This is a genomic window from Blautia hominis (genome assembly GCA_002270465.1).
Classification (GTDB): domain Bacteria; phylum Bacillota; class Clostridia; order Lachnospirales; family Lachnospiraceae; genus Blautia; species Blautia hominis.
The window spans coordinates 1-57,671 of record NQOF01000005.1 but is presented as its reverse complement, the minus strand read 5'-3'; the positions used below and the strand labels follow the sequence as shown (position 1 = coordinate 57,671).

Below are 57,671 nucleotides of genomic sequence, written 5' to 3'. Positions count from 1 at the left end.
ATAATCTGATAGGGTATAATCGTTATGAAGCGGCTCACAAAAATGAACCTGTTAAAAGAAGTAAAATGTTAAACCAGGCATTTAAAACCGCAGGAGATATATTCGAGGTGATTGATGAAGATGGGAAAGTAAAGGTAGTTGCAGCTTATGATGACACAGCAAAAAACATACTGAATCAATTGGAAAACCCTTATATTGATGCGGTTAGCCGTAGAAGAAATCTAAGAGCGATTCAGGGATATACGGTTGGGATTTCAATGGCTATGAAAGATAGGTTAGGGAGAGCGGTCAGTAATATTTGCGAGGGTAGGATTCTCGTGTTGAGCGATGATTATTATGATGAAGAGACCGGGGTTTTAGAGAATCCCAGATTAAAGAATATGTTCATGTAAGAATCAGGAGGTGAGATCATGGAGAAATTCAGGAACACTGTGGAATTTCAGGTGAGCGGTGACTATGCATTGTTTTCTAATCCGGTTATGCGTGTAGGTGGAGAAAAATGCAGTTATCACATACCTACATACGAGGCATTAAAGGGGATTCTTCAAAGTATTTATTGGAAGCCTACGTTGGTTTGGATCATAGACGCAGTGCGGGTTATGAACGGGATACAGACAGAAACGAAGGGGGTAAGGCCAATTGCATATAATGGGGGTAATGACCTGGCATATTACACATATTTAAAAAATGTGTCTTATCAGGTGAGGGCACATTTTGAGTGGAATGAAAATAGAGAAGAGCTGATTCATGACAGAAATGAAAACAAACATCATAATATTGCAAAGCGTATGATTAAGCGAGGCGGAAGAAGAGATATATTTTTAGGAACACGTGAATGTCAGGGATTTGTCCGGGAATGTGCATTTGGAGATGGAGAAAGTTATTATGATGATATGACAGGTGAGGTGGCATATGGTTTCATGTATCATGGGATAACCTACGCAGATGAGGCGGTACTGGAAGAAGACAAGGGGAATATGACAGTACGTTTTTGGAATCCTGTAATGAAGAAAGGGGGAATAATTGAATTCCAGCGTCCGGAAAAATGTACGATAAAACGATATATTAAGCAAATGGATATAAAGCCATTTGGTGAAGGCGAGTTCACTGGATTAAAGGAATTTGAAGAGGAGGAAAGTGCTTGGATTGGGTAAGTGAGTTATGTGATTTATATGAGAAAAATAAATATTTAGCGGGCGAAATGCGGTATAAAGAACAGATAAGAAAAAATGGAGTGGAAAAAACCCCACTGGTTCTTCTCCCTCCTTTTCATACTACGGTAACGGCACAGATTACGGTGACAATAAGCGAAAATGGTGAGTTTCAAGATGCAAAACTTGTGGAAAACGAGGACAAACTTACAATTATACCAGTTACAGAGAATTCAGGCAGCAGGACTTCAACAGTAGTACCCCATCCCTTATGTGATAATATTAAATATTTGTCAGGTGATTACAAAGATTATTGCATAGAGGGCACTAAGAACGCTGAAGAGTGCTATCAGCTATATATTGAAGCCTTAAGAAGGTGGCATATCTCACCCTATTCCCATAAGAAGGTAGATGCATTATATCTGTATTTGAGTAAGAAGTGTCTGATCCACGATTTGGTGGACGCCGGTGTGCTGAAGCTGGGAGAGAACGGAAAACTATCTGGATCGGTTAAAATACAGGGGATTGAGCAGGATAAGTCATTTGTACGATTTCGTATATTGGAAGGGTATCAAGAGAATGAGGATATCCTGTCTGATACAACAGGTAAATATTATTCAGAATGCTGGTTGGACCGTACTCTGCAGGAGAGCTTTATTAATTATTATCGTTCTTTAATGACAGAAAAAGACATCTGTTATTTGTCAGGCAATACTGAACAGCCAACCTATTTACACTCTAAGAAGATTAGAAATGAGGGCGATAACTCTAAATTGATTTCTTCTAATGATAAGGATTATTATACTTTTCGTGGGAGGTTTCATAATAAGGAGCAGGCGTTTGCTATTGGCAACGAAACATCCCAGAAGGTACATAATGCTCTAAAATGGATCATCAGAAGACAGGGGAAAAACATAGATACATTTTGCATTGTTTCGTGGGAATCCGATTTGTGTCCAATGCCGGCGTGGGATTTGGATACAGATTCAATTTGCAGTCAGTACGAAGAGGATTGGGGCGAGGAGGAGGAAGGGATTCCGGTATGGGATGGCAATCAAGCAGGAGCTCTTCGATTTAATGCTGCACTGCTTGGATACCGACGAAAACCCGGGAATATGTCACGTATGGTACTAATGGCATTTGATGCGGCAACCACGGGCCGCCTTGCGCTGGTGGAGTACAAGAGCCTGGAAACATCACGATATCTGGATAATATAAAATATTGGCATAGAGAGTGTGAATGGCTGCATTTGAAGCTTAAAGATGGTGGGGCTTATTACTATAAAGGGATGGCAGGTGTGAAAGAAATTGCCGACATAATTTATGGTACAGAGCAGAATGGGATACTTTCTCTGGGAAATAAAAGTAAGTTATATGGTCAGATTTACAGGCGTTTGATTCCTTGCATATGGGACCGGATGGATGTGCCGTTCGATATGGTAGATCTTGCGGTATCCAGAGCGTCATCACCTGTATCCTATGAAAAGAGGTACAATTGGGAGCGTACATTATCACTAGCATGCTCTCTTGTTAAAAAGAAGAGAAAGCAGCAAAATCCAAAGGAGGTATGGACATTGGCATTGAATAAAAAAAGCCGGGACAGAAATTATTTATATGGAAGGTTGTTGGCAGTTGCGGACCGGGTAGAATATAGGACATTTGATAAAAGGGACAGGGATGCGAACAGGGAAACCAATGCCAGAAGGTATATGAGTATGTTTTCACAGCGGCCATATGAGACATGGAAGATAATAGAGGAGAGTTTAGCACCATATTTTCCTAAATTAAAGTATCAAGAGAAAATTTATTATTGCAAACAGTTAGAAGAAATTTGTGAATTGTTTGATGAGGAAACTTTTAAGGATAACAGTAAATTAGACGGGCTTTATTTGTTGGGATTTCATAGTGAGTCCTATGAGCTGAGAAATAAGGAAGCGGATAAAGAGCATGATATTATCAGTGAGGAGGAATGAGAGTATGAGCGATTTAATGGGAAAAGTTGATTTTGCACTATTTATTTCAGCGTTAAATGCAAATCCTAATGGCGATCCGTTAAATGGAAACAGGCCGCGTGTAAATTTAGATGGATATGGTGAGATTTCGGATGTATGTATTAAGAGAAAAATCAGAAATCGTTTACAGGATTTGGGAGAACGGATTTTTGTACAGTCGGATGACCGTTCCGATGATTCCTACACTAGTTTGAAGGATAGAGCAGAGGGGTGTAGAGAACTTAAGGCTGAAATGGATAAAAAGAAAAAGGCAAACCGTGACACATTTGCGAAAATTGCATGCAGGGAATGGATAGATGTGCGGAGTTTTGGTCAGGTGTTCGCCTTTAAGGGGGAGGATGTATCAGTAGGGGTCAGAGGCCCTGTGTCTATACATCAGGCTGTTAGTCTTTCTCCTGTGGATGTAATTAGTATGCAGATAACAAAAAGTGTAAATAGTGAATCCGGCAAAGACAGCAAAGCATCAGATACAATGGGAACAAAACATAGAGTGGGATTTGGTGTATATAAAGTTCAGGGAAGTATCAATGTACAGCTTGCTGAAAAAACAGGATTTACACATGAAGATGCACAGTTATTAAAAGAAGCATTAAAGACGTTGTTTGAAAATGATGCATCATCTGCCAGACCGGAAGGCAGCATGGAGGTCTGCAAACTTTATTGGTGGCAGCATAAAGATAAGACACCGGCTGTTTCTTCTGGAAAAATACAGAGGGCATTCAGGATTGAGAAAGTGGAACATCCAAAGTCATTTGAAGATTATGAGATCCATTGGGAACCTTTGGAATGTGTTGAACCGGAGGTGTATGATTTTGTATGATGAGGATAATTTCCTGCAGTTGTCCGGTGTACAGCATTTTGCATTTTGCAGAAGGCAGTGGGCTTTGGCATACATAGAACTTCAATGGCAGGAAAATATTCGTACTGCGGAAGGCAGGATTCTGCATGAAAAAGCCCATGATGTGAGCGCTAAGGAAAAGAGAGGGGAATTAATTGTTTCAAGAGCAATGCCCGTCCATTCACGAGTGTTGGGCATCAGTGGTGAATGTGATGTAGTGGAATTCCACAAAAGTCAGGAGGGTATCACATTATCTGGTAAGGATGGGAAATATATCGTCATACCTATAGAATATAAACGTGGTGAGCCAAAGGCAAATGATGCAGATAAAATGCAGCTAATGGCTCAGGCGCTCTGCCTGGAAGAAATGTTGTACTGTGAGATTCCTATGGGCTATTTATTTTACGGTGAAATACGCCGGAGAGAAAGAGTGGAGTTTAGCGAAGAGCTAAGAGAAAAAACAAAAAGTGCTTTCGCTGAAATGCATCAGTATTATGAGCGTGGGTATACACCGAAAGTAAAGCGTACCAAGAGTTGCAATGCTTGTTCTTTGAAAGATATTTGTCTTCCGGTCTTAAATAAAGGGAAATCTGCAGCGGATTATATAATAAAAAATATTTCGGAGGTGGAAGACGGATGAAAAGGCTGTTGAATACCTTGTATGTAACTTCTAATAACCGTTATCTGTCCCTGGATGGGGAAAATATAGTTGTTTTAGAGGAACAAAAAGAAATTGGTCGTGTACCTCTCCATAATCTTGAATCTATTGTAACCTTCGGATATACGGGAGCAAGCCCGGCCCTTATGGGAGCATGTGCTAAAAAGAATATCGATTTATGTTTTATGTCCGGAAACGGAAGGTTTCTTGCGCGGGTTTCGGGTGAAGTGCGTGGAAATGTTCTATTAAGAAAACAGCAGTATAAGATAAGCGGAGATAAGGAGCAAAGTCTTTGTATTGCAAGAGATTTTATTACAGGCAAGATATATAATTCCAGATGGGTATTAGAAAGGGCGTCTAGGGACTATTCTCTAAGGCTGGATTCTATATTGCTGAAGAAAAAATCTTCCATGCTGGCGGATAGGCTTCATGCTGTGAGAAAATGTAAGAGTGCGTCAGAATTATTAGGAATAGAAGGAGAAGCCGCTTCCCTATATTTTTCGGCTTTCGATGATTTGATCCTTCAGCAAAAGGAGGACTTTTACTTTAAAGGAAGAAATAAAAGGCCGCCGCTTGACCGTGTCAATGCGATGCTTTCTTTTACATACTCTCTTCTTGCCGGGATGTGCGGATCTGCTTTAGAATCAGTCGGTTTAGACCCATATGTTGGGTTTATGCATACAGACAGACCAGGCAGAATGTCATTAGCTTTAGATTTGATGGAAGAATTCCGTAGTGTGATGGCGGACCGTTTTGTTCTTACATTAATAAATAAACGTATTGTAAAAAAGGAAGGATTTATTCAAAAGGAAAATGGAGCGGTAGTGTTGGACGAAGAAACCAGGAAAACTTTTTTATCTGCCTGGCAGGCTAAAAAACAAGAAATGATCAAACATCCGTTTTGGGAGGAAAAAATTGAATGGGGAATGGCTCCGTATGTTCAAGCTTTGTTGCTTGCACGCTATATAAGAGGCGATTTAGATGAATACCCTCCGTTTTTTTGGAAGTAGGTGATATGAATGTTAGTTCTTATTACATATGATGTAAATACAGAAACAGATGCAGGGAAAAGAAGACTTAGAAAGGTGGCTAAACAGTGTGTTAATTATGGAAGAAGAGTACAGAACTCAGTTTTTGAGTGTATTCTTGACAATGCGCAATGTGTTTCTTTAAAAGCTGTTTTAGAAGGAATTATTGATAAGGAGGTTGATAGTCTCAGATTTTATTATCTAGGAAATAACTATAAGACTAAAGTGGAACATTTTGGTGTGGATAGGGGAACTGCGGCTGATTCGACTTTGATTTTTTAGTGCGAATCCCAAGCAGACAGAAAAATCCTGGGTCATTCGCACCGATGAATGTGTCAAAAAGTGGATGGCTTGTATAACGGTTCATAAATAGTAACGTTTTTATTATCATGATAATAAGAAAATTGGTGTTTTTATACAAAAACATCAGAGGAAAAGTAGATATTTTTGCTGTCACCACCTTCGCGGTGGTGTGGATTGAAATATGTGGAGAATGGAAAAGGTATTGTCCACTATAGTCACCACCTTCGCGGTGGTGTGGATTGAAATCTTTTGTACTCGGTCTGGCAGGACCTGTACTTAGGTCACCACCTTCGCGGTGGTGTGGATTGAAATGCCACACTGGTATGTTGCACCGCCGTAACGGTGCTGTCACCACCTTCGCGGTGGTGTGGATTGAAATACAGGATTCCATGTCTTACACACCACTCTGTCTGTCACCACCTTCGCGGTGGTGTGGATTGAAATAACACAGGAAGGTCTTATGTTTGACGGAGATTTTGTCACCACCTTCGCGGTGGTGTGGATTGAAATAAGTATGTAGAGCAGTATGAAGATTACCTAACCGTCACCACCTTCGCGGTGGTGTGGATTGAAATAAAATTTTAACGATTCTATTACGAACAACTTCGGTCACCACCTTCGCGGTGGTGTGGATTGAAATGCGCTGTCCTGGTAATTGCAGCGCAGATTTCCCGTCACCACCTTCGCGGTGGTGTGGATTGAAATATGTTCCTTGATCCAGTCCTCCACGACATATATAGTCACCACCTTCGCGGTGGTGTGGATTGAAATGATGAAGAATGCGCAATAAATGATTTCATCAATAGTCACCACCTTCGCGGTGGTGTGGATTGAAATATGAGTACAGTTATACTCATATTTACGTTGGGCGTCACCACCTTCGCGGTGGTGTGGATTGAAATGTCATCATTCTTACAATTACACTACTGTTCATTCGTCACCACCTTCGCGGTGGTGTGGATTGAAATGGATTCATACCTTCAAGAGTCGAATTTAAGACCCGTCACCACCTTCGCGGTGGTGTGGATTGAAATAAAGCAACAACCGGTACTATAGCCAGCGGCAATAGTCACCACCTTCGCGGTGGTGTGGATTGAAATGATCTCTGCAGAGGTGGAGCGTGCGACAGGCCAGGGTCACCACCTTCGCGGTGGTGTGGATTGAAATTCCTCACAATCTTTTTCATTGCATGATTACTTGTCACCACCTTCGCGGTGGTGTGGATTGAAATATTTCAGGATAGAGAATACATACCGTTAGAGGACGCGTCACCACCTTCGCGGTGGTGTGGATTGAAATGTAGCCATATCCACGGCTTTCTCGTATGTCACAGCGTCACCACCTTCGCGGTGGTGTGGATTGAAATGTACCAATGCCCGAGACTGACCCTACAACGGCGCCGTCACCACCTTCGAGTTGTGGGAGTGAAATATTGACATCTTCTTTTAATCCTCTTATAATGAGGGGCATCCTCCTCGCGTTAGTGTGGATTGAAACATTTAAATGTAGGGTATACTGTGATTGAAAACGAAAGTCACCTTCCTCACGCTGGTGTGGATTGAAATGTTCTATTGCTTATTTCATGGTACAATACACTCTCGTCACCACCTTCGCGGTGGTGTGGATTGAAATACATAATGAATCCATTGGCATCTAGCGAGGATTAAGGGGAATTGAAGAAAATATGACTAAGTGAACCTGATTTTTCAGAAAGGGGCGTGCAGAAGAAATGAATACCAAAATTAAAAAGAAACTCCCTATTGGTATAGAGAGTTTTGAGAAAATTCGCATAGAAGATTTTTACTATATTGATAAGACCGGTTTAATTAAAGCCCTACTTTATAATTGGGGAGAAGTTAATCTTTTTACACGACCCAGACGTTTTGGAAAATCTCTTAATATGAGTATGTTAAAAAGTTTTTTTGAAATAAACACCGATAAGGAGTATAAAAAAAATTTGTTTGAAGGGTTAGACATTGCAAATGATACGGACTTATGCAAGACGTATATGGGAAAATTTCCGGTCATTTCAATCAGTTTAAAAGGTGTAAATGGAACTGATTTTTCGGCTGCACGCTCTATGATGAGTTCAATCATCGGAAATGAGGCTTTGAGATTCTACTTTTTGTCAGAAAGTCCCAAATTAAACGAAAAGGAAATAAAATTATTTAATCAACTGACAGAGGTTGATGAAAGTAACCGTGAAGGTTTTATTATGTCAGATACAGTGCTGACAAGTAGTCTAAAGATTCTATCTATGCTGCTCCAAAAACATTACGAAAAAAAGGTTATAATACTGATTGATGAGTATGATGTCCCTTTGGCTAAGGCCTTTGACAACGGTTATTATGACGAGATGGTGATGTTGATACGAAACTTGTTTGAGCAGGTATTGAAAACGAATGACAGCCTGCAGTTTGCTGTATTAACCGGATGTCTGCGGGTATCAAAAGAAAGCATATTTACAGGGTTAAATAATTTGAAAGTCCTCTCTATCACTGATGTACGATTTGATGAGTATTTTGGATTTACAGATAAGGAAGTGCAGGATCTCTTAAAATACTACGAACTGACCGAATTTTATGGCATAGTGAAAGATTGGTATGATGGGTACCGCTTTGGAAATGTGCATATTTACTGTCCTTGGGATGTAATATGTTATTGTGATGAACTTAGATTTGATCCCAAAGCACTGCCAAAGGATTATTGGTCGAACACTAGCAGTAATGAGGCTGTCAGACATTTTATAGAAAATGCTGAAACTAATACAACAAAGCGTGAAATAGAACGCCTTGTAGAAGGTGATATAATCAAAAAAGAGATCCGTCGGGAACTGACTTACCGGGAGCTATATAATAACGCGGAAAACATTTGGAGTGTTTTGTACACAACAGGCTATCTGACACAACAGGGAGAACCTGATGGAGATATATTTCCACTTGTAATTCCAAATCAGGAAGTCAGAAAGATATTTACAAAGCAGATTACAGATTGGTTTCAGGATACAGTTAGGAAAGACGGAGCAGCATTAAATGCATTTTGTGAAGCATTTGAAAAAGGCGATGCAGCTGAAGTGGAAAAACAGTTTAATTCCTATCTGAGAAAGACCATCAGCATCCGGGAGACTTTTGTTAAAAAGGACAGGAAAGAAAACTTTTATCATGGAATTCTTCTGGGTCTGCTTAGCTTTAAGGGGAATTGGAATGTATGGTCTAATCGTGAATCCGGTGAGGGTTATAGCGATATCCTCGTAGAAATTGAAGATAAAGACATGGGGATTGTAGTTGAAGTAAAATATTCAGATGACGAAAATCTTGAAGCTGTGTGCAGACATGCGCTGAAGCAAATAAATGATAAAAATTATCCTAAGGAGCTTCAGCAGCTAGGTTTAAACCATATATTGAAATTTGGAATAGCGTGCTATAAAAAAAGATGCAAAGTGATCAGTTTAAGGTAACAGTTCAGACAGGTCTGCGCATTTACTGCGCTGACCGTATGAAAAAGTAGTGCCAGTTTTATCCAGCCCATCGCAAAGCGATTTTTAATGGCTGGATGCGTAACGGTTCAGCTTGTCTGAACTGTTACAGTTTAAGAGAAAGCTGATTATAATCAAAACAATATTTTTTTCTTAATCTGTTAGGAGAGGCATGGGATTAGTCAAATCATATGTAAACAGATAAATCGGACCGGAGGAGTGCGTTTGAAAACCCCTCCGGTTTTATTCCCATCTTGCCTGAAAACTAAACTGAACCGGATATATCGATTCAATTTCTTTTCGTAACCTTACCAACTTTTTCCCATTTCCATTTCCACCTCCCCGTCAAATACCACCCAAACGATATCACATAATTAGCCACCCACCCCATAGGCACAGCCATCCACGCAACCTGAATCCCATACACTGGCGCAAACACATTCGTCACGATCACCCGAATAGACAGATTCACCAGATTAGCCACTGTAAATGCTTTCACATCCCCAGCCCCCCGCAGCAGACCATCTGTGGAGGCTTTCAATCCGATCAAAGCGTAAAAGAACGAAAGAAATTTCACATAATCCAGTCCTGTCTGAAAAGCGACACTCCCATTTCCGGCATCTAAAAATGCTGAGACAAACACATTCCCAAACAGCTGATAAAGAACACAAAGAAACGCCCCGGCGCTCAGAACCGTCACATAGCACATCCGATAGCCCTTCTTCACCCGCTCCAATTGCCCTGCACCGACATTTTGGGCCGTAAATGTGGACATGGCGTTTCCCATTGCCAGCATAGGCACAATACTGATGGATTCAATCCGCATTCCTGCAGAATAACCCGCCAGCACAGAAGCCCCGAAGCTGTTCACCACGGACTGGACCAACAAAATCCCAATCTGCACAATAGACTGCTGTATTATGGAAGGAACCGCGATCCGCACCATGGAAACCATCAGCCCCCCGTCATACAGCCGACAAGGCTCATCCGTTTCATATTTCTTCAATTTCCGAAGAAGCAGTCCAAATGATATAACAGCTGACACCCCCTGGGCAATCAACGTTCCCACCGCAACCCCTCTCACCCCTTGCTGAAGTTGGATGACAAACACCATATCCAGAAAGATATTCAAAAGAGAGGAAAATATCAGCAGATAAAGCGGCGTCCTGGAATCGCCCAGCGCATTGAAAATAGATGCCTCTACATTATACATAAACAAAAACGGCAGCCCGGCAAAATAAATCGCCAGATACAGCGCTGCATCTGAAAACACCTCTTGGGGCGTATTCACCCACCCCAGAATCCTGTGATTCAAGAAAAGTCCCAGAGCCCCCAGACAAATACTCACCACCAAAAAGTTGATCAATGTGGTGAAAACAGCTGTCTTCATCTTACTTTTTTGCCCTGCGCCAAGACATTGTGAAATGATCACAGAACTTCCAATTCCTCCGCCGATGGCAATGGCAATAAATACATTCGTGATCGCATAAGAAGCTCCAACAGCGGCAAGCGCCCGCTCCCCGACGAAATTACCCACGATCACAGAATCCGCAATATTATAAAACTGCTGAAAAAGATTCCCGAAAATCATAGGCAGAGCAAAAAGCAGCAGTGAACGCCCTGGCGGATCGGTCAGCATATTGTATGATTTTTTCCTCATAATTCCTTTGTCCCTCTCTTTTACGGCATTTTCCTTCTGTTAAAATTCAGAAACGCTGCCCCGGTATTCCTTCTATAATAATAGAATAACCGAAACAGCGTTTTTTACGATAAACTGCAGCATAAACTATAAAATTTAATTTTAGAAGTTTTCTCTGTGTTCCTTCAACATATTTAAAATAGTTTCCTGTGTATATGCTCCCAGACGTTTCTTATCTTCCTTTGACAGCTGGTCTGGATAAATCGGTTTTCCGTATTCCACAATCACTTTAGCCGGCTTGATCTTTGGAAAATGAGCCTCAAAAATCTCAGCCGAATTGGTGATCGCAATGGGAATAATAGGACAGCCCGATTTTGTGGCAATCTTAAAGCTTCCTTCATGGAAGGGCAGCATCTCCAGTTCACTTTCATTTTTATTTCTGGTTCCCTCTGGGAAAATACAGATGGAAATACCATTTTTCGCTTTGTCAATAGCAGTCAGAATGGTTTTCATACCAGCTTTGATATCCTTTCTGTCCAAAAACAGACAATGCAGATATTTCATCCAGTTAGACAGCAGAAGGATTGGCTCCATTTCCTTTTTGGCAACATATCCCGTCAGATCCGGGCACATGACATAAGTGAGAAGAATATCAAAAAAACTTCTATGATTTCCTATGTAGAGCACAGCTGTGTCATTGGGAACATTTTCATGGCCTATGATCTGAATATCAGAGCCCGTAATTTTAAGGACACATCTAAAAACAGCCTGGACAATACGAAGAGAACTGATATCCTTTGCTCTCCGGCTGCATTTGCCAATCACCCACTCGACCAACAGAATAGGAATGGATAAAATAAGAAATCCTACAACTACAATACATACGAGAATAAAGCGGAACATAACACTCACCTTTCTATACCGTTTGGTATATGTTATTGGATAAGAAACCAGATATGCTGTGTGCATACCTGGCCGGTAATTTTATATATTATATGACACGTTTCCTATGCCAAAAGGTGTGGGAGCCATTCACAGCACATTTTGCTGTGCCATGCTGCTGTCATTACACCAATAGCTGGAACTCCTTATATTATACGGAAAACACGAAGGGGATGCAAGCCATATTTACCTATATAACGTGGAAAATATATCACTACACCCCTAAAAGACACACCATTTTCTTTTGATACAAACATTCTTGTTATTCTAACGAAAATCCTCGCAAAAAATCGTCAATATATTCCATATTATTTTCTTTACAAAGAAGATTTCCTGTAGTAAGTTATGTATTATATCGCTGATTTTAGGGGGCTTAGAGGAAAATGGAAAAGACCGGAGTGATGAAAAAATTCATCGGAAACAAAAATTTTTATAAGATGATCCTGGCAATAGCTGTACCTATTATGATACAGAACGGCATCACCAATTTCGTGAGCCTTCTGGACAATATCATGGTAGGAAGGATCGGCACAGAGCAGATGTCAGGTGCAGCCATTGTAAACCAGCTCATTTTTGTCTATAACCTCTGCATCTTCGGAGGTGTGTCAGGGGCAGGTATATTTACTGCGCAGTATTTCGGGCAGAAGGACAACGAAGGAATCCGCAATACTTTCCGTTATAAAATATGGATGGCTCTGATTTTAACAGTGGGGACTGTTATCGTTTTCCTTATTGGAGGCGAGCAGCTCATCAGCATGTACCTTCACGGTGAGGGCAGTGCAGAGAATCTGGCGGCTACACTTATCTACGGGAAACAATACCTTTACATTATGCTTATAGGACTCCCGCCGTTTATGATGGTCCAGGTATACGCAAGTACGCTGCGTGAATGCGGAGAGACCGTTGTACCCATGAAAGCCGGTATCACAGCCGTAATCATTAACCTGGTGTTTAACTACATATTAATTTACGGAAAATTCGGTTTTCCGGAACTGGGTGTCCAGGGTGCAGCTATAGCAACCGTACTGTCCAGATATGTGGAGGCAGCTATAGTCATCCATTGGACCCACAAACACAAAGAAATAAACCAATACATTGAAGGCCTGTACAGTACCCTGAAGGTCCCTGCGCTGTTGACTAAAAAGATTCTCATCAAAGGAACCCCTCTTCTTCTGAACGAGGCCCTTTGGGCTGCCGGAATGGCCATGCTGACACAATGCTATTCTATCCGGGGACTTAATGTAGTTGCGGCCCTGAACATTGCCAACACCATCAACAATGTATTCAATATTGTATTTATAGCTCTTGGAGATTCCGTGGCCATTGTAGTGGGTCAGCTTCTGGGAGCCGGCAAAATGAAAGAAGCCCGGGATACAGATACAAAGATGATCGCATTTTCTGTATTTTGCTGTACCGGTGTTGCGCTGCTCATGCTGCTCCTAGCACCCCTGTTCCCCATGCTTTACAACACCAACCAGGAAGCCAGGGAGCTTGCAAAATACTTCATCATGGCAACCGCAGTCTTCATGCCCCAAAATGCCTTCCTCCACGCAGCCTACTTCACCCTACGGTCCGGCGGAAAAACCATTGTCACCTTCCTGTTTGACAGTGTGTTCATCTGGTGCGTAAGCGTAACCATAGCCTTCACCCTAAGCCACCACACACTACTTCCGGTAGTTGCCATCTACATTCTGGTACAAATGGGGGATATGGTGAAATGCCTCATAGGCTTCATACTAGTAAAAAAAGGCGTATGGCTGCAAAATATAGTAGCCAATTGATCCCCACCCAACAACACCCTTGAAACATACATCCCTAGAGCTGCCACACGAAGCAAGTCCCACATAGCAACCCGTGCAACACTTTCCAAAACGCACCCAGCTATAAACACCTTCGTCCGGCAGCTCCATTTCCCTAAATTCATAATTTCCCATTAACTGTTTCATCCCTTAACATCCACAACCAAGATCATAAAGCACCACCTTATACCATAGAATCCTACATTCCACTCAACAATCCCTCAAGCAGACTTTTTCACAGCAACGCAATCACCACACAAATGAATAAATTATCTGCTACATATTCCACAACCCAAAACAATAAAGTATTCATCACTTAATATCCACCAATTCAAAAACACCTCCCATACCACTATAACTTAAAAACAACTTCCAAAAACTATACCCTCAAGCTGTAACCATAATCTGAATTCCCCAAATCGTATTCTAAAGCTGTACTCACAAACTGAGTTTCCGAAAATGTATGCCTAAGCTGTACTCACAAACTGAGTTTCCGAAAATGTATGCCTAAGCTGTACTCACAAACTGAGTTTCCGAAAATGTATGCCTAAGCTGTACTCACAAACTGAGTTTCCGAAAATGTATGCCTAAAGCTGTACTCACAAACTGAGTTTCCAAAAATGTATGCCTAAAGCTGTACTCACAAACTGAGTTTCCGAAAATGTGTTTCTAAAGCTGTACTCACAAACTGAGTTTCCGAAAATGCATTCCTAAAGCTGTATTCACAAGCTGAATTACCAAAATCGTACTCCTAAAGTTGCACTCGCAAGAAGAGTTCCCAAATCCGCATCCCTAAAATTGTATTTCAAAAGCTTTATTCTCAAAGCCACATCCCAAAATCAACGTCACTAAATCCGCATCCAAAAAGCCAGATCTCAAAGCCACAACCAAGCCCATCCAACGCAACACATCACGCCAAAACATGAAGTTTTCATCAAAACCAGGGGGAACAGGGCAGGGCGGGCATAAGTCCCAGGAGTGATGTTTCAGAGGAGCGGACAGGAGATCCACCTGCCCCAGACACTTAGCGAGGAACCCACTGGTGACGAGCTTAGTGACTGGGAGCAGGTTAGCTTCTGTCCAGCGGAACGCTTCACTCCTGGGACTTATGCCCGCCCTGCCCTGTTCCCCCGTCCGCCTTCAAAAAAATCCCCCAATCCCCAATCCCCTGTCCCCCCGTCCGCCTTCAAAGAAATTCCCAATTCCCCAATCCCTCATTTCAAAAAAATTCCCTGTCATATTACATCCCCCCTCCACATACACTATTGCTAAGAGCACCAAAAACCAAAGGCGGCACCCCAACATTGAAAAAATTAATCCTAACACTATGTTTCATCTGCCTCCTGACCCTCCCCCTGGCCTCCTGCAGCATAGAAAAAGTCAAAGCCCAGGACGGAGTCAAGCCAGAGTACACAGTGATGAAGGAAGAGGATTTCCCTGATAAAGTCAAGGAACTGATAGAAGAAAACAAAGAATCAGAATTCCAGCTTACATATCAGGACGGTTCCTACCTATACCTTCTCAAAGGCTATGGCAAACAAGAGACAGGAGGATACAGTATCCAAATTGAGGACTTGTCCCTGTGGGACAATGCAATCCATCTACAGACCACCCTAATAGGGCCGGAGGAGGACAAAGACCTAAAAGACGAGCCAACCTATCCATATCTGGTGGTAAAAATGAAATACCGGGAAGAGCCGGTAATTTTTGAATAGAAAAGAGGGCTTATTGTGGAATTAATAACAAAACAGATGCGTATGATGCATACAAAATGTGAAGCTGTCAGCCAGATTACTTTTGACGAAGATTTAAATGTGCCGGATATCAAACCCGATGTAGGTCGTATGATACAGAAAAAAGGTGAGATTCACATAGACGATGTACAGATATCAGAAGGCCACGCCTTTCTCACAGGCGCATTGATGGTCTATCTCCTCTATGTCAGCGACAGCGAGGAACGCAAGATCCAGAGTCTTCTCGGCACCCTTCCCATAGGGGAGACCATGCACCTGGAGGGCCTGGAAAACGGTGACAAAGTCCGGGTAAAATGGGACATTGAAGACCTGAGCGTCCAGCTCATCAATTCCAGAAAGCTGAACATCAAAGCCCTGGTAACCTTCACCGCGTCCGTGGAGGAAATGCAGGAGACCAATCTTCCTGCAGGTGTGGACGCGGAAGGCATTTCCCAGAAAAAAAAGGACATCTCCGTCATGGGCATCGCAGTCCATAAAAAGGATACCATGCGGGTAAAAGAAGACATTGCCCTTGCTTCCAACAAGCCCAATATCCACGAACTTCTGTGGAACACCGTGGAAGTTCGCGGCATGGACATCCGGGCGGAAAACGATAAAATAGGTGTAAAAGGCGAGCTCTTCATATTCGCCCTGTACCGGGGGGATGATGACAACAATTCCCTCCAGTGGCTGGAGCACTCCGTCCCCTTCTACCAGGAACTGGAATGCGTGGGCTGTACCGTGGATATGGTGCCCAACATAGATGTGACCATGCCCCAGAGTAAACTGGAGGTGAAAACAGACAGCGACGGGGAGGAACGCCTGATCGGTGTGGATGCCGTCCTGGAATTAGAAATGAAAATCTATGAGGAGGAGGAAATGTCCCTGCTTTTGGACGTATACACCCCTGTAAAAGAATGCGTCCCCATCCGTGAAAATAGAAAACTGGAAAGCCTCCTAGTCAAAAACAATTCCAAATGCCGTGTGGGGGACCGCATCAAAATGGAACAGAACCAGGGGAAGATCCTTCAAATATGCCACAGCGACGGAAATGTGAAAGTAGACGACACCCATCCTGTGGAAAACGGCATAGAAGTGGAAGGCATCGTCCAGGTGAGAATCCTCTATATTATAGGGGACGATGATATGCCCTTCTATTCCATGGATGCCATGATCCCCTTCACCCATGTGGTGGAAGCTCCGGGAATAGGGAAAAACTGTACCTATCATCTGCGGACAGATCTGGAACAACTTTCCACCACTATGATAGACAGTGACGAGATAGAAGTGAAGATAGTCATGAACTTAAATGCTCTTGTGCTGAAGCAGACAGACACGGGCATCATCCGGGAGATAGAAGAGCGGGAGCTGGACCGGGAAAAACTCCAAAGTATGCCCGGAATCGTGGGATACCAGGTGCAGCCCCAGGACACCCTCTGGGACATTGCAAAGAAATTTTATACCACGATTGAAACCATTGTGCAGCTAAATAATCTGGAAAGTGACGAGGTTAAACCATATGATACCCTGATATTGACGAAGAAAGTAGAATCATAATGTTTTTTGGTGTTGAAAAAAGGAGGTATATCGTATAGAATAAAGTGTATAAAAACGAATACAATATACAATAAACATTTGTAGCTGTCCGGTATCTTCTCAGCCACAAGCAGAAATCCATGCAGAACTGCCTGGGAGGATGGAATTTTTGCCTGGCTGCTGAAAGCTTTCCCTTCACGGGGACATTCTTACAGTCAGCCCGGTTCATGTGAAGACCTGCCAAACAGTTACAAAAACTTAACGATTCACCGGGGGCATGTCTGCATATGGCAGAAAGGAATACCAACCATGCTTTCAGGTGCAGAATTGGGAACACAGGAGATAAAAATGAGATTAAGGGCACTGGCGAAAATTAATCTGGGATTGGATGTAGTCAGAAAACGTGAGGACGGTTATCATGAGGTTCGCATGATCATGCAGACCATTAACATGTATGACCAGTTAGAAATTGATATCAAAGAGGAACCGGGGATTTCCATTACTACAAATCTGCCGTTTATTCCTACCAACGAGAACAATCTGGTCTATAAAGCAGCGCAGCTTTTGATGGATGAGTTCAAAGTGAAGAAAGGGATAACAGTGGATCTGCAGAAATTCATACCGGTCGCTGCCGGCATGGCAGGCGGGAGTTCGGATGCCGCCGCCGCCATGATTGGAGTGAACCGATTGTTCGGACTGGGGCTTACCGTGCGGGAGCTTATGGAGCGGAGCGTGAAGGTCGGTGCGGATGTTCCGTACTGCCTGCTCCGTGGCACTGCACTTGCGGAGGGGATCGGAGAGAAGCTGCGTGCTCTGCCCCCCTGTCCGGACTGCTATGTGCTCATTGGAAAGCCGCCTGTCAGCGTGTCCACGAAATTTGTCTATGAGAAACTGGATGCATCGGAGATTGCAGAACATCCGGAGATAGACAGAATGCTGGAGGGGCTTCAATGGCATAATTTGAACAGGATTGCCGAACATATGGGAAATGTTCTTGAGAGCGTGACGATTCCGGCATACCCTGTGATCGAGGAGATCAAACAACATATGAAGGACCACGGCGCAGTCAATGCCATGATGAGCGGCAGCGGTCCTACGGTCTTCGGACTCTTTGATGATAAGGCGACAGCGGAGCAGGCCTGTGAGGCACTGCGCGAGACTAAGATCGCCAGAACCGTTTTTTTGACTACAGTATTCAATAATGGAGGAAGACACAGATGACAACGGATTTGGAAATGCATATGGATGAATACCTTCCGCTGCGGGATGTGGTTTTCAATACACTGCGGAGGGCTATCCTTAAAGGAGATTTAAAACCGGGCGAGCGGCTTATGGAGATTGCCCTGGCCGAGAAACTGGGTGTGAGCAGAACCCCCATCCGCGAGGCGATCCGGAAGCTGGAACTGGAAGGGCTGGTAGTCATGGCACCCAGAAAAGGGGCGAAAGTGGCATCCATCACAGAGCGTGACTTAAATGATGTGCTGGAAGTCAGAAAAGGCATGGAGGAACTGGCGATCCGTCTGGCCTGTGAGCGGATCACGCCGGAGGAGTTGGACGAGCTGGACAAGGTGGAGCAGAGATTTTTAAGCCTGACTGAGAACGGGGATCTGACAGAGCTTGCGGAGATGGATGTGGCATTTCACGATATCATTTATAACGCCACCAATAATAATCGTCTGGTGCAGCTCTTGAGCAATTTGAGGGAACAGATGTACCGTTACCGTATTGAGTATCTGAAGGATATCGCTGTGCGCCGTACCCTTGCCCAGGAGCACAGAGCTATCTGCGAAGCTCTGCGCAAAAAGGACAAGGAGTCTGCGCTGAAATATGTCTATGTCCATGTGGACAACCAGCAGAAGGCTATCATCCGCAGCCTGAACGAGCCGGATTAGTGTTACTGCTAACCGTAACACGTTTTGCGATGTATAGTTCTGCCCTTTGGAGTGCGAAATGCAGTTTCTTACATTTTGTGCTGTGTGAATGGGCTAGTACAGCGTTGCATAATAATAGAAGAAATGGATATTCTAAGAGAGATGTAAAAAAATACGTCTCTCTTTTTTGTGCGGCAGATCCATCCTGTTTTCAGGTACACTATAGCGGCAGGAGAGCGGAAAGGGGCCTTCCAAATGAAAAACAACGACAAAATATCCATCCATATACAGGAAAATGAAGACTACATCCGAAAGACACTGAAAGACTGCGCTGACGTTATCATCCGTCCCATGATTCTGGGACAGGAACAGAAAATACGCTGCCTGGTAGTCTATATTGAGGTGGCAGTCAGCAACATGATGCTGGAGGACTCTGTCATCGGCAAGCTGGTAAACCATATGTGGGAAATGCCAAAGGATGAGATCCTGGAATTTGTGGATGAAAACGGTCTGGGGATCTCCGACGTTAAAACCCTGGATACCATGTCAGAAGCTCTGGCAGCCATGTTTGCGGGGAATGCCATCTTCTTCTTTGACGGCTATCCACACTCCATCAAGGTATCCAGCAAGGGTTATCCCAGCATGGGAGTGCAGGAGGCATCCAGGGAAAAGGTGCTGCGCGGCTCAAAAGAAGGGTTTTCCGATGTGGTTAAAACCAACTCCGCCCTTGTGCGGAAAAGGATCCGGAATGCCAAGCTGAAAGTCAAAGAAAAAACGCTGGGTGTCAGAAGCCAGACATTAGTGCAGATCCTTTACATGGAGGAACTGGTGCGCCCGGAACTTTTGGAAGAGCTGGACCGGCGATTGGATAGCTTTGAGATTGACGGTGTCATGGACAGCGGTATTGTGGAACATCTGGCGGAGGAAAACTGGCTGTCCCCGTTTCCCCAGTTCCAGACATCGGAGCGCCCGGATAAGTGCGCCATGGAGATCCTCAACGGCAGAGTCCTGGTGCTTGTTGACAATTCCCCTATGGGAATCCTGCTCCCGGCTGCGTTCAACGACTTTCTGCAGGTGAGCGAGGATGAGTACAACCATTTTGAGCTGGCATCCTTTTTGAGGATCATCCGGTATATAGCGGCAGCATTTGCCATGCTCTTTTCAGGAACCTATCTGGCAGTGACGAATTTCCATACCCAGGTACTTCCCACCAACTTGATCCTCTCCTTTGCGGAGGCCAGAAAAGGTGTGCCCTTTCCGGGGATCCTGGAGGTCTTCTTTATGGAGGTGGCATTTGAGAGTATCCGGGAGGCCGGAGTTCGGGCGCCCGGGCCTCTGGGCGGCACCATCGGTATTGTGGGCGGTCTGATCATCGGCCAGGCCGCTGTGGAGGCCAACCTGGTAAGCCCTATTGTGGTGGTCGTGGTGGCTGTGACCGCGTTAGCCACATTGGCTATCCCAAATGAGGAATTTACGGCGCCCTTCAGGCTTCTGAAATTCGGTTTCATCCTTCTTGGAGGCACCATGGGTGTCTTTGGTATGCTCTTAGGGCTTTATCTTGTCATCAGCCATCTGGCAGGCCTGAAAAGCTTTGGCATCCCCTATCTGACACCGTTTGCTGCGCAGAGAGATGCAGGATACAGAGGTGAATCAGACGGCGTTGTCCTGGCACCGCTCAGATTTATGACAAGAAGGCCTCTCTATGCCAGAAGAGATCAGCAGGTGCGCCTCAAAACAAAAGGAGGAAAGAAGCATGTACGCTGACAATCAACGGATTTCCCACAGACAGCTTTTTCGGCAGTTGGTCCTGGGACAGCTGGGTATCTATTTAGTCACCGTTCCCGTCACCTCATATCTGGAGGGGCGACAGGGGGTGCTCTCCCTGCTTTTAATGGGATTTTTGTTCCTGGCAGCCAGCATATTCTTTATCCGTATGAAATCCTGCTATTTAACGCCTGAGCGGTATATGGGAAAATACGCGGGAAAGATCTTCTGTCTTCTGCATCTGTCATACCTTTTTATAACAGGGGTCTTCCTGCTTCTTGTGACCAGCAGGATTACGGGCCGTTTCTTTATTGAGAGCAGCAAACCCTTTGTGATCATCACGATCACTGCTGTGGTGTGCTATCTGGGAAGCCATCAGGGACTGGAGCGAAGGGGACGTATGGCGGAGATTTGTTTTCCGGTCATTTTATTTGTGCTGGCAGTCATGTTTCTGCTGTCTGTGACCAGAGTCAACGGTGCTTACCTGGAAGCGACAGGATATATGTCACTGAAAGGCGTGATCCAGGGATGTTACAGGGTGTTCTGTACCTTCCTCCCGGTATTCTTCCTGCCCTTTACCCTGGGAAATGTGGACCGCCCGGGCAACGCGGGAAAGGCCCTGAACAGCTCCGTGTTCCTTCTTCTGGGGATTTTGTCCGCAGCCTTGATCCTGTTGCAGGGGGCATTCGGAGCAGGGGGATATGTGCAGAAGTCCTACCCGCTATTTGACATGATGGCAGGCGTGGATCTGCCCGGGGATTTTCTGGAACGTGTGGATATCTTTTTCATTGCTGCTGTCATGTTCTGTATCTTTTTTGCTGTGGGCAGTATTTTTTTCTACAACCACGAGCTGTTAAAGCGGGGGCATATGGAAAAAGGAGCGCCCTATCTGGCTGGCGGGATTCTGGTATGCGCACTGGGATGTGAGAAAGCAGGCATTTCCCTGGAATGGTACCGCGAGGTCCTGCAGAACATTTATGCGCCGCTGATCCTGCTGCTGGCGCTGTGGGCAGGGATTGCGTACGGAAGGGGGAAACATCATGATAAGGAAGAAAAGTAAAGCAGTGCTCCTGGCTGCCATTCTGGCATTAAGTCTTTCCGCCTGCGGGGTGGCGCTGGAGAACCGCAGTTTTCCCCTCTCCATGGGCGTGGATTATCAGGACGGGGAATATCAGGTTTATTACGGCCTTCCCGACTTGTCAGGGGTGACCGGGCAGAACAAGGACAGTGAGAACCAGAAAGCTGGAGAAAAAGCGGATTTTTACCAGGGTAAAACCATGGAGGATGCGGAAAAAGATTTTCAGAACAGCCAGGAGGACTATCTGGATACCGGACATCTCAAAGTCCTCCTTCTGGGGAACGGCCTGCTTGATGACCAGGAAGCCTATAAAAATCTGCTTCACTATCTGGAAGACAAGCCCTCAGTAGCAGGAAATATCTACGTGTTCTCCTGCAGCCGGCTTGGGGATGTGATGAGCATGGACGGGCAGGAGATGGATTCCCTGGGGGATTACCTGACAGGTATCGTGGAGAACCGGCCTGACAGTCAGGCAAAAGAACAGACGGACCTGCAGGACTTGTATAATGCCTGGCACAATGGGGAGGAACGCCCCGGTCTTTTGGAAGTCAGCGCTTTGGAAGATAAAATTATGCTGAATCAGGAATAGGCCTGCCAGGATACGGCAATACTCTGTCTATAATAAAAAAAGAGTTAAAAGAACCGGAGGGAGGTGCGGGAATATGGACATTTCCGTACCATCCCACCGGGTTAGACGGAGGTATTTGCTGTGAGACGAAGAATGCAGAGAAATATATGGATCGCCGCTACGATCATTGGACTGCTTGCCACGGTGCTGATCGGGGCTGTGCGTATACATACACTGAAGAAGGAAAATGAAGAGACACAGGTGCGTCTGGAACGGGAAGTGCAGCAGGGGATCGCAAAAGAAATCTTCCGCCTGCATGTGGTTGCCAACAGTGATACAGAGGAAGACCAGAACCTGAAGCTTCAGGTGAAAACCGGCATTGTGGATTATCTGGAGGAAGTCCTTGGTGAAGACAGGTCCCTGGATGCTACGAAAGAAGGAGTTTTGACCCATTTAGATGAGATCGAGAAGACCGCCAGACAGGTGATGGCGGACCGGGGATATGATTATACGGTCACAGCCGCTGTGGAAAAGACATATTTTCCGGATAAGACGTACGGGGACTGCACGTTTCCGGCAGGAGAATATGAAGCGCTGAATGTGAAGATCGGGGAGGCCAAGGGGCATAACTGGTGGTGTGTCCTCTATCCAAGCCTTTGCTTTATTGATGAATCCCACGGTGTGGTTTCGGAGGACAAAAAAGAGGACTTAAAGGAAGTTCTGACAGAGGAAGAATTTCTGGCTGTTTTAAACGATCCGGAAAAAAGAGACAAGGTGAAAATAGGATTTAAGTGGTTTTAATGGTTGCTGCTTGCATTCTGGGCCTAATGAGGGTAAAATGGAAACACGGTTAAAATAGAAAAAATTTTAAGAGGGTTTTCATATGAACCAGAATAAACAGGCACCGATCGGTGTTTTCGATTCCGGCGTGGGCGGACTTACCGTTGCCAGAGAGATCATGCGCAACCTGCCCAGTGAGCGGATTGTATACTTTGGGGATACTGCAAGGGTGCCCTATGGAAGCAAGTCAAAAGAAATCGTGCTGAAATATTCCCGTCAGATCGTGCGTTTTCTGCAGACCCAAAATGTAAAGGCTATTGTGGTAGCATGCAACACAGCCAGTGCCATGGCTCTGGAGACCATACGGGAGGAGATAGATATTCCTATCATAGGTGTGGTGAAGCCGGGAGCCAAGGTGGCTGCACAAACTACCAGGAATAAAAAAATCGGTCTGATAGGTACAAGAGGTACGGTGAACTCAGAACTGTATCCTGCCATCATACATGAATATGATCCCCAGATACAGGTCATAGGCCAGGCCTGCCCTCTGCTGGTGCCCCTGGTGGAGGAAGGCTGGCTGAAGGATGAAGTTACGGTTGAAGTGGCAAAACGATACCTGAACCCCCTTCTGGAACAGGGCGTGGACACCCTCATCCTGGGCTGCACCCACTATCCGCTGCTGCGCTCCCTGATGCGTCAGGTGGCAGGTGACGGCGTGACACTGGTGAATCCTGCCTATGAGACTGCCCAGGCTCTGCGGGAGCTTTTGAAGGAACACGGGATAGAGAATGACGGGCATGAGGAGGAAGAGTTTCCCTACCGCTTCTATGTCAGCGATGCGGAGGAGCGTTTCCAGGAGTTTGCAGGCTCTATCCTGCCTTATGATGTGAGGATGACCAAGCAGATTAATATTGAGGAGTATTGAAAATGACGAAAGATGTACTGATCACAGTTAAAGGGATGCAGGCAATGGATGCCAACGATGAGCCGGAAGCAGTGGAAGTGGTGGCAAAGGGAGATTATTATTTCAGGAACGGCCATCATTTTATTTGCTATGAGGAAGTTCAGGAGGGATATGACAAAAGCACAAAGAACATGATCAAAGTCATGCAGGGTTCCGTGGAAGTCCAGAAAAAGGGACTTACCAACACACACATGATTTTTGAGGAGACCAAGAAGAACCTGACCTATTATGCCACGCCCTTTGGGGATATGCAGATGGGGATATCCGCTACAAAGATTGATGTGAAGGAGCAGGAGGAGAATATTGACATCCTCATTGACTACGCACTGGAGATCAATGAAGTACATACAGCGGACTGTCAGATATGTGTGAATGTGAAGCCACAGAGTGCAGGGAATTTCCACTTGGCATCTTCCCATTGAAAAACAGAGCAGCAGATATAAAAAAGGCCGTCCGGGATTTGTTCCATTCCGGGCGGCTGTTTTTTGATTTTACTTTTTCTTTTTCGTATCCTTAGTTTCCGTTTGTTTTCCCTTTGCAAGGTTCTCTGCCTTGAGACGCATTCTTTTGAAGAAGCCTTTCTTCTTCTGAGGAGCTTCCAAAGCACCGCGCAGCCCGCGGACACCGGTAATATAAATACCGCTGACTTCAGCCTTGACTTCCTTCTTTACGGGGATGATCTCAAAGACCTGCTCGTCCGCCACCAGGGTAACGATCTTGGGACCGATCTTTGCTTTTACGATCGGGAGTTTGGAACGTCTCATAAGCTTCGGTGTCTGGTCGATTACCATCTGAGGAAGACCGGACTGTTTAATGGGAAGCCTCTTTTTATCGATAACCAGCATGGAGACGGACTGTTTTGCAGCTTCGATCTGTTCCTGCTGTGCTTCCTGCTTTTTCTGTGCCCTCTTGCCGAGGAAATATAAAACGGCAAGAACGACTACTAAAATGATTAAAATAATCAGTAGAACTTTCCACACCATTTGTGTTAGACCTCCTAAAATCTGGACTGATAACGCAACTATTATTCTAGCATTGTTTCTGTGAAAAGGCAATAAAAATGTGAAAGAAAGGGTTCCTTTTTCAGGTCATGTGTGGTATAACTTCCTTATGTGGAAACCAGAGACCATAGACGAAAGGAATTGTATATGAAGAAAAAATTGATCATGGTGCTATTGACACTTGGCATTGCAGTGATGGCAGCAGGATGCGGCGACAAGAAGAGTGACAACAGCAAAGACGATGATAAAAAGACGGAAGCGTCCAAAGAGGATACAACAGTAGATACCAACAGCAAAGGCAATGTGGTAGCCGTGGATGTGGATGATATCAGCAAATATGTCAAACTGGGTGAATATAAAGATCTGGAAGTGACAGAGACGAAGACCGAGATCACAGACGCTGATGTGGAGGATTATATCAGCCAGCAGCTCACCTACAAGGCAGAGGAGATCACAGAAGACAGGCCGGTACAGGAAAATGATACGGTCAACATTGATTATACCGGATATATGGACGGCGCGGAATTTGAGGGCGGTTCTGCTACAGACTCGGATCTGCTGATTGGTTCCAATTCATTTATTGAAGGATTTGAGAGCGGCCTGATCGGCAAAAAGAAAGGGGAGGAAGTTACCCTTGATCTGAATTTCCCGGACCCCTACAGCAATAATCCTGACCTGTCAGGTAAGGCTGTGCAGTTCAAAGTGAAGATCAACACCATCAAAGCAGCACCGGAGCTGACAGATGAGTGGGTCAAGAACAACACAGACTACAAAACAGTAGATGAGTATAAAGAAGAGATCAAGAAATCCTTGGTGGAGAATGCGGATCTGAACTATATGAGCCAGCTCAAATCTGATCTGTTCCAGAAGGTAGTGGAGAATACAGAGATCACAGAGTATCCGGAAAAACCCATGTCTGAGACCATGGAATATGTCAAGAATAAGATCCAGGAGCAGTATGCCAGTCCAAGCGGCATGACCCTGGATGAGTATTGGGAGTCACAGAGCATTTCCGCGGAACAGGCAGAGGAGACCATGACACAGATGGCACAGAATATCCTGCAGCAGTCCCTGATCGTGCAGGCTATCTTTGATGCGGAAAAAGTTGAGATATCTGTAAAGGATTACGAGGCAGAGCTTGAAAAATTCGCAAAGGATTACGGATTCAAAGATACAGCAGCTTTAGAGAGCGCATACAGTGACGAGGTCATGGTAAAGGCCAATGTACTCTGGAGCAAGTCCTGTGAAATCCTGCAGGAGACCGCCAAAGTCACAGACGTGGCAGCAGATGCGCAGAGCACTGGTGACGGGGAAGAAAAAACAGAATAAAAAAATGCTTGACAATAAGTCCTACAAATGTAATATATTAGGTGAAACTATATCTTACGTTTGTAGGATTTTTGCAACTGTTCAGCTTGTCTGAACTGTTACGGATTTTTGTGTAGGGAGTGTATCGTACATAAGGAGGTTATTTTTATGAAGCGAAAGAAAGCAGCAGCAGTGATAGGGACCGTGGCGGCAATTGCCGTGTGCGCGGCAGGCATATTTCTGTACAAGGTAAAATTTGAGGAGAAGCGCCAGGATGTATTGGAGGAGTACATGGGTTATATCGAGAAGGGAAGATATGACAAGATGTATGCTCTGCTGGATGAGGCCAGCAGGAACACTGTGAGCGCAGAGGATTTTGTGGTCAGGAACCAGAAGATCTATGAGGGAATAGAGGCTGACAACATCCGCCTCGACATTTCCGATAAGCAGGAGAAGAGCCAGCCCATATCCTATAAAGTCACCATGGATACCGTGGCAGGGGAGATTTCCTATGACAATGATGCTTTTTTTGAAAAAGAGAGCGGAAAATGGCGCATTAAGTGGAGCGATTCCATGATCTTTCCCAACCTGAAGGCAGCCGATAAGGTGAGTGTGGTCAGCATAGAGGCAAAGCGGGGAGAGATTTATGACAGAAACGGTGAACTTTTAGCAGGACAGGGGACTGTGGCCAATGTAGGGCTTGTCCCGGGCAAGATGGCAGTCCAGCCCCAGGAGGAGCTGGAGGCCATGGCAGCACTTCTGGGAACCACAGCCGGCAGTATTTCCGATAAACTGGATGCATCCTGGGTGAAGGATGATTCCTTTGTACCAGTGAAAAAGATGACCAACAGCGCGCTGGAAATGCCTGCAGGGGAAGGGGAGGCTTCACTTAAAGATAAGCTGCTGGAGCTGCCAGGCGTTATGATCTCTGACGCGGAGAGCAGGGTCTATCCTTACGGGGACTGTACCTCCCATCTTCTGGGGTATGTGCAGGAGATAAACGCAGAGGAACTGGAGGAGTTAAAAGGCAAGGGATATGATGAACAGAGCATTCTGGGAAAAAGCGGACTGGAGAAATTATACGAAGACAGGCTGAAGGCCCAAAAAGGCTATAAAATCTCTATTGTGGACGCAGAGGGCAATGAGAAGGAGGCACTTGCCTCCGTTTCTGCAAAGGATGGGGAGAACATTACCCTGACCATTGACGGACATCTTCAGCAGAGTGTGTATGAGCAGTACAAGAATGACAAGAGCAGTTCTATTGTCATGAACCCCAAGACCGGTGAGGTGCTGGCAATGGTCTCCACACCCACCTTTGACAGCATGGATTTTGTGCTGGGAATGTCCCAGGAAAAATGGGATTCCCTGAATAATGATGAGGATAAACCTATGTTTAACAGGACAAGGGAAAGCTGGGTGCCGGGTTCTTCTTTCAAACCCGTCATCGGTGCAGTGGGCCTTACAACAGGAACCCTGTCCGCAGATGAAGATTTGGGAGCCAGCGGCCTGTCCTGGCAGAAGGATGAGAGCTGGGGCGATTACCGGATCACCACGCTCCACGAATATGGGGGGGAAGCTGTTCTGCGGAATGCACTTATCTACTCCGACAATATTTATTTTGCTAAAGCAGCGCTGAGGATCGGTGCGGATACACTGACAGAACAGTTGAAAAAGCTGGGATTCGGTGAGGATATTCCCTTTGAGATCGGTATGAGCAAATCCCAGTATTCCAACGAGGACGGCATTTCCTCTGAGATCCAGCTTGCGGACAGCGGCTATGGACAGGGACAGATATTGGTGAATCCCCTCCATCTGGCATGTATTTACTCCGCCTTTGTCAACGAGGGGAATATGATAAAGCCGTATCTGGAGATAATAGACGCAAGGGGTCCTGAATACTGGAAGGCAGGCGTGTTTTCAAAGGAGGCTGCCGCTGTGATACAGGAGGACCTGACGGCGGTCATTGCAGATGAAAATGGAACCGGGCATGGAGCTTACACAGAAGGCGCGAACCTGGCAGGCAAAACAGGGACAGCGGAAATTAAGGCGTCCCAGGATGATGAAAGCGGAACAGAGCTGGGATGGTTTGCCGTATTTAATACGGATGGGGACAAGAAAAGCAGTTTCCTGATGCTCAACATGGTAGAGGACGTGAAGGACCGCGGAGGAAGCGGTTACGTGGTGGATTTAGATAAAGGACTGTTGGATGAAATGCTGACAAAGGAGTGACGTGGTGTGAGATTAAAAGGGGTTATGATGTGTGTGACGGCAGTAAGCCTGGTCCTGGGCGGCTGCGGAGACAAGGCAAAGCAGGAAAGTGATGTGGCAGTCAAAGCGGATGTGGCTGAAGCAGAGGACCGGGAAGCTGTCAAAGAAGACAACAATTATTACGAGATGGAAATACCCGCCGATGAGGCGGAAACCCTCACGGAAGCCGCCGTCCAGGCTGCTAAAAGCTGTCAGGACCTGTATATACAGGCCAGGAAGAACAGCAGCAAGGAGGATGTGCTCTCCATGGAAAACGTGGCAGCCCTGGTAAAAAAGATGGGCAGCCAGGGATATGCGGCCCTGGATAACAGGAACCGGGAGAATATGGAGAACTACCAGTTAGTGGAAAAATTTCTGGTAAGTCAGGAAAAAAAGGAAGAGGCAGCCATCTCTGTGTACCGGATCCACCGGGATGGGGGAATGGATAAGACCGATTTCGCCTCAGACGATACAGGGGCGGTGACGGTCACCAACACGATCATAGACTGGAATAAAAAGCAGGAGCCATACGTGGTGGATATGGTCCGCTATCAGGCATGGAAGTGGGAGTACACAAAAAAAGGATATCTTTTCTATGAGAGGTACATACCGGATGGGATGGAGGCAGACGGGACCGTCGGCATAAGAGTCCTTCCCCTGGATGAAGAACTGCGTAAACTTTGTGAGGACTATATAGAGCCTATTGGATATGAAGCAAATAATCTGTTTCTTGTGGAGTGGGATGAGGAGAATTTCCAGCAGGTAAATTTCAATGACCTGTATGATATCCTTTACCGGATTGACCAGGGAAGCCTGCCGGACAGCACTCAATATCCAAACGGGATCGGCAGAAGTGAGTTTGAGGACCTGATAGGGAAATATTTCAGTATACCTGCGGAGCAGTTAAGGGAACAGGCAGGCTATAACAGCCAGACCGGCACATATCCCTGGACACAGATCGCCGGCAGCAACGCTGCTGTATGGGTGGAGAGAGACCCTGAGGTGGTGGACTCCAGGGACAATGGGGATGGCACCATGACCATGACGGTGGATGTTGTCTGCCCTCAGCTTAAAAAGGATAAGCTCTTTTCCCATCAGGTGACTGTAAGGAAAGTGGATGATGATGATTTTTTGTATGTGAGCAACACCATTGAACCGGGGGGAGAGGTTCCGCCCTACACACCCCGGACCGCGGCCGGACAGTAACACGGGATGTTTGCTGCCGCCGGGTATCCATACGGCCAGCCGGGTGAACGCGCATACCTGTTGAACTGTTATATCTTTTCTGCATATACTGACTATGAGAAGAATCAGTGAGGTTTTTTATGGCAGTTAAGAAAGTGGACCCCAGGGAAGAAATGCTGGGGCAGGAGCGGGTGCTGCAGCAGGATATGCGGCGCCTGCGGGCTAACTATCCGGAAAACGCGGCCTACATCCAGTGTTTTGTGGAGGATGCCTGTGACCGTATGGATTATGAGGGCAGCAGGATGTATGATGAACATCCCGACAAATACATGATGCGCAAAGTCTGTGATTCCATCCACAGTCAGATACGCAGAGAGAGCGAAAGGATAGGTGTGGAGTCCGGCTTTTGCAGAAAATGCGGAAACCTTCCGGACGAAGCGCTGCGGGATTTGATCGAAGTCCTGTTTTTCAATGAAGTATACAGACGCAGATGCCAGAGAAGGCGATGCAGAAGACTGTACCGCTGACCATGCTGTTCACAGCCACTATCCCGCCGGATGTTTCTATGCACTTGCGCATGAAAATCCCGAGGCAGCAGGCGCAGTCATAATAAAACTGCACTTGGGGCTTGCGGTTTTGTCATAAAACTTTTACAATAGTAATGATACTGTAGCGGTTCAGCAGGTCGGCCCGTTTCAGCGCTGACTGTATGAGAGACTGCGTATACTGTTTAGGAGAGAAAATATGACAGAACTGGAAAGATTTCTGGATTTATATATAAATGAAGAGTTAATAAGAGTAATCATCAGCGGCCCCCGGCAAAAAGAGGGGCCGTCTAAAATACAGATACGTCCCTTATTACTGAAGGGGCAGGTAATGTATCAGATAACAAGAACAGTGGGACAGAAGGAACTTCACGAAAACCATCAGAGGGCTGAAGTCCTCTGTCTCATCAGTGATTGGATGCAGCAGGATTTCCGTCAGCTTCAGCTTGAGGCAAAGGGGATCCAGGGAACGGTTCTTGCTAGTAAAAAAGGCAAGCTTACCATCAAAACAAAGAAAACACAGGGCAGGGAGGCATTTGTTCCCATGCTGACACACAACAGGCAGAAGAAATATCTGCTCCAGGAAGGTGTGCCGGTGCCCTATCTGATAGATTTAGGAATTATGAATGAAGCGGGCAGGGTGAAGAATGCCCGTTATGATAAATTTAAGCAGCTCAACCGCTTTCTGGAGTTTATTGAGGACATCCTCCCCAGGCTTCCAAAAGACAGGGAAGTGAATATTATTGATTTTGGGTGCGGTAAATCCTACCTTACATTTGCCATGTATCACTATCTGCATGAGCTGAAGGGTTATGATATCCGGGTGATTGGTCTGGACCTGAAGGCAGACGTGATCGAGACATGCAGCCGTCTGGCAGAAAAATATCATTACGAAAAACTGCATTTTTATCAGGGAGATATCGCATCCTATGAAGGGTGCAGCCATGTGGATATGGTTGTGACTCTGCACGCCTGCGATACGGCTACGGATCATGCCCTGGCAAAAGCCGTGAAGTGGGGTGCCTCAGTGATCCTGTCCGTGCCCTGCTGTCAGCATGAACTGAACCGGCAGATCGAGAATGACATTTTGGCGCCCGTACTGGGATACGGTATATTGAAGGAGCGCTTTGCTGCCATCCTCACGGACGGACTTCGGGCGCAGATCTTGGAAAGTGCAGGATATGACACGCAGATCCTGGAATTTATTGATGTGGAGCACACACCTAAGAATCTGCTCATTCGTGCAGTAAAAAATGAAAACAAAACAGTCAGCAGACAGCAGAGACAGGCATGGGAAAAATGCGCGGAAGAATTTCAGGCAAAGCCCACGCTTGCATCACTGTTGTTCTTAGAAGGTTACTGTTCATAGTATACGAAAAAGGTAATTCTTCGCACAGTAACACGCTTCGCGATGCACAGTTCTGCCCTTTAGGGTGCAAAATGCAATGGATTGCATTTTGGCGCTGGCCAACTCGGGTGCGCAAAACACCTCCCGGGACATTGGACTGTGAACAGTTACCTTAGAAGGGAACGATAGATGAAAAAGGTATTGACTAAGCTGGGAGTCCTGCTGCTCATATTTATCCTGGGTGTTATCGGATTCTCCAGTTTTATGAATAAGGAGACAACAGACAACAAGATGGACATGGAGGAAGCCACCCTTCCCGTACTCTCCATGATGTACAAAGACCAGGAGATGAACCGCATGTACGGTTATGCACAGGAGATGCAGGTGGACTTTATGAGGGACAGCCTGACCCCTGTGGGAACAGACAAGAAAATGACGGTGAGCATCCTGCCATACGGCCATAAGATACAAAGTCTTGTATATGAGGTCAGAACCTCAGACGGCAGCAAAGTGGTGGAGAATGCCAAGATCAAGAATTTTGAGGAGAACGGCAGTGCACAGACTGCCACGTTTGAACTGGAAAATTCCATTTTGATGAATCAGGAATATTCCTTGGTCTTTACCCTCAATACGGATAAAGGCTCCTGGCATTACTACACAAGAGTGATCCAGCGTACAGGCCTCAATGCTGACAAATACCTGGAGTTTGTACAGAGTTTTTCATCCAAGACCTTCAGCAAAGACAATAACGGGGAGCTGAGGACCTATCTGGAATCAGATGACACTGCGGTGAACAACAGCTTTACCAATGTGGACATTCATTCCAGCGTGGATATGGTCACATGGGGAAGCCTGGCACCGACCATCAGCAGAAAAGGCGTTCCTACGATCAAGGACATTAATGAGACCACGGGAAGCCTGACCCTGACTTACTATATCACAGCCAAGGACGAGGAAGGGTATGATGAATTTTATCAGGTAGATGAGTTCTATCGTATGCGGTATGGAGATACCAGAGTTATGCTCCTGGACTTTAACCGGTCTGCAAAGCAGATCTTTACAGGCAATGAGGTGTCTGTATCCTCAGGAAAGATCAACCTGGGCGTTACCTCAAAGTCTGTCCAGTTTGCAGCCAGCCAGGCGGGAAGTGTTCTGGCTTTTGTGCAGCAGGGGGATCTGTGGTCATACAATACCAGCACCAACAAGATGACGCAGGTTTTCAGTTTCCGGGAAGGGCAGGACGCGGACGACAGATATGACTACCCCATGCATGACTTTAAGATTGTGCGTGTGGAGGAGAACGGAGACATGGATTTTGTTTTCTACGGTTACATGAACCGGGGAGAACATGAGGGATATACCGGCACTTGCGTTTATCACTATTACAGCGAACAGAATGTGCTGGAAGAAAAATTTTTCCTGCCTACCACCAAATCCTATGAATTTATGAAGCGGGATGTGGAAATCCTTTCTTATGTAAGCACAGATGATCTGCTGTATCTTATGCTGGACGGCAGCCTGTACCAGATGAACATGTTGGATAAGACCTACGAAATTGTCAAGGAAGGGATTGCGGAGGACTGTTTTGCAGCGTCCGGTACCAACCGGCATGTGGCGTGGATGGAGGAAATGGATCCGCTTCAGACTACCCATATTACCTTTATGGATTTGGAGACCGGGAAGCAGCAGAGCATTACTGCGGACGAGGGGACAAAGATAAGGGCCTTTGGATTTATCAATGAGGATCTGGTCTATGGTGTGGCCAGGGACGGAGATATTGTGGTGGATGCCACAGGAAGTCTTCGTTATGCCATGCATAATATAAGGATACAGAAATTCTCCGGGGAACTGGTGAAGGATTACCAGCAGGATGGAGTCTACATTATGGATGTGGATATCCAGCAGGGACTTCTGGAGCTGAAGCAGGCCCAGTGGAATGTGGACCAGTACACAGAGATTCCCAGTGAGCACATTATGAACAATGTGAAGAACGCAGAGGATGAAGTAATCTCCGTTGCAACTGCCACAACTGTGCGGCAGGCAAATATCACAAGGCTGATATTTTCCGAGGACAGCAGGAATAAAAATCCGCTCAGGATGGAATCAAAGCTTATGGTAAATAAAAATGACACGGTGCTGAACATGGATTTGAAAGAGTCAGTCAGGGATGGATACTATGTCTACGCAAAGGGCAGTCTGGTGGATATTTACAGCAGCCCGGCCCAGGCAGTGCAGGTGGCTGACGGGATGACAGGTGTTGTGCTGAACCGTTCCCAGCAGTATGTGTGGGAGAGAGGAAACCAGAAGACAAAAGTGACGTTGAATCTGGATGACATTCCGGAAAGCTTTAAGACAGCCAGCCTCGACACCGCAGCCCTCCAGGAGAGTCTGGGGGATGCGGGGACCGTGCTGGACCTGACGGGGTGCACTCTGGAACAGGTACTTTACCAGGTCAGTGCCCAGAGACCGGTCATTGTGTCACTGGGAGAGAATGACAACCGTGTCATTGTAGGGTATGACGGCTATAATACCCTGCTCTATAATCCGGCGGACGGACAGACAGAGTATAAAGGTTTAGGTGACAGTACCAGGGACTTCGGGGCAGCCGGAAATGTATTCATCAGTTATATAGAAAACCTGCCGGAGTAAAACCGGCAGAAAGGAAAAGAAAAACGTTACGGTTCAGCACTCTTTCGTGTATCTGTTACTGCTTTTGGAAAGCATCAGATATGCGCAGGCCCCTGCCGGAAGGCAGTGACGCAGATGCTGATAAAGTACGGGAAAGCAGGATGACAGTTATGGATGAGAGAATCAGGAAACTAGCGTACGGACTGGTAAATCACTCCTGCCATGTGCAGAAGGGTGAAAAGGTCTATATCCATTATACGGGCTATTCTACCACTGAGCTTGCGAAACAGCTCATCCGGGAAGTATACCGGGCGGGCGGGATGCCGTTCCCCCACTTTACGGACCCGAAAGTCCAGAGGGAGATGCTGCTTAACTGTACCAAAGAGCAGATCGAACTTATGGCAAAGGTGGACAGGGAAGAGATGGAGGCCATGGACTGCTATATTGGAGTCAGGGGCGCGGACAATATTACAGAGCTGTCCGATGTACCGAAAGAAAACATGGCTGTCTATGATAAATACTATAATACCCCGGTACACCATGAGGTGAGGGTGGCAAAGACAAAATGGGTGGTCCTGCGCTATCCCAATGATGCTATGGCGCAGTTATCCGGCACCAGCACGGAAGCCTTTGAAGATTTTTACTTTGATGTATGTACACTGGATTACAGCAAGATGGGCAGGGCTATGGAGAATCTGGTGGAGTATATGCAGCGCACTGACCGGGTACGGATCACAGCCCCCGGCACAGACCTGACTTTCTCCATTAAGGATATACCGGCGGTCCCATGCAGCGGTGAGAGCAATATTCCTGACGGTGAAGTATTTACGGCACCGGTCAGGGAATCTGTCAACGGTACCATCCGTTACAATGCAGCCTCCTCCTATCAGGGGTTTGTATTCGAGAATGTGACACTCACATTTGAAAATGGAAAGATCGTGAAGGCAGAGGCCAATGACACGGAGCGCATCAATGGAATCTTTGATATGGATGAGGGCGCGCGTTATGTAGGGGAATTTGCCATAGGGGTGAATCCTTTTATCCTTCACCCTATGAAGGATATCCTGTTTGATGAAAAGATTCAGGGTTCTATTCATTTTACACCGGGAAGCTGCTATGATGATGCCTGGAACGGAAATGTATCGGCGATCCACTGGGATCTGGTGCTGATACAGAGGCCGGAGTACGGCGGTGGTGATATTTATTTTGACGATGTGCTGATACGCAGGGACGGGCGCTTTGTGGTGCCTGAGCTGGAAGGGTTGAACCCGGAGAACCTCCGGTAGGAAAAAGAGGAAAAGGGTTGAACCCGGAGAACCTCCGGTAGGAAAAAGAGGAAAAGGGTTGAATCCGGAGAACTTCCGGTAGGAAAAAGAGGAAGAGTGTGGCTGCACTCTTCCTCTTTTAGTATTACAGTTTGTGCATATAATAGAATTTCAGACAGACTCCTAAAAGAAGCTGACATACCCCTGCGGCTAAAAGAGAGTAGAAAACGATAATATTAAAATAACCGGCTATAATACCTGCAAAGATCATGATCACAGATGTGATGAGGAGGGCAGGCATACCTGCTTTGGAGCGTATCAGGATCATCCTTTCGTCTGTTTCTTTAAGGTAAGCTTCCCTAAGCATCCGTTCATTTTTCAGCAGCTTGCAGTATTTTATAAGTATAAAGAGAGATACAATAGCCAGGCCCAGCATGAAGCCGGTCTGGAAGTCCGTAATATTTCTAACGGTATTGGGAATTTTCCCTTTGTTATCCATTAAACGCAGGGTTACAGATAAGATGACGTTCAGAAGGATGACGATTCTGAACAGTGCAATTCTTGTTTTCAAGGTCTTTTTATATCTTTCCATAATGTTAAACCTCCTGATCCGTAATATCTACATCTGAAAAATCAAAAACTTCTTCAATGGTAAGACCAAAATAATGTGCTATCTTGTAGGCCAGGACAAGGGATGCGGTATACTTACCCACCTCGATGGATGTGATGGTCTGTCTTGTGGTTCCTACTGCGTAGGCCAATTCTTCCTGGGAGAGCCTGCGGGCTTTCCGCAGTTCACGTATCTTTGTGCGCAATTTCCTATCAGCTCCTTTTTATAAAATGCATAGTTAACTTTGCATTTTAAGTATAGTAAACTTTGCAAAAAATGTCAAGCGAACTTTGCAAAATAAATAAAAAATATTTTTACCGGCTGAATGCAACAAAAAGATGCAAATCGAACACTATATTTATATAATAAAAGGGAATGAGCGGCATAAGGGGTGCCGTGCGTATAAGAAGGAATATATGAAAGAGAAAGGGAGGTGGCGGCATGACGGACTGTAAGGAATTGGCATATGAGGCAAAACAGGGAAACAAGGAGGCGTTTGCAGAGTTGTATAAAGCAGTTTATCAGGATATGTACCGTTTTGCGCTATATATACTTAAGAATCCGGAGGATGCCCAGGACGCAGTGGCCGAGACTGTGGCGGATGCCTATGCGTCTATCACAAAACTGAGGGACTGCGAGGCCTTTAAGGGCTGGATCTTTAAGATCCTGTCCAACAAGTGCAAACGGAAATTAAAAGAGTATACCAGGAAAACGGAACCTCTGTATGACCAGGAGGGAAGTGTGCCCGGAGACCTGGACCGGGATATGCAGGTGCGGGAGGCCTTCTTCTCCCTGAGCGATGAGGAACGGTTTATTGTGGCTATGCAGGTTTTCGGGGGGTATAGAAGCAAAGAGATTGGGCTGATATTACATAAAAACCACAATACCGTGCGCTCCCGGCTGGACAGAGCTTTGAAAAAAATGGAAGAGATATTACAGTGAGAGAGGAGGCGAAGAAAATGAAGGATGAGAATTTTAATGACAATCAAATGCAGGATGAGTACAAAAGACGGGAGATTATACAGAAGATCAGGGAGTCAGCCGGTAAGGAAACCATTCCTGAGGACTTAGATCCCGAGAATCTGGACAATTTGATAAAGCAGGAGGGAAAAGCAGAAGACAGATCAGGAAGATGGAGAGAGGCTGCTGCAGATTTTGCATTCCGTTACAGGAAAGCTGCCGGGGTGGCAGCAGCATTTGTGATCCTGGTGATCGCCGCCGTGAACCTTACGCCTCTCATGTATTCCGGCTCTGCCAGTGAGAAGTCCACGGGAAATGCCGCCAGCATGGATTCCGCTGCTGAAGCGGCAAAAGAGGATGCACAGGCGGGAAACGCCTCTGATTCCGGCGGGAATGCCGGAGATGAGAAAAGAGATTCCAAGGATATGGCAAAGGCAGATGAAGCGAAGGCAGATGAAGCCAAGGCAGAGAAGAAAGATCAGGTGGAAGGGTATGTGTCTGGCAGCAGTTATGAGGAACTGTATGAGCAGATTTATACAGAGACACAAAAAGCCCAGGAAGAGTGGGAACGGAAAATCATGTCTGATACCCAGAATCTTGCAGGACAGTCTGATGGAAGTGCGGCGAAAAGTGATGCGGCGGCAAGCCAGGAAACAGCTGCTGTGGAAGATTCGGCCAGCCAAGACGCAGGCGCTGCTGCAGGCGGAGGCGGCGGGTATTCCGATACCAACGTGCGGACAGAGGGCGTGGATGAGGGTGACATTGTAAAGACAGACGGCAGCTATATCTATACGCTGAACCGTTCCGGTATCCTGCGGATCGTGGCTGTGGACGGCGGTGATATGTCTGTGGCAGGTCAGATTTCCCTGGATGATCTGACAGATTCCATACAGGAAATGTACGTGGACGGCAATACCCTCTGTGTGGTCACCAGCGGTTACGACTCAGGTCTGGAATGGCAGGGGGATGACGCGTATATGGTAAACAGCCGGGATTTTGTCCGTCTGTACACATATGATATTACAGATAAGAGCAAAATAACCCTGAAGGGCACTGTGGAGCAGGACGGCATTTACGATTCCACCAGGAAAGTGGGGAATTATGTGTACCTCTTTTCGCAGTTCTATCCGGCATATAAAGACCAGGTACAGCCTGCCCAGCCAAGACTCTATGTACCATCTGTGAACAATGAACTTCTGGACAGCGCAGATGTGCTTTATCCGGCCATACCGCAGAGAGAGAACGGGCAGCTTGTGATTTCCTCCGTGAATCTGGAGAAGCCGGATAAGATACAGGACAGCAAATCCCTCATTGGGGCGTCCGGCAGGACTTACGTGAGTACAGAGAGCATCTATATCTTTGGGGATGATTATACCGGTGAGGAGATGCAGACCCAGATCGTCCGGTTTTCCTATAAGGACGGGGAGATACAGGCCGGGGCGGCAGGGGAAATTAACGGGAGTATTAACAATACATTTTCCATGGACGAATATGAAGGCTATCTGCGGGTGGTGGCTACCAGATACAATGACGGATGGTGGGGCGGAAATATGAGCAACAGCCTGTTTGTCCTGGACGATAAACTGAAAATGGTGGGTAAAGTGGAAGACCTGGCAAAAGGGGAGCAGATATATTCAGCCAGGTTCATGGGGGACACCGGATATTTTGTCACATACAGGCAGATGGACCCTCTGTTTTCTGTTGACCTGTCAGACCCAACGGATCCAAAGATACTGGGTGAACTGAAGATCACGGGCTTCTCCGAATATCTGCATTTTTATGGTGAGGATAGACTGCTGGGAATAGGCTGGGAGACTGACCCGGACACAGGGGAACGGCTGGGCCTGAAGCTTTCTATGTTTGATATCTCCAACTCCGCCAAGGTAAAGGAGATTGATAAGATGGTCCTGAAAAATGTGGATTTCTGTCAGGCGATGGATAATTACAGGTCGATCCTCATTGATCCCGGGGAGAATATCCTTGGATTCGGTATGGGAGTATATGATACACAAAACTATGAACTGCAGGGGTATTATGGGGTGTTCACCTATGATCCGGAGGAGGGATTCCAGAAACTCCTGTATCAGAGTATGAGCAAATGGATGGACAGCTCCGGGGATGAATTGGCCGGTGTGCGGGGCCTCTATATCGGCGATACCTTCTATATGTGCGGCAGCAGCGGGATCAGTGCTTATGACAGAAATAAAGAGTATGAAAACTGCGGAATCCTGGAGTGGTAGAGCGTCAAATACCCCTTGCATAGCAGGAAACAATGAGATATACTAATGTGGAGTGGATAAAAAATCCACTCCGCTTTTTATAATTAATGATGATAGAAAGTCCGCAGAGCGTGCTTTCTATATGTTTTAGGTATTTTAACGGTCCGGGGGAATCAGTTTTTTCCGGCACCGGAAGATAAAGGAGAATAAATATGCAGCTTACAACAGTAAAAGAAATTTACAGGAACAAAGAACAGTACCTGGACAAACAGGTGACTGTTGGCGGATGGGTAAGAAGTGTCCGTGATTCCAAAACATTCGGTTTTATTGTACTCCACGACGGAAGCTTTTTCGAGACACTTCAGGTAGTTTACCATGACAGCATGGATAATTTTCAGGATATCAGCAAGTTAAATGTGGGTGCCGCAATCATTGTGAAGGGCACGCTGGTTGCCACACCCCAGGCAAAGCAGCCCTTTGAAGTACAGGCGGAAGAGATCACGGTGGAGGGAGACTCCGCGGCAGATTACCCGCTGCAGAAAAAACGCCATTCCATGGAGTATCTGCGCACCATTTCCCATCTGCGTCCGAGAACCAACACGTTCCAGGCCGTGTTCCGCGTGCGTTCCATGATCGCATTTGCTGTTCATCAGTTCTTTCAGGAGAGAGGCTTTGTCTATGTGCACACTCCATTGATCACAGGAAGTGACTGTGAAGGTGCAGGGGAAATGTTCCGTGTTACTACCCTGGATATGGAGAACCTTCCCAGAACACCGGAGGGAAAGGTGGATTACAGCAAAGATTTCTTCAAAAAGGAGACCAGCCTGACGGTAAGCGGACAGCTCAATGGGGAGACGTATGCCCAGGCATTCCGCAATATTTATACATTCGGCCCCACCTTCCGTGCTGAGAACTCCAACACGACCCGCCATGCGGCAGAGTTCTGGATGATCGAGCCGGAGATGGCATTCGCAGACCTGGAGGATAACATGGCACTGGCAGAGGCCATGCTTAAATATATTATCCAGTATGTACTGGAGAATGCCCCTGAGGAGATGGAATTCTTCAACTCCTTTATTGACAAGGGATTGTTAGAACGTCTGCAGCATGTGCGGAACTCTGAATTCGGACATGTTACCTATACAGAGGCGATTGAGATTCTGGAGAAAGTCAATGATAAGTTTGAGTACAAAGTATTCTGGGGCTGCGATCTGCAGACAGAGCATGAGCGTTATCTGACCGAGCAGGTGTACAAACGCCCTGTATTTGTCACAGACTATCCTAAGGAGATCAAAGCCTTCTATATGAAACAAAACGATGACAACAAGACAGTGGCAGCTATGGACTGCCTGGTTCCTGGAATCGGTGAGATCATCGGCGGAAGCCAGAGGGAAGATTCTTATGATAAGCTGAAAGCCCGTATGGCAGAGCTGGATCTAAACGAGGCAGATTATGACTTTTATCTGGATCTGCGCAAATACGGTTCCACCCGCCATTCAGGTTTTGGCCTGGGATTTGACCGCTGCGTGATGTATCTGACAGGTATGCAGAACATCCGTGACGTCCTTCCGTTCCCCAGAACTGTAAACAACTGTGATTTATAAAAAAGGAGAACCCATGATATTTTTTCATGCCGCGGACATACATCTGGGCGCAGAACCTGACAAAGGTTTTCCCTGGAGTAAAGAAAGAGGCCAGGAGATATGGGACAGTTTCCGAAGATTAATAAGACAGGCCGGCGAAGAAAAAGCCGGTCTGTTTCTGATTGCAGGGGATCTGTTTCACAGGCAGCCTCTGATGAAAGAACTGAAAGAAGTAAATTATCTGTTTTCAACCATACCCGACACGAAAATCGTGCTGATCGCCGGCAACCATGATTATCTGAAGAGGGAATCCTATTATTTGCGGTTTTCCTGGGCAAAGAATGTTTTTTGTCTGTGGGGGGAGCAGGAACCATGTGTGGAACTTCCCGAACTTGGCACAGCCGTTTACGGTATAAGCTATGACCGGAAAGAGATCACAGACCCACTGTACCATCACATCAAGCCCCAGAGACGACAGCCCATTGAAATCCTGCTGGCTCATGGGGGTGATAAAAACCACATACCTTTTGACAGATCTGTACTGGAACGGGCCGGGTTTTCTTATGCTGCCCTGGGACATATCCACAAACCGGAAATGCTGGTAAAGGATAAGATCGCCTATGCAGGGGCACTGGAACCCATTGACAAAAATGATCTGGGGCCCCATGGGTATATAAAGGGAATATGCAGCCATGGAGGTGTCAGAGCAGAATTTATTTCCGCAGCCTGCCGCTCCTATATTCTTCTGCCCGTAAAAGTGAAAGTAAATACCACGCAGTTTTCCCTTGAACAGGCCCTGTCCAGGCTTATGAAGGAAAAAGGTGAAAAAAATCTGTATCGGATCGTGATCAAAGGCGAACATGCCATGGGGACGGAATTTGACACAGAGCGGATCATGAAGCTGGGCAATGTACGTGAAGTGATAGATGAGAGCCATACTGTCTATGATAAGGAAGCTTTGATGCGGCAGTACCGGGGCAGTCTCATAGAGGCGTATGTAAAGCGGTTTGAAGGTGAAGGACTCTCCCTGAGGGAAGAGAAGGCTTTTGCATACGGCATGGAAGCTCTGATGGCTTCAAGGGAGGAATAGATTTTTTATGGTGATCCGGGAACTTATATTAAAAAATTTTGGAAAATTCCAGAACCGGTCTTTTCGGCTGGAGGAAGGGATCAATATAGTATACGGGGAGAATGAGAGCGGAAAAAGCACCCTCCATGCTTTTATCCAGTGTATGCTGTTCGGGTTGAAAAAAATGAGGGGCCGTGCTGCCAGGACAGATTCCTACACCCGCTATACCCCATGGAATAACCCATCCTGGTATGAGGGAAGCATCCGTTTTTCCTGCGGGGGGAAGGATTTCCGACTGGAGAGAGACTTCCGAAGGGGAGAAGAGGGGACTAAACTGGTCTGCGAAAGCGATGGGGAGCTTCTGTCTGTGGAGGACGGAGACCTGGAGATGCTTCTGGGCGGTATAAGTGAAACCGTGTATGAAAATACCGTATCCATCGGACAGATGAAGAGCCGTACCGGGGACGCCCTGCTTCTGGAGTTGAGAAATTATCTGAGTAATTACCAGGAGAGCGGGGACGGGAAGCTGAACCTTGACAAGGCGCTTTCTATTTTAAAAGAGAGGAAAAAGGAATGGCTGAACCGTCTCCGGATAAGAGAACAGGAGCAGCAGGCGGAGGAGGAAAAGATAAGGTTTGAGATCTCTTACCTGGAACGTGAGGCGAAAGAGCTGGAAGGAAAGCTCTCGGAGGAGCGGAAGATAAGAGAAGCCGGACTGAAGCTTGCAAAGGAGCGGGACAGGGAAAATGCGGCACGGACCGCCCCGACGGAAAGGGAAGCAAGGGTTTCTAAGCTGAAATGGAGAAAGATCGTCCCGGCTGTCCTTTTGGGAGATTTGCTCCTATGGGGCATTTTGCTTTTTACAGCGGGATTCAAAGCCGCCTGCGTATCTGCGGCGGTGATTCTGATAGCAGCGGTTCTGCTCTGTATCCTTGCTTGGTATAAGACTGATCAAAGACAGGATCAGGATACACGGGACAGTGCTTCAAAAAATGAGTTAGGTGATGACAGCCGGGATTATGTCCGGGAGGCAGAACAGACAGCGGGAGACAGTATCCGTCTGCTCACAGCCCAATTAGGCGAAAAAAGAACCAGGATATCCAACCTGCAGGAGGAGCTTCTGGAGCTGCAGATGTCAGCAAGCCAGGGGCAGGGGGAGGCGGAGGAGATACGGAGTATCGAGCTGGCAGCCCAAACCATAGAGAGCCTGTCAGTCTCCGCCCAGGAATCAGTGGGAGAAAGTTTGAAGAACCGCATCTCAGACATTTTCTGTACAATGACAAGAGGAAAATATAACAAAGTCGCTATAGACGAAGAGCTGAAAATAGATTTATTTACAAAAGACCGCCATGTGCCGCTTTTTATGGCAAGTCAGGGTACCATAGAGCAGGTATATCTGGCCCTGCGCATTGCAGTGGGAGATATCTTCTGCGGCGAGGAGCCAATGCCCGTTCTGCTTGACGAGGTTTTTGCCATGTATGATGAGGGGCGTATGGCAGAGACGCTGCGGTGGCTGTACCGGGAAAAAGAACAGACCATTATTTTTACCTGCAACAAGAGGGAAGCGGAGGTTCTTCAAAAGTCCGGTATTCCCTGTCACATGGTGCGCCTGCATCCGTAAAGAAGGAAAATTTTGCAAAAATAGGTAAAAAATTTACCATATTTTAAAATTGATTGGAACTAATTGACTTATTTTCAAGACAATTCTATAATCAAGACAAGATACCGAAAGTTAATGAACGTAAAGGAGAAATGCATGGAGAAAAAAGGAATCCCCTTTCGGCAGATACATCTTGATTTCCACACATCCCCGCTGATCGGGGATATCGGGGCAGAGTTTGATGCAGAGGAATTTGCAGATACATTAAAAAAAGCCCATGTTAATTCCATCAATCTGTTTACAAAGTGCCATCATGGAATGTATTATTACCCCACGGCAGTGGGCAAAATGCATCCTGAGCTTACCTTTGATCTATTCGGTGCCCAGGTGCAGGTGTGCCGGGAGAACAAGATCCGGCCGGTGGCCTACACCTGTGTATCATGGAATGAGGATTGGGCAAAACGCCACCCGGAATGGCTTATGGTGAATGCGGAAGGGATTTGGGGAAATAAAAAGCCTTTTGACAATTCTTACTATTCCTGGAAATGCATCTGTTATAATAACAAAGATTACCAGGAAATCTTAAAAGCAGAAATGAAAGAGGTCTATGACAGATACCATCCCGACGGCTTCTGGATTGACATTGTACAGGGAAAGGGATGTGTGTGCGGGACCTGTTCGGAAGACATGAAGATTCTGGGGCTTGATCCGGAAAGACCGGAGGATGTGCGCCGTTTCGACAAGATATCGGAGACACGTTTCTGCCGGACATTTTACAAGTATTTAAAAGCGCTGGATGAGGATCTGGAAGTGTACTTTAACGCCTTTCCTTATGAGCTGGATGACGGCTCTGATCCACAGTGTTCTTCCATTGAAAAAAGAAAATATTTTGACTTCCTGGACATAGAATCTCTTCCCAGTGAACAGTGGGGATATACACATTTTCACGTTGCAGCCAATTATCTGAACAAATATAAGAAAGATATCTGTATGATGAACGGAAAGTTCCACACTGCATGGGGAGATTTTGGCTCTCTCCGGCATGAAAATGCCCTGGAATATGAATGCTTCCGGGCCATTGCAAACGGGGCACGCGTGTGTGTGGGCGACCAGATGCATCCCTGCGGGAAGCTGGATCAAGTGGTATATGAACGGATCGGAAGAATCTTTGAACAGATAGAGCATATGGAACCGTGGCTGTACCGGACCGAAAAGGTAAGGGAGATCGCCGTGCTGATCCCAAGCAGGGCAGGGGCTTGCGACCCATCCTCCGGAGGGATGACCGAGGAGGGGGTATACCGTGTACTATCAGAACTGCACCATCCCTTTGACTTTGTGAATCAGGAGGATTCCCTTGCAGATTACAGACTTTTGATCCTTCCTGACCATGCAGAACCGGACCAGGCGTATGCGGAAAAGATTGGAGCGTTCCTAGATCAGGGCGGGAAAATCCTGGTATCCGGAACATCGGGACTGAAGGATGGAAAGTCCATACTTCCCGGGATGGATTTGGTCCATGAGGGAAAAAGTCCATATGATGTGCGGTACCTGAGGATGAGGGACAGCCGGACCTTCCCGGAAGTACCTAAGACGGACCATGTCTTATACGAAGCGGGGGAACAGGTGTCCGGTAGTGGAAACGTGCTGGCAGAGATAGTAGATCCGTATTTTTCCCGTACATATGAACACTTTTGTTCACACAGGCAGACCCCGCCAAAAAGGGAGAGCCGGGGGGAACCGGCCATTTTGGAAACGGAGGCAGGGATCTATATGGCATTTCCGGTATTCAGGATGTACACGGACAGCGGATATACGGTATATAGGGATTTGACTGCAGGATGTATCCGGCGTCTTCTGAAAGAACCTTTGATAGAAACAGACCTGCCGGCCCTTACAGAATTGAACCTCAGGCGCCAGGGGCAGAATTATATTCTTCATATGCTGAATTACGTGGTGAGCGGGAAAGCGAAAATGTTAGATACCATAGAAGAGAAATATATGGTGAAGGATAAATCCATCAGAATCAGGACAGGGTACAGCCCCGCCGCCGTTGTGAGGCTGCCCTTGTGTGAAAAGGCAGATTTTCATTATGAGAATGGCTATACAGAGATTATGATTGACTATTCCAGCGGGTACGAGGCCTTTTTAATTGAACAATAACAGGTAAACAGCGTTTTGTGTTGCTCAGTGTGGAGTCATCCTTTTGCAAGAGGTGATTTTTACAGGCTTCACCAAACGCTGTTTTATTGTTACTAAAAAAATCCGGGGGTACCGGTACAGGGCTGTAATTACGGAGGGGGGATCCGGAATGAACGAGGCAGAGCGACGGTTTTCATACAGGGATTTAAAATTAAATTTTAAGATACTGCTGATATACTTTATAGTTCTCGCGGTATTTATCATGTTTTCTTTCTGGCTGTATAATGATTACACGCTGAATATTACCAAGGACAAAGTGCGGGAGTATTCGGAGCAGGTACTTACCGTGCAGGAGTCTTCCATTGAGAATACGATCAGCAGCCTGAATAATATCTCCAGGATGATCATTGCCAATTCATCTGTACAGAACTTTTTAAAATCCGTGGACAAAAATTATACAGTACAGTCAAAAGAAGTGTTTTCGCAGATCATGACATATATGGACATCTATCCGGTTGCCAAGTCCATCACCATTTATGATCGCTATCATAATAAATACGGGATCAACAACAATAAGAAAAATACATTGGAAGGGACAGATATCTTCAGTCAGGACTGGTTCCATGAAGTTGAAAAGCAAAAGGGCGGATTTAAGCTCATACCCAATATTTATTACTATAATGAATATCCGGGGGAATCCGTGATATCTCTTGTCAGGATCATAAATGATATTGAGACGCAGAGACCGATTGGCGTGCTGGTGCTGGATATTCTGGAACGCCAGTTTTTAGGTGCCCAAACGAAACCGTATGATAATATCCCATTCCTGATCTTAGACGCAGACAACCATATCATCATATCAAATACAGAGCGGACAGAGGTGCCGGGAGAGATTCTTGACTTTAAGGAGAGCAGGAAAATATGTTCCGTATTAGAGAAAAACGGGGATGGAGAATATGTTTTTTCCGGTGTAAATATGGACAAATACGGATGGAAGATCGTGAACACGGCCTCGCTGAAAAATGTGGAGGCAGAGAGTAAGACCGCCAAGTCCACCATTCTGATCATGGGTGTGTTCTGTTCTGTTATTTTCATAGCTGCCTCTTTTATCATATCACGCTCCATCACCCGTCCGGTTCAAAAATTGATAAAGTCAATGAATAAAGTAAAGAGGGGAAGTCTCAAGAAGGTGGAACTGGATACAGGGAAGGATGAGATCGGAATCCTGAAAGATAATTATAATGAGATGATAGAGGAAATAGACTGCCTGATAAAACGGGGCATACAGACCGAGAAAGATAAGAGGACCTATGAGCTGAATGTGCTGTATGAGCAGATAAAACCACATTTCTTGTATAACACGCTGGATACCATCGGTTACCTTGTCCTATCCGGCGATAAGGAGCGGGCATACACTGCCATTGAAAATCTGGGCAGTTATTATCACGGCAGTTTAAGCCATGGTTCCACAGTTGTCACTGTGGAGGAGGAAATAAAGATTGTGACCGATTATCTGGAATTACAGAAGTTGAGATACGGGGATATTTTTGATTACAGAGCTGAGATTGAACCGGAGCTTGGAAAGAAAAAGGTACTGAAGCTGATCCTGCAGCCTATTGTGGAGAATTCCCTTTACCATGGAATCAGACCGGGAGGGATAAAAGGAAGCATCCGTATCAGCGTTTACCGAATGGAAGAGGAAATGTTTCTGCGTGTGGAGGATACCGGTGTGGGGATGGAGCCGGAGAATGTAGAAGGATTATATTCCCGGGAGAGGCAGAGGAATAGCTTTGGCCTCTGCGGTACAATGGAGAGAATCCGTATCTATTACGCTTATGAGGACTGCTGTGAAATAATAAGTACCAGGGGAATGGGGACCCGTATCACCTTTAAGCTGCCGCTGCGCTTATGCAGGGAGGACCAGGAGGAAGTAAAATGAGTGAGCAAAAGATTAGAGTTATGATAGTAGATGACGAAGAGAACACCCGGAGTTTACTGAAAATATGCCTGGACTGGGATCAAATGGGATGCGAGATCGTGCAGGAGGCAGAGAGTGGACAGGAGGCACTGGATCTACTGGGGGAAAATGGAGCGGATATCCTTATAACAGATATTAAAATGCCCTTTATGGATGGGCTGGAGCTGTCCCGCCGTGTGGCCGAAGAATTTCCGGATATTAAGATCATTATGCTGACAGCGTACGAGATATTTGAGTATGCCAGAGAGGGCATCCGCATGGGCGTAGCGGATTATATTGTGAAGCCTGTCAGAAGAGATGCTCTAAGACAGAGTGTATGTAAGGTAAGAGACAGTATTCTGGAGAAGAGAAATCTTCTGAAAGCACAGCAGGAGTATCAGGAAAAAGTAGATGAATGTATGGAGGAGATATGCAGAGCAGTGAAAGCCGGGAAAGAGGAGCAGGCATATACTCATATTAACAGGATGTTTGCCTGCTATCAGGGGAACTCAACCCTGGAGATCAATGCGGCGAGAATGGATACCGTTAACTGTATTACCCGGTTAATGCGCCTGATCTGTGATTTCGGCTTTGATGTGTCACAGTTTTTTAAGACAAACAGTGTGCCGTTTAAGTACGTGATCCGGATGGAGGAGAAGGAGGAGATGCGGACCTATCTTCTCAACTTTACCGGGTACATTATAGCAGGATGCAAAAACAGAAGAGAACTGCCGGAAAACCATGTGATCAGCCAGGTATGCAGGGATCTGGAGGAGAATTACAGTGACAGTGAAATAACCCTGGCTGGAATGGCAAAAAAATATTATGTAAACTCAAGCTTTCTCTGCCGTCTGTTCAAGCAGGAGACAGGAGCCAATTTTTCCAATTATTTAATGCGTATCAGGATTGACCGGGCAATTGAACTTTTGAGGCAGGGACATTATAAGATTTATGAAATCGCGGAGTTGGTGGGCATACCGGATGCCAATTATTTCTCCAAGTGTTTCAGGAAGGTCACAGGGGTTTCCGTGCGGGATTATCAGGAATCTATATAGTAACTATTTTCCTTATTCCGGTAAATTTTCTCTCTCTACATTTTGGAGGGCAGATGATAGGATAATAACATAAAGACCGGCCGGTTAAAAAATGAGACGAGAGAGGTAAGGAAGATGAAGAGAAGATGGAAAAAGGTATTATGCTTCACCACAGCCGCAGCGTTAGCGCTTACAGCCGCAGGATGCGGTGGGGGCAGCAGTGCGAAAGAAGAGGAAAGCACTAAGTCTGCCGGCAGCCAGAAGGAGACTCAGGATAAGCCGGAAGGTGATGAGAAGATCCAGCTTACGATCTGGTCACTTTACGGAACAAATCCGGATGACAAGTCAGCAGTAGCCTTTCAGGAGTCCGTTAAGGAGATCATGGAGGAGGATCCCTCCCTGGAGATCCAGCTTGACTATGCGGAAAATGAGGCATATAAGACAAAGATAAAGGCAGCCGTGGCAGCCAACGAAGCGCCGGATATTTACGGCACCTGGGGCGGTGGTTTTACCAAACCCTTTGTGGAAGCAGATAAGGTACTTCAGATTGATGAGTATATGACAGATGATATCAAAGGACAGCTCCTTCCGGGTGTTCTTGACTATTTTACTTTTGAGGATAAGCTTTATGGTCTACCCACAAAAATGTCTACCTGTCATCTGTTTATAAACAAAAAGATAATGGAAGAGAATAACGTGGAAATCCCAACAACGTATGCGGAATTGTTAGAAGGCTGTAAAACACTGAGGGAAAACGGTGTTACGCCGATCGCTCTGGGGGCAAAAGACAGATGGGCTATCGGCAAGGTATTTGATATGATGGGTGTGCGTGCATGCGGAATTGAGAATGTAACCAAGATCCTTTCCGGTGAGAGCACCTTCACAGATCCTGATTTTGAAAATGCTGCTAACAAATTTGAGGAGATGGCAAAGGCAGGGGCATTTACGGAAAACGCAGTGGCCATCAGCAATGACGAGGCACTTGCGGATTTTACACTGGGCAAAGCAGCCATGTTTTATAACGGTTCCTGGTCCTGCGGCTTTATCAACGGGGAATCCTCAACCGTAAAGGATGATGTGATCACCATACCGTTTCCTGTTATGGAGGACGGGAAAGGTACTGTGAACGAGTATGTGGGAGGCGCATCTGACGGTTTTGTCATCAACAAAGAGACGAAACACCCTGAAAAAGCATTTGAAGTGCTGCAGAAGATTTCCTATAAAATGTCTTTGAAATCCTACCAGGCAAGCCTTGATATGCCGGTATGGGATGTAAAAGACCAGGTGGATGAAAGTAAAATAGACCCCCTGTTTAAGTCCATTGCCGATGATGCGCAGAATGCAGCCGGGTATATTGCGTGGTGGGATACTTTCTTTGAAGGCAGTGCGGCCCAGGATTATCTCTATGCGCTGATCGATCTGTCCATGGGAGATATCACCGCCGGGGAATTCTGTGAGAAGATGGATACCCTGAATTAATCGAATGGAGGGGTGTTATGAACCGGTTGCTGAAGAATAAACAGGCTATTTTCTTGTTTATGCTGCCTGTGGTGATACTGTTTCTGCTGATCGTGGCAGCACCTGTGTTCCTTTCAGGGTATTACAGCCTTTTGGAGTGGGATGGTATGGGAAAGCAGGAGTTTGTGGGACTTTCCAATTATGTGAGGCTGTTTACAGACCAGAGCGATAAATTTTTGCTGGCACTGCGCAACAGTCTGGTGATCGCAGTTTTGTCACTGCTGATCCAGCTTCCTGCCGGTATGGCGTTCGCTCTGCTGCTGTCAGGGGGGATAAAAGGGGAGCGGGCGTACATAACTATTTTCTTTATTCCCGTTATCATTTCCGGTGTGGCCATCGGACAGCTTTGGGGGAAGATATACCACCCGGACTATGGACTGCTGAATACCTTTTTAAGGGGCATTGGTCTGGATGGGCTTACTAGGGCCTGGCTGGGAGATAAGAAAACCGTCCTGGGGGCAGTCATTGTACCTATCATATGGCAGTATATCGGGTATTATATGCTGCTGTTCTATTCCTCCATAAAGTCTGTTTCCGCGGACATCTTCGATGCCGCTAAGATTGACGGCGCTTCCAGGATCAAGACTGCCCTATGTGTGACCATACCGCTGGTTAAGCCCATGATCAAGACCTGTGTTATCTTCTCTTTGGTTGGCTCCTTTAAAACCTTTGATCTGGTCTACGTTCTCACGGAAGGGGGGCCTGCCCATGCAAGTGAAGTGCCCACAACATTGATGGTGTGGACCATATTCAAACGCAACCAGTACGGCTACGGAAGTGCAATGGCGGTCATTATCGTACTGATATGTTTCCTTCTGTATATAGGGGTACAAAAGTTTTTCAGGACAGAGGAGGAATAAATGGTGAAAAAGACAAGACAAAGCAAACCGCTGATACAGGTCCTGCTGATCGTATGGGCATTTATACAGCTTTTTCCTCTTTACTGGCTGTTTGCCTTTTCCCTGAAAAGCAATGAGGAGATCTTTGGGGCAAATGTCATAGGCCTGCCCAAGGCCTTCATATGGGAAAATTATCAGGTGGCGATTGTGGGGGCCAATATTGGACGCTTTTTCCTTAACAGCGTGATCGTTGTCGGCGCCAGTATACTGATAACCAGTGCGGTTTCTTTATTTGCCTCCTATGCGCTGAACAGGATGAGATGGAAAATGAGCAAAACCGTATATGCGGTGCTTATGCTGGGACTTATGATCCCCATGCACGCTGCGCTGCTTCCGGTCATGCTCATGCTAAAGAACCTTCATCTTCTGGGGGGTTATGTTTCCCTGATCCTGCCTTATACGGCATTTGCCGTTCCGATGACCATCTTGATCTTTTCGGGATTTATATCCGGAATACCCGGGGAATTGGAGGAATCAGCCTGTATTGACGGGTGTAATATTTACCAGATGGTTGTGAAGATCATTTTTCCTCTTATGAAGCCTGCGGTTGCTACAGCCAGCATATTTACCTTTATGAATACATGGAATGAATTAATGTTTGCCACTACTTTTGTGAACTCCACGGAGTTTAAGACATTGACAGCAGGCATCCAGACACTGGCAGGACAGTACAATACCAAGTGGGGGCCTATAGGGGCAGCCCTTGTGTTAGCCACATTTCCAACAATTTTTCTATATATTTTACTATCAAAAGAGGTGCAGAAAAGTTTGATCGTTGGAGCAGTCAAAGGATGAAAAAATTAAAACAGGGATGAGGACCGCGTCTTGGGGTTCTCATCCCTGTTTTCACTTACTCTTTATTTTCAAGCTGTTTTTTATGTTTTACCATCAGTTTATTGATCCTCTCCACTGGATTCAGCAGTTTGCTGATAGAGGCATCGTGGTTGAGCGTATCAATGAGAAGCGCGATATATTTGCTCATATCGCAGTTTACATAATATTCTTTGCAGAGAAGCTCGTCAGGCTGGTATACTAAGTTGGTGGTGAGCAGTCTGTCGAATTCGCCTCTCTCAAAGGCTTTGTCGAATTTTTCCATTCCGTTGGTGAAGAGACCAAAGGTGGAGCACATGAAGATCTTACCGGCCCCCTTGCTCTTTAAAAGTGCGGCAACTTCCAGCATGCTGTCGCCGGAGGAGATCATGTCATCAATAATGATCATATTCTTGCCTGCCACATCCGTGCCCAGAAATTCATGTGCAACGATGGGATTGCGGCCGTCAATGATGGTGGAGTAATCACGGCGTTTGTAGAACATACCCATATCCACGCCCAGTACGTTAGCCAGGTAAATGGCCCGTCCCGTACCGCCTGCATCGGGGCTGATCACCATAGTGTTGTCACTGGTTATCTCAAGGTCAGGTTCAGCCTTGAAAAGTCCTTTGATGAACTGGTAAGACGGCTGTACCGTCTCAAAGCCTTGGAGAGGGATGGAATTCTGCACACGGGGGTCGTGGGCATCAAAGGTGATGATATTGTCCACACCCATGTTCACTAACTCCTGCAGGGCAATGGCGCAGTCCAGGGATTCTCTGCCGGAGCGCTTGTGCTGACGGCTCTCATAGAGGAACGGCATAATGACATTGATACGTCTGGCCTTCCCGCCGATGGCAGCAATGATGCGTTTGAGATCCTGGAAATGGTCATCTGGTGACATGTGGTTCGGGTGTCCGCAGAGGGAATAGGTGAGGCTGTGGTTACACACATCCACCATGACATAGATATCATCGCCGCGTACGGACTCACCCAGAATGCCCTTTGCCTCTCCAGTACCGAAGCGGGGGGTCTGTGCTTTGACCAGATAGGAGTCCCGCTCATAGCCTTCAAACTCCAGGTTGTTTTTCTCCTGATGTTCACGGTCCCTGCGCCATTTTACAATGTAGTCATCAACCCTGGAACCCAGCTTTTCACAGCTTTTCAGTGGAATGATCCCAAGGCGGCCTACGGGAAGGGAATCTAATGGAGTTGCATCTTTTGGTGACATGTTTTACTTTCCTCCTAAAAGTTTTTTTTGGATCCTTATATCATTTCCGATCAGCTTCAGCATGGTATAATTGCTGGAGATCCTGGAGAAGATACGCTCGGAATACGTCTCCAGAAAGTCTTCCATGGCAAGGTTGGTGGAAATAATAGTAGATTTATGGTTCATAATACGTTCATTGATACAGCAGAAAAGCTGGCTTGCCACAAAATTGTTGGTAAGCTCAGTTCCCAGATCGTCAATGATGAGCAGGTCACAGTCATAGATAAACCCGGCTACATCAGAGGCGGCTGCATCCTTCTGGAAGGTGTTCTTTGCCAGCAGGTCAAAGAGATCAAAGGATGAAAAATACAGCACGAAATACGCCCTGTCAATGAGTTCCTTGGCAATACAATGGGAGAGGTAGGTCTTTCCCACACCTGTGTCGCCGTAGAAAAACAGGCCGCATGGATGCTCACCGAAATGGTCAATAAAATCCCAGGCCTTGTCCACTGCGTCCTGGGCCGTCTCCAGTGCGCTGAGGCCGGTGGCAGGGTTTGTGATATCCTGTGGATAATACTCAAAGGAAAAGTTTTCAAAGTTCTCTGTTTCAAGTATTTCCCTGATATTGGACTGTGTATACAGCAAATCTACCGCGGCCTTCTTAAAACAGGAACATTTTTGGTTATCTACATAGCCGGTATCCTTACAGAACGGGCAGTCATACTTCAGTTCCAGATAGTCAGGCGTAAAGCCGTGGATCTGCAGAAGCGCAGTCCGTTCTTCGGAAAGCTCCCCAATGGCGGCAGAGAGGTCAAAGTCATCCTTAGGTGAGGGGAGCAGCAGGGCCCTTGCCTTTTTCAGGCTCAGGGACGCAATCTCTCCGTCGATTTCCTGGAGACGCGGAATCATCTCATAAGCCTGTCGGATGTGTTCATCCTGCTCATGCTTATGATTCAGTTGTTTCTCGTTGTATGCGCGCATCAGCGCGTCGTATTGGAAATTGTTCAGCGACACAGTGACCTCCTTATGGTAACTAAGCAGCAGGTCTGCGCAATTGCTGCGCGACCGTAAGAGAACATTCGGCATTCAGGCAAAAATTTGTAACAGTTCACACAAGCTGAACTGTTACAAAAATTGGGCCGAAGGAAAATCTGCAAAGGGTGGTTTCCATTATTTCAGTAATTGTTTTTCCAGTTCATCCACATTGTAGGTGCGTTGGTGGAAGTTGTTGAATTTGTTCTTGGAAGGTGCCGGTTTTGGACGGGCAGCGCTGTTTTCCGCCTTGGCTGCTTTCTGCTGCCTGCGGTCTTCATCCAGCTTGTCTATGTCAGACAGGTGTTTGACACCCTTTTTCTGCCAATTATGCAGAATAGAGTCCGCATAGGCGAAATTGGGCTGGCCGGTGGCAATGACAGTACGGCTGCAGGCAGCGGATATGATATCCAGTGTGAAGGCGTACTCGTTCAGCCAGAGATTCATATAACGGATCTCTTCATCCACAGGGTTCCGGTTTTTGATGCCGAAGGCCTTGAGGATAGCAAAGAAATTTTTGTTATATGTATTGGTCTCCTGTTTTGCCTGCTTTACGGTGGTGATATTCTCCTCCGCCCAGGCAAGCGCCACTTTTTCAATATAACGGATACTGCGGCTACCTTTGGATACGCAGTATTCGATTAAATATTCCATCAGATCCTTTGAGAAATGAAGCTCTTCGTAAAAAAAGAGGAGCTTGTTGATCTCCGTGGGAGTCAGGGTTTTTCCCAGATATTGTTCCGCAATAAACAGAAGTTCGATCACGTCATCCCTGCCGGACAGTTCTTTTACTTTGTCGGGTGACAGGGTCTTGGGTTCGGAAGTCTGGCTTTTTTCCCTGGAGGCGGCAGCCTCAGGTACCGTTTCAGCCAGTGTTTTGGCGGATGGTGCCTGAGATGTCTTTGGCGGCACAACTTTTGCTCCGCCTGTGAGGGAACGCAGCCGGAGTTCTTTTAAATTACCGCGTCCGTCAAAGGTTACATCAAGGACGCCTGTGTTTTTCCAGTATTTCAATGCGCGGAGCACATCATTTTCCGTACAGTTAAAGATATCGGCAATCGATGACAGCTCCAGAGCGGCGCCGGATACGGAAGCGCTGCGCAGAAGCCAGAGATATATTTTGACAAACTCTCCGTTGGCCTGCGGCATATAAGTATCCAGAAAATAGTTGGAGACAAACGTAAAGTCTCCGGGAAAATCATTGTGTATGATGAACTGTCCCATGTCTAACATCCTTTTCTATTCCAGAGCGTGTTTGAAATTCAAAAATATTGTGAGCCGAAAAGATTCCGACACAACAAACAGGAAAACATCTTTTCGTGTACGCCAGGCACAGACATGTCAAAAAGGTCCGCCCAAGCAAGTGTTTCCCCGTCTTTTGTAAGTATAACATATAACTTTTGAAAAGAGAATAAGCATTTTTTAGCAGAGGCCTTTGTGCGGGCATGTTGAAAATTTTGTGGGGAATGTGGATAATGTGGATAAAAAAGTGGAGTATTTTTATTAGCAACCGAAAAATGTCGAAAACATGGGGATTTTAAAGGTTTACAGCAAATTATGTTACATTATTATGTTAACTGGCTTATACCCAAAAAAATCCACATGCTTATAGGGGAGTAAATGTGTATAAGCATGTGGATAATGTGGATAACTTTACATTCCTAGCAGGTTTTCGCCGATTTTATACACATCTCCGGCCCCCATAGTTATCAACAAATCATCGTGGATACAATTTTTTAATAAAAATTCTTCTATCTCATCAAATGTGGAAAAATAATACGCATCTGTACCAAGAGAGGCAACCAGATCACGCAGATTTCGGGAGGATATCCCCAGGTTGTCGGTCTCGCGGGCTGCGTAGATGTCAGCCAGCACTACCTTGTCGGCCAGGGTCAGTGCCTCTGCGAATTCATTCAGCAGGGCTTTTGTCCTGGTATAAGTATGTGGCTGGAAGACACACCAGGTGGTTTTGTGTGGATAATTTTTGGCAGTCTGCAGGGTTGCGGCGATCTCTGTGGGATGATGGGCATAGTCGTCTATGATAGTCACGCCGGCTACCTTACCCTTGTACTGGAACCTACGGTCTGTACCGCCGAAGTGCAGAAGACCTTTTTGGATGTGCTCCATGGAAAGGCCCAGTTTTTCCCCCAGGGCAATGGCGGACAAGGCATTGGCAACATTGTGGGTTCCCGGAACAGACAGGGAGAAGCGGCCAAGTACCTCATTGCCCTTTACGCAGTCAAAGGATGCGTGGGCGAATTCGTCAAAGGTAATATTCTTAGCCATATAATCAGCCTCATGTTCCAGCCCGCAGGTGATCACTGCGCAGGAAAGACCTTCGGTGATCTCCTCATAGGCGGGGATATCGCTGCTGATGATCAAGGTCCCGTCTGCGGGCAGTTTCTCTGCAAACAGTTTGAAGGAATGGCGGATATCATCCAGGTCTTTGAAGAAATCCAGATGGTCCGCATCAATATTCAGGATAATGCTGATCTTGGGGAAAAAGCTCAGAAAACTGTTGGTGTACTCACAGGCCTCTGTGACAAAAGTCTCTGACCGGCCCACACGGATATTGCCGTGGATGGCAGGCAGAATACCGCCTACAGAGATGGTAGGGTCAGCATCAGCTTCCAGCAGAATATGTGAGATCATGGAGGTGGTGGTGGTCTTACCGTGTGTACCTGCTACAGCTACCGGTACTTCATAGTTTTTCATGATCTGTCCCAGAAGCTCTGCTCTTGTGAGCATGGGGAGCCCCTTTTGGCGGGCACATGCAAATTCCGGATTATCTTCGTGGATGGCTGCGGTGTAGACCACCAGTTCAATGTCATCTGTAATATTGGAAGCGCGCTGGCCAATGCGGACAACGGCACCAAGGCTCTCCAGATGGGCGGTCAGTTCGGACTTTCTGGAGTCTGAACCTGATATGGGGAAATTTTCTTTTAAAAGGATTTCAGCCAGACCGCTCATGCTGATGCCGCCGATACCGATGAAATGAATGTGCAGCGGCTTATTAAAATCTATCTGATACATAAGGTTGTGCTTCCTTTCTCTTCTTTATTATTATATGGGGCAGTGTCAATGGGGCACTGTTTGTGTTTATTATACCTAAAAAAAGTACAAAATGAAACCCCTAGTTATAGAAATGGTTATGGGCAGGTAAAATGTCACAAAAACTAAAGTAAAGTTGAAAAAAAATTGTTAAAAATGTTCACAATTGCGATTTAGTGTGGTATAATACCTGTCTTTTGAAGTTGAGGTAAAAAAATAGTGCTAAGCCATAGGTTAGAACCTATGACTTAGCATTTTATTTATATCTTCATTTCCGAGAAAATAAGATGTTAATGGTAATCCTGTCAGAGAAG

The 57,671-nt window shown here is 46.2% G+C and carries 46 protein-coding genes and 1 CRISPR repeat array (1 of these 47 running past the window's edge); of the genes, 37 read left to right on the top strand and 9 right to left on the bottom strand.

All coding sequences use genetic code 11. From position 1 onward, the window contains the following. The 8 genes from cas3 to CI595_RS16735 form a co-directional block, all read left to right on the top strand. Positions 1 to 392, top strand: partial view of a CRISPR-associated helicase Cas3' gene (cas3, locus tag CI595_RS16770; RefSeq protein WP_243135205.1) — the 3' portion only. The gene continues 2,077 nt to the left of window position 1, outside the view; the window shows 392 of its 2,469 coding nt (coding positions 2,078-2,469); the start codon falls outside the window, past its left edge; it ends in the stop codon at positions 390 to 392. Positions 393 to 410: 18 nt separating this feature from the next. Then, positions 411 to 1,154 (top strand): type I-C CRISPR-associated protein Cas5c, encoded by a 744-nt coding sequence (cas5c, locus tag CI595_RS16765; RefSeq protein WP_095174793.1) that lies wholly within the window; start codon positions 411 to 413, stop codon positions 1,152 to 1,154. Further along, positions 1,142 to 3,124 carry a type I-C CRISPR-associated protein Cas8c/Csd1 gene (gene cas8c / locus CI595_RS16760; protein WP_095174792.1) on the top strand — a complete coding sequence of 661 codons (1,983 nt, stop codon included), beginning with the start codon at positions 1,142 to 1,144 and terminating at the stop codon, positions 3,122 to 3,124. The genes cas5c and cas8c overlap by 13 nt, the downstream gene beginning before the upstream one ends. A 4-nt stretch (positions 3,125 to 3,128) precedes the next feature. Continuing rightward, the gene (gene cas7c, locus CI595_RS16755; protein ID WP_095174791.1) at positions 3,129 to 3,983 is read left to right on the top strand and encodes a type I-C CRISPR-associated protein Cas7/Csd2; all 855 of its coding nucleotides are present in this window, start codon (positions 3,129 to 3,131) and stop codon (positions 3,981 to 3,983) included. Beyond that, the gene (gene cas4, locus CI595_RS16750; RefSeq protein WP_095175061.1) at positions 3,973 to 4,641 is read left to right on the top strand and encodes a CRISPR-associated protein Cas4; all 669 of its coding nucleotides are present in this window, start codon (positions 3,973 to 3,975) and stop codon (positions 4,639 to 4,641) included. The genes cas7c and cas4 overlap by 11 nt, the downstream gene beginning before the upstream one ends. Next, the gene (gene cas1c / locus CI595_RS16745; RefSeq protein WP_095174790.1) at positions 4,638 to 5,669 is read left to right on the top strand and encodes a type I-C CRISPR-associated endonuclease Cas1c; all 1,032 of its coding nucleotides are present in this window, start codon (positions 4,638 to 4,640) and stop codon (positions 5,667 to 5,669) included. Before cas4 ends, cas1c begins: the two co-directional genes overlap by 4 nt. 9 nt (positions 5,670 to 5,678) lie before the next feature. Continuing rightward, complete coding sequence (cas2, locus tag CI595_RS16740) at positions 5,679 to 5,969, top strand: CRISPR-associated endonuclease Cas2 (RefSeq protein ID WP_095174789.1); 291 nt, start codon at positions 5,679 to 5,681, stop codon at positions 5,967 to 5,969. 170 nt (positions 5,970 to 6,139) lie between these two features. Continuing rightward, positions 6,140 to 7,356: direct repeats of the CRISPR family, unit length 32 nt; unit sequence GTCACCACCTTCGCGGTGGTGTGGATTGAAAT. Between the two features lie 363 nt (positions 7,357 to 7,719). Further along, positions 7,720 to 9,447 (top strand): AAA family ATPase, encoded by a 1,728-nt coding sequence (locus CI595_RS16735; protein WP_095174788.1) that lies wholly within the window; start codon positions 7,720 to 7,722, stop codon positions 9,445 to 9,447. A gap of 307 nt (positions 9,448 to 9,754) precedes the next feature. On the opposite strand, the gene CI595_RS16730 is transcribed toward CI595_RS16735, so the two are convergent. Beyond that, positions 9,755 to 11,125 (bottom strand): MATE family efflux transporter, encoded by a 1,371-nt coding sequence (locus CI595_RS16730; RefSeq protein WP_095174787.1) that lies wholly within the window; start codon positions 11,123 to 11,125, stop codon positions 9,755 to 9,757. Positions 11,126 to 11,266: 141 nt separating this feature from the next. Next, positions 11,267 to 12,007 carry a lysophospholipid acyltransferase family protein gene (locus tag CI595_RS16725; RefSeq protein ID WP_095174786.1) on the bottom strand — a complete coding sequence of 247 codons (741 nt, stop codon included), beginning with the start codon at positions 12,005 to 12,007 and terminating at the stop codon, positions 11,267 to 11,269. A gap of 422 nt (positions 12,008 to 12,429) precedes the next feature. Between CI595_RS16725 and CI595_RS16720 the strand changes: the two genes are divergently transcribed. From CI595_RS16720 to CI595_RS16675, 11 genes are all read left to right on the top strand, one after another. After that, positions 12,430 to 13,827 carry an MATE family efflux transporter gene (locus tag CI595_RS16720; protein ID WP_095174785.1) on the top strand — a complete coding sequence of 466 codons (1,398 nt, stop codon included), beginning with the start codon at positions 12,430 to 12,432 and terminating at the stop codon, positions 13,825 to 13,827. A 1,322-nt stretch (positions 13,828 to 15,149) separates the two neighbouring features. Continuing rightward, complete coding sequence (locus CI595_RS16715) at positions 15,150 to 15,560, top strand: protease complex subunit PrcB family protein (RefSeq protein WP_095174784.1); 411 nt, start codon at positions 15,150 to 15,152, stop codon at positions 15,558 to 15,560. 15 nt (positions 15,561 to 15,575) lie between these two features. Beyond that, complete coding sequence (locus tag CI595_RS16710; protein ID WP_095174783.1) at positions 15,576 to 17,135, top strand: DUF3794 and LysM peptidoglycan-binding domain-containing protein; 1,560 nt, start codon at positions 15,576 to 15,578, stop codon at positions 17,133 to 17,135. A gap of 327 nt (positions 17,136 to 17,462) precedes the next feature. Further along, positions 17,463 to 18,335 carry a 4-(cytidine 5'-diphospho)-2-C-methyl-D-erythritol kinase gene (gene ispE / locus CI595_RS16705; RefSeq protein ID WP_095175060.1) on the top strand — a complete coding sequence of 291 codons (873 nt, stop codon included), beginning with the start codon at positions 17,463 to 17,465 and terminating at the stop codon, positions 18,333 to 18,335. Continuing rightward, positions 18,332 to 19,006 carry a GntR family transcriptional regulator gene (locus CI595_RS16700; protein WP_095174782.1) on the top strand — a complete coding sequence of 225 codons (675 nt, stop codon included), beginning with the start codon at positions 18,332 to 18,334 and terminating at the stop codon, positions 19,004 to 19,006. The genes ispE and CI595_RS16700 overlap by 4 nt, the downstream gene beginning before the upstream one ends. Before the next feature lie 234 nt (positions 19,007 to 19,240). Continuing rightward, the gene (locus tag CI595_RS16695; protein WP_095174781.1) at positions 19,241 to 20,749 is read left to right on the top strand and encodes a spore germination protein; all 1,509 of its coding nucleotides are present in this window, start codon (positions 19,241 to 19,243) and stop codon (positions 20,747 to 20,749) included. After that, positions 20,739 to 21,809 carry a GerAB/ArcD/ProY family transporter gene (locus CI595_RS26660; protein ID WP_243135195.1) on the top strand — a complete coding sequence of 357 codons (1,071 nt, stop codon included), beginning with the start codon at positions 20,739 to 20,741 and terminating at the stop codon, positions 21,807 to 21,809. The genes CI595_RS16695 and CI595_RS26660 overlap by 11 nt, the downstream gene beginning before the upstream one ends. Continuing rightward, complete coding sequence (locus CI595_RS26655; RefSeq protein WP_243135194.1) at positions 21,790 to 22,416, top strand: Ger(x)C family spore germination protein; 627 nt, start codon at positions 21,790 to 21,792, stop codon at positions 22,414 to 22,416. Before CI595_RS26660 ends, CI595_RS26655 begins: the two co-directional genes overlap by 20 nt. 120 nt (positions 22,417 to 22,536) lie before the next feature. Continuing rightward, entirely contained in the window at positions 22,537 to 23,196 is a 660-nt protein-coding gene (gene spoIIR, locus CI595_RS16685) for a stage II sporulation protein R (protein ID WP_242987027.1), read from the top strand. 82 nt (positions 23,197 to 23,278) lie between these two features. Continuing rightward, positions 23,279 to 24,100 (top strand): glutamate racemase, encoded by an 822-nt coding sequence (murI, locus tag CI595_RS16680; protein ID WP_095174779.1) that lies wholly within the window; start codon positions 23,279 to 23,281, stop codon positions 24,098 to 24,100. 2 nt (positions 24,101 to 24,102) lie between these two features. Next, the gene (locus tag CI595_RS16675) at positions 24,103 to 24,561 is read left to right on the top strand and encodes a YwiB family protein (RefSeq protein WP_095174778.1); all 459 of its coding nucleotides are present in this window, start codon (positions 24,103 to 24,105) and stop codon (positions 24,559 to 24,561) included. Positions 24,562 to 24,630: 69 nt separating this feature from the next. On the opposite strand, the gene CI595_RS16670 is transcribed toward CI595_RS16675, so the two are convergent. After that, positions 24,631 to 25,122 (bottom strand): hypothetical protein, encoded by a 492-nt coding sequence (locus CI595_RS16670; RefSeq protein ID WP_095174777.1) that lies wholly within the window; start codon positions 25,120 to 25,122, stop codon positions 24,631 to 24,633. Between the two features lie 165 nt (positions 25,123 to 25,287). Here CI595_RS16670 and tig point away from each other — a divergent pair, with 165 nt between their 5' ends. From tig to CI595_RS16635, 7 genes are all read left to right on the top strand, one after another. Next, positions 25,288 to 26,469, top strand: coding sequence for a trigger factor (gene tig / locus CI595_RS16665; RefSeq protein WP_095174776.1), 1,182 nt, complete (start codon positions 25,288 to 25,290; stop codon positions 26,467 to 26,469). Between the two features lie 147 nt (positions 26,470 to 26,616). Continuing rightward, positions 26,617 to 28,677 (top strand): penicillin-binding transpeptidase domain-containing protein, encoded by a 2,061-nt coding sequence (locus tag CI595_RS16660; protein WP_095174775.1) that lies wholly within the window; start codon positions 26,617 to 26,619, stop codon positions 28,675 to 28,677. Positions 28,678 to 28,683: 6 nt separating this feature from the next. Next, a complete protein-coding gene (locus CI595_RS16655) occupies positions 28,684 to 29,901 on the top strand; it encodes a DUF6070 family protein (RefSeq protein WP_095174774.1) in 1,218 nt (405 codons plus the stop codon). A gap of 119 nt (positions 29,902 to 30,020) precedes the next feature. Further along, entirely contained in the window at positions 30,021 to 30,407 is a 387-nt protein-coding gene (locus CI595_RS16650) for a hypothetical protein (RefSeq protein WP_065543436.1), read from the top strand. 217 nt (positions 30,408 to 30,624) lie between these two features. Continuing rightward, positions 30,625 to 31,794, top strand: coding sequence for a class I SAM-dependent methyltransferase (locus CI595_RS16645; RefSeq protein ID WP_095174773.1), 1,170 nt, complete (start codon positions 30,625 to 30,627; stop codon positions 31,792 to 31,794). Between the two features lie 168 nt (positions 31,795 to 31,962). Then, positions 31,963 to 34,422, top strand: coding sequence for a hypothetical protein (locus CI595_RS16640; RefSeq protein ID WP_095174772.1), 2,460 nt, complete (start codon positions 31,963 to 31,965; stop codon positions 34,420 to 34,422). Positions 34,423 to 34,571: 149 nt separating this feature from the next. Then, on the top strand, positions 34,572 to 35,687 hold the full coding sequence (locus CI595_RS16635) for an aminopeptidase (RefSeq protein ID WP_095175059.1): 1,116 nt from the start codon (positions 34,572 to 34,574) through the stop codon (positions 35,685 to 35,687). A 124-nt stretch (positions 35,688 to 35,811) separates the two neighbouring features. Here the strand turns inward: CI595_RS16635 and CI595_RS16630 are convergent, their stop codons facing one another. After that, complete coding sequence (locus CI595_RS16630; RefSeq protein ID WP_095174771.1) at positions 35,812 to 36,258, bottom strand: hypothetical protein; 447 nt, start codon at positions 36,256 to 36,258, stop codon at positions 35,812 to 35,814. A 4-nt stretch (positions 36,259 to 36,262) separates the two neighbouring features. Further along, the gene (locus CI595_RS16625) at positions 36,263 to 36,481 is read right to left on the bottom strand and encodes a helix-turn-helix transcriptional regulator (protein ID WP_095174770.1); all 219 of its coding nucleotides are present in this window, start codon (positions 36,479 to 36,481) and stop codon (positions 36,263 to 36,265) included. A gap of 236 nt (positions 36,482 to 36,717) precedes the next feature. On the opposite strand from CI595_RS16625, the gene CI595_RS16620 reads away from it, so the two are divergent. The 11 genes from CI595_RS16620 to CI595_RS16570 all read left to right on the top strand — a co-directional run bounded on the left by CI595_RS16620 (position 36,718) and on the right by CI595_RS16570 (position 52,049). Next, positions 36,718 to 37,218, top strand: a complete 501-nt coding sequence (locus CI595_RS16620) for an RNA polymerase sigma factor (RefSeq protein WP_095174769.1) — start codon at positions 36,718 to 36,720, stop codon at positions 37,216 to 37,218. Positions 37,219 to 37,235: 17 nt separating this feature from the next. After that, a complete protein-coding gene (locus CI595_RS16615; RefSeq protein WP_095174768.1) occupies positions 37,236 to 39,476 on the top strand; it encodes a beta-propeller domain-containing protein in 2,241 nt (746 codons plus the stop codon). A gap of 191 nt (positions 39,477 to 39,667) precedes the next feature. Beyond that, positions 39,668 to 41,059 carry an asparagine--tRNA ligase gene (gene asnS / locus CI595_RS16610; RefSeq protein WP_095174767.1) on the top strand — a complete coding sequence of 464 codons (1,392 nt, stop codon included), beginning with the start codon at positions 39,668 to 39,670 and terminating at the stop codon, positions 41,057 to 41,059. Positions 41,060 to 41,072: 13 nt separating this feature from the next. Then, a complete protein-coding gene (locus CI595_RS16605) occupies positions 41,073 to 42,128 on the top strand; it encodes a metallophosphoesterase family protein (protein WP_095174766.1) in 1,056 nt (351 codons plus the stop codon). 7 nt (positions 42,129 to 42,135) lie between these two features. Continuing rightward, entirely contained in the window at positions 42,136 to 43,728 is a 1,593-nt protein-coding gene (locus CI595_RS16600; protein WP_095174765.1) for an ATP-binding protein, read from the top strand. A 135-nt stretch (positions 43,729 to 43,863) separates the two neighbouring features. Continuing rightward, a complete protein-coding gene (locus tag CI595_RS16595; protein WP_162291905.1) occupies positions 43,864 to 45,867 on the top strand; it encodes an alpha-amylase family protein in 2,004 nt (667 codons plus the stop codon). Between the two features lie 148 nt (positions 45,868 to 46,015). Further along, complete coding sequence (locus CI595_RS16590) at positions 46,016 to 47,785, top strand: sensor histidine kinase (protein WP_147737735.1); 1,770 nt, start codon at positions 46,016 to 46,018, stop codon at positions 47,783 to 47,785. Further along, positions 47,782 to 48,858 (top strand): response regulator transcription factor, encoded by a 1,077-nt coding sequence (locus CI595_RS16585; protein ID WP_162291904.1) that lies wholly within the window; start codon positions 47,782 to 47,784, stop codon positions 48,856 to 48,858. Before CI595_RS16590 ends, CI595_RS16585 begins: the two co-directional genes overlap by 4 nt. Before the next feature lie 114 nt (positions 48,859 to 48,972). Continuing rightward, complete coding sequence (locus tag CI595_RS16580) at positions 48,973 to 50,316, top strand: extracellular solute-binding protein (protein WP_095174761.1); 1,344 nt, start codon at positions 48,973 to 48,975, stop codon at positions 50,314 to 50,316. A 17-nt stretch (positions 50,317 to 50,333) separates the two neighbouring features. Further along, a complete protein-coding gene (locus tag CI595_RS16575) occupies positions 50,334 to 51,215 on the top strand; it encodes a carbohydrate ABC transporter permease (protein ID WP_095174760.1) in 882 nt (293 codons plus the stop codon). Next, positions 51,216 to 52,049 (top strand): carbohydrate ABC transporter permease, encoded by an 834-nt coding sequence (locus CI595_RS16570; RefSeq protein ID WP_095174759.1) that lies wholly within the window; start codon positions 51,216 to 51,218, stop codon positions 52,047 to 52,049. A 55-nt stretch (positions 52,050 to 52,104) separates the two neighbouring features. Here CI595_RS16570 and CI595_RS16565 read toward each other — a convergent pair whose 3' ends face one another. From CI595_RS16565 to murC, 4 genes are all read right to left on the bottom strand, one after another. Then, complete coding sequence (locus CI595_RS16565; RefSeq protein WP_095174758.1) at positions 52,105 to 53,295, bottom strand: ribose-phosphate pyrophosphokinase; 1,191 nt, start codon at positions 53,293 to 53,295, stop codon at positions 52,105 to 52,107. Between the two features lie 3 nt (positions 53,296 to 53,298). After that, on the bottom strand, positions 53,299 to 54,288 hold the full coding sequence (locus CI595_RS16560; protein WP_095174757.1) for an ATP-binding protein: 990 nt from the start codon (positions 54,286 to 54,288) through the stop codon (positions 53,299 to 53,301). Positions 54,289 to 54,444: 156 nt separating this feature from the next. Continuing rightward, the gene (locus CI595_RS16555) at positions 54,445 to 55,530 is read right to left on the bottom strand and encodes a DnaD domain protein (RefSeq protein WP_095174756.1); all 1,086 of its coding nucleotides are present in this window, start codon (positions 55,528 to 55,530) and stop codon (positions 54,445 to 54,447) included. Between the two features lie 429 nt (positions 55,531 to 55,959). After that, the gene (gene murC / locus CI595_RS16550) at positions 55,960 to 57,339 is read right to left on the bottom strand and encodes a UDP-N-acetylmuramate--L-alanine ligase (RefSeq protein WP_095174755.1); all 1,380 of its coding nucleotides are present in this window, start codon (positions 57,337 to 57,339) and stop codon (positions 55,960 to 55,962) included. Positions 57,340 to 57,671 lie beyond the last annotated feature (332 nt).

Excerpts from the sequence above, each read along its gene's own strand:
- cas5c (WP_095174793.1), top strand. The coding sequence starts at position 411 with ATGGAGAAATTCAGGAACACTGTGGAATTTCAGGTGAGCGGTGACTAT.
- cas7c (WP_095174791.1), top strand. The coding sequence starts at position 3,129 with ATGAGCGATTTAATGGGAAAAGTTGATTTTGCACTATTTATTTCAGCG.
- cas1c (WP_095174790.1), top strand. The coding sequence starts at position 4,638 with ATGAAAAGGCTGTTGAATACCTTGTATGTAACTTCTAATAACCGTTAT.
- cas2 (WP_095174789.1), top strand. The coding sequence starts at position 5,679 with ATGTTAGTTCTTATTACATATGATGTAAATACAGAAACAGATGCAGGG.
- CI595_RS16735 (WP_095174788.1), top strand. The coding sequence starts at position 7,720 with ATGAATACCAAAATTAAAAAGAAACTCCCTATTGGTATAGAGAGTTTT.
- CI595_RS16730 (WP_095174787.1), bottom strand. The coding sequence starts at position 11,125 with ATGAGGAAAAAATCATACAATATGCTGACCGATCCGCCAGGGCGTTCA.
- CI595_RS16725 (WP_095174786.1), bottom strand. The coding sequence starts at position 12,007 with ATGTTCCGCTTTATTCTCGTATGTATTGTAGTTGTAGGATTTCTTATT.
- CI595_RS16720 (WP_095174785.1), top strand. The coding sequence starts at position 12,430 with ATGGAAAAGACCGGAGTGATGAAAAAATTCATCGGAAACAAAAATTTT.
- ispE (WP_095175060.1), top strand. The coding sequence starts at position 17,463 with ATGAGATTAAGGGCACTGGCGAAAATTAATCTGGGATTGGATGTAGTC.
- CI595_RS16700 (WP_095174782.1), top strand. The coding sequence starts at position 18,332 with ATGACAACGGATTTGGAAATGCATATGGATGAATACCTTCCGCTGCGG.
- CI595_RS16695 (WP_095174781.1), top strand. The coding sequence starts at position 19,241 with ATGAAAAACAACGACAAAATATCCATCCATATACAGGAAAATGAAGAC.
- CI595_RS26660 (WP_243135195.1), top strand. The coding sequence starts at position 20,739 with ATGTACGCTGACAATCAACGGATTTCCCACAGACAGCTTTTTCGGCAG.
- CI595_RS26655 (WP_243135194.1), top strand. The coding sequence starts at position 21,790 with ATGATAAGGAAGAAAAGTAAAGCAGTGCTCCTGGCTGCCATTCTGGCA.
- murI (WP_095174779.1), top strand. The coding sequence starts at position 23,279 with ATGAACCAGAATAAACAGGCACCGATCGGTGTTTTCGATTCCGGCGTG.
- CI595_RS16675 (WP_095174778.1), top strand. The coding sequence starts at position 24,103 with ATGACGAAAGATGTACTGATCACAGTTAAAGGGATGCAGGCAATGGAT.
- CI595_RS16670 (WP_095174777.1), bottom strand. The coding sequence starts at position 25,122 with ATGGTGTGGAAAGTTCTACTGATTATTTTAATCATTTTAGTAGTCGTT.
- tig (WP_095174776.1), top strand. The coding sequence starts at position 25,288 with ATGAAGAAAAAATTGATCATGGTGCTATTGACACTTGGCATTGCAGTG.
- CI595_RS16660 (WP_095174775.1), top strand. The coding sequence starts at position 26,617 with ATGAAGCGAAAGAAAGCAGCAGCAGTGATAGGGACCGTGGCGGCAATT.
- CI595_RS16650 (WP_065543436.1), top strand. The coding sequence starts at position 30,021 with ATGGCAGTTAAGAAAGTGGACCCCAGGGAAGAAATGCTGGGGCAGGAG.
- CI595_RS16645 (WP_095174773.1), top strand. The coding sequence starts at position 30,625 with ATGACAGAACTGGAAAGATTTCTGGATTTATATATAAATGAAGAGTTA.
- CI595_RS16640 (WP_095174772.1), top strand. The coding sequence starts at position 31,963 with ATGAAAAAGGTATTGACTAAGCTGGGAGTCCTGCTGCTCATATTTATC.
- CI595_RS16635 (WP_095175059.1), top strand. The coding sequence starts at position 34,572 with ATGGATGAGAGAATCAGGAAACTAGCGTACGGACTGGTAAATCACTCC.
- CI595_RS16630 (WP_095174771.1), bottom strand. The coding sequence starts at position 36,258 with ATGGAAAGATATAAAAAGACCTTGAAAACAAGAATTGCACTGTTCAGA.
- CI595_RS16620 (WP_095174769.1), top strand. The coding sequence starts at position 36,718 with ATGACGGACTGTAAGGAATTGGCATATGAGGCAAAACAGGGAAACAAG.
- CI595_RS16615 (WP_095174768.1), top strand. The coding sequence starts at position 37,236 with ATGAAGGATGAGAATTTTAATGACAATCAAATGCAGGATGAGTACAAA.
- asnS (WP_095174767.1), top strand. The coding sequence starts at position 39,668 with ATGCAGCTTACAACAGTAAAAGAAATTTACAGGAACAAAGAACAGTAC.
- CI595_RS16605 (WP_095174766.1), top strand. The coding sequence starts at position 41,073 with ATGATATTTTTTCATGCCGCGGACATACATCTGGGCGCAGAACCTGAC.
- CI595_RS16600 (WP_095174765.1), top strand. The coding sequence starts at position 42,136 with ATGGTGATCCGGGAACTTATATTAAAAAATTTTGGAAAATTCCAGAAC.
- CI595_RS16595 (WP_162291905.1), top strand. The coding sequence starts at position 43,864 with ATGGAGAAAAAAGGAATCCCCTTTCGGCAGATACATCTTGATTTCCAC.
- CI595_RS16590 (WP_147737735.1), top strand. The coding sequence starts at position 46,016 with ATGAACGAGGCAGAGCGACGGTTTTCATACAGGGATTTAAAATTAAAT.
- CI595_RS16585 (WP_162291904.1), top strand. The coding sequence starts at position 47,782 with ATGAGTGAGCAAAAGATTAGAGTTATGATAGTAGATGACGAAGAGAAC.
- CI595_RS16580 (WP_095174761.1), top strand. The coding sequence starts at position 48,973 with ATGAAGAGAAGATGGAAAAAGGTATTATGCTTCACCACAGCCGCAGCG.
- CI595_RS16575 (WP_095174760.1), top strand. The coding sequence starts at position 50,334 with ATGAACCGGTTGCTGAAGAATAAACAGGCTATTTTCTTGTTTATGCTG.
- CI595_RS16570 (WP_095174759.1), top strand. The coding sequence starts at position 51,216 with ATGGTGAAAAAGACAAGACAAAGCAAACCGCTGATACAGGTCCTGCTG.
- CI595_RS16565 (WP_095174758.1), bottom strand. The coding sequence starts at position 53,295 with ATGTCACCAAAAGATGCAACTCCATTAGATTCCCTTCCCGTAGGCCGC.
- CI595_RS16555 (WP_095174756.1), bottom strand. The coding sequence starts at position 55,530 with ATGGGACAGTTCATCATACACAATGATTTTCCCGGAGACTTTACGTTT.
- murC (WP_095174755.1), bottom strand. The coding sequence starts at position 57,339 with ATGTATCAGATAGATTTTAATAAGCCGCTGCACATTCATTTCATCGGT.